Origin of the sequence: Pseudoxanthomonas sp. 22568, assembly GCF_052044485.1 — a bacterium.
Lineage (GTDB): Bacteria > Pseudomonadota > Gammaproteobacteria > Xanthomonadales > Xanthomonadaceae > Pseudoxanthomonas_A > Pseudoxanthomonas_A beigongshangi.
Map to the genome: position 1 here is coordinate 56906 of NZ_JBQENC010000012.1, position 55746 is coordinate 112651.

A 55746-nucleotide genomic window follows, 5' to 3' on the forward strand; every position below is an offset into this window, starting at 1 on the left:
AAAAGCAAGATATATGTACCAGCTTTTCATCGCCACCAGTAATAAAAAATCGCCAGCGGATAGATATCTAGAAGTTGCATCAAGAATTGGCAGCGGTAGGAGAAGCGATTATGTCCGCAAGAATCTGGATGCTTTAGCGGTTTTCAATTTAATTAAGAAGAATGGTTTCTATGGCGACAAAACAATGGACGAGCTGAGTTTCAGCTTCGGCGTTTTGTATACCGCTATTGGAGATCGCAAACCCATCGCGGGTCATACGGGCGTTATTCAATATGATGCCGATAGCGACACCATTGAGGAATATAACGACCCGATTGTTTATCCTGGCCGTCTGAGCAAATCAGGTGTTGCTGACCTTTACGATTGGTGCTTTCGTTCTGATGCCAATGGTCGGACCGTTCTTGGCGAATCCCGAAATTTACCCGAACTGGCTGCAGTCCTCAGATCCAAGACAGCAACAAAGGTGCTCAGGAATACAAGAGATCTTTCCATCGCGTACGAGCGCTCGGGGGCAATCGCGGACAACGTATTGCAATCACTTTCACGTGCATATCAAGAGCTTCGAATGGTTAGCTCCATGATTCCAACTGCAAAACCGGATAAGACCATTCGCGATATCGTGGGAGATATCGACAAGCAGCTCAGTGCAATCAAGAAGGTGCTCGGAATTTAGGCCAGGGGAGGCGCCGATATGAGTCTAGTAGAGCGACCGCAACGTGTTGCTGATGAAATTGAATGGGTCCTTCTCAAGGAACTATCAACAGAAATATCTCGTGGAGATATTGCAGTAGATTTTAGCTTCGATGGCGTTCCTGAAAGGCGGTCCGCTGATATTGAACTCGAACCGGATACCATGCTTGAACGCGCTATCGATGATTGCTTCGATCATTTGGTCTATAGAGCTGCTACATTTGCCGGAAGTTATGTATTCGACGTCAGTCGTGATGTCATCCGCAAGCCGAATGTCGCTGAAACAGATCAATCCTTAGTATATAGATTTTTACTTTCTTGCAGTCGAACAGAATTGAGCCAGGCTCTTTCTGCTTCGTTCTCTGATCTTTGTAAGTTGGCTCTACAACGTTTTCTCGGATCAAGAGCTAAAGTATGGAATGTTGATGCGGGGTCAAGTGATCGCAAGGCAATCGGCACTTCCACAGAACAAGTAGCCAGATTCTTGGAGCCGCATCTGGCAGCCAAAGTCAATGAAGACTATATTTCGCATTTACCTGACATTGGCGGAGATGGTGGCGTTGATCTAATTGCTACATTCGGATTTGAAGATGCGGCGCATGGCGCAGTTGCTCTACTTGGCCAATGTGCCTCTTCATCCGATACAAAATATTGGCGAGATAAGATTTATCAGCCGCTTAGATTCAAATCACTGTTTACGTGGACTTCCAAACCAGTGTTGGCGTCTTTTATTCCATATGTCTATCGCAGTGCCAACGGTGCGTGGCTAAATCCCATCAACGTGGGGACGTTGCTCTTCGATAGATACCGTCTTATTCGGGCGTTGAATCTTGAGCAAGAACCATTGCCCACGCCTTTCAAGGCCATGATTCTTGATGCCATGTCGGCGGCGGAGAAAAAGGCGAAAGTAAAGAAGAAGCGCAGTCAAAAAACGGTTCTGAAGAAAGGCAAGTCTGCTAAGAAAGCACCAAAGAACATCAATAAAACCGCAACCAAGGAGACTGCCCTGAAAAACGGTAGATCACTTGGCTCTCGAAATGCGAAAAAAGCACCCGCCAGAACGAAAAGCCGTTGATCTCGATCGGATTCCAAATCTTCAAACGTCCGACCACCTAGAACCAGACGCTGACGCTCACCACATATCAGGTAGCGCGGAAGCTACCGCACGAAACAATGGAGGTGGAACGGCATTGCCAACAACTCGGTACTTCAGGGACAAACCGTAAGTATCGGGGAACTTCATGTCCCGAGGAAACCCTTGGATGCAAGCGCCTTCACGAAATGAAAGACGCCTAGCAGGTGCATCAGAAGAGAACACCCACTCATCTGTACCTAATCTTGTTAGCTCTGGGCTAATCGGATGCAGCGGTACGTGCCGGCTGTGTGCGACGATAGTCTTACTGACTTCGTGCCAACCGCGACGACGATTTCGAGAAAGGTAGTACCAATGGAAAGGCTGTTGGTCGAACTCACCATCTGGCCACTCCGGGAGATGCCCAATGACATCACGCAATAACGGCGTCGCAGGCAAGGTTGGTGAAACACCATGCGGATCATGGGTAGGCGCGGGGAATTCGTACGTCAAATTTATATCTGAGCGAATTCCAACGAAAAACAGGCGTGCGCGTTCCTGACAAACGCCATACTCGGTAGCATCTAGTATCTTCGCCGTCACTTTGTAGCCAGCCAATCGGAAGCGACGAAGCTGATTCTCAAATAGATGCAGAGAATCTGCTCGACGCATACCAGCAACGTTCTCCACGATGAATGCCTTAGGCTTCATCTGCCGTAGTGCTCGGTCAAACTCTCGATATAAGAAATTGATGCTACGCCCAGGATCGCGAGCGCCGGCTTGACTGAAGCCTTGGCACGGATAGCAACCGACAAGCAAATCGGCCTTTGGAAAGGTTCGAATATCGACTACGCTTTTGAGCTGAAAGTCTGTCTCGGGATGGTTCGCCAAGTACACATCGCGTGCATAGCTCAGGATGTCGTTAGCCATGAGAACTTCAAAGCCGGCATCGATCAAGCCGGCGTCCGAGCCACCGCAACCGCTAAATAGTGAGACGACTGTGGGCATACTTGCCTCCTAGCAATAACGGCAATTATGAATCGCGTCAAAGGGGGCAGTCTACTGCGCCATCGCCAACATCTAGCACGAAAGTGATAGGAAGGTCTTGCGGATTCTTAGACCGCTCTGCTCTACTCACCCGCACTTCGAATACCCACAGTTCAAGCACGTCGCGCAGCCGTCCATGATGACGAGCGCCTTGGTGCTGCACTTGTGGCAGAGGGTGGCGGAGGGCGGGAAGCTGGCGCCGTCGCCGGTAACGGCGATGTCTTCGGAGGCGCCTGGGGTGTTGGTGGTGGTGTTTGAAGGGCCTGCGCCAGGAGCGCCCCCTTCTGCCCTGCGGGCATCTTCCCCCGCGGGAGCGGGGGAAGGGATGGGCGGGGGGGTTATTTCAGAGTTTTTTTTTGCGCGGTCTTCGTATTGCTTGCGCTTTTCGGCCAGGATGGCGCGCTGGTGGTCGCTCATTTCCGGGTCGTGGATGAGGCCGATCGACTTCATGTGTTCTTCGACGATGGCGCCCAGTTCGGCGACCAGGGACGGCATGTAGACGCCGCCGGCCTTGAAGTAGCCGCCGCGCGGGTCGAACACGGCCTTCATTTCATCGACCAGGAAGGTGACGTCGCCGCCCTTGCGGAACACGGCGGACATGATGCGGGTGAGCGCGACGATCCACTGGAAGTGCTCCATCGACTTGCTGTTGATGAAGATTTCGAAGGGGCGGCGCAGTTCGTGCTCGGTGCCGGCGTTGAGCACGATGTCGTTGATGGTCACGTACATGGCGTGTTCCACCAGCGGCGACTTGATCTTGTAGGTGCTGCCGACCAGCACTTCCGGGCGCTCGATGCGCTCGTGCATGTGGATGATGTCGGCCTTGGGCAGTTCGGCTTCGGCCTTGGCGCGGGTGATCGACTCGGCCTGCACCGGGGGCGCCGCTTCGCGCGCCTTGTCTTCCGGGGTGAGGACGCTGTAACCCTTGATTTTCTTGTCGATCTTGACGGCCATGGCGGGAAATCCTGTTGTGTCGTTGTGCGAGGTGATGAGGGGACCGCCTTCCGGGCGGTGGTGCCCTTAAAGCCTGTCCCCTCTCCCGGTCAGGGAGAGGGGAAGGCGGTGTTGCGGGTTACTTCCTGGCCGCCTTTTTGGCGGCTTTCTTCACGGTCTTTCTCGGGGCTGCTTTGCGGACGGCTTTCTTGGCCGCCTTCTTGGGTGCTGCTTTCTTCGGTGCTGCCTTCTTGGCCGTGGCTTTCTTCACGGCTTTCTTCACCGCCTTGCGGGCGGTCGTCGCCTTCTTGGCGACCTTGCGCTTGGCCGTGGCCACGTCACGCTTCACCGTGCCCTTGGCCTTGGCGACATCCTTCTTGGCGGTGCGGCGCGCGGCCGATACCTTCTTGGCCGCCTTCTTCTTGGCGCCCGTGGCCTTGCGCTTGAGCGCGGCGGCTTCCTTCTTGGCGTTGGCGCTGGCGGCGGCCAGTTTCTTCTTGGCCTTGTCGACGGTCTTCTTCACCGCCTTGCTGGCCTTGCTGGTGCGCTTGGCGACGGCCTTCTTGGCCTTGGCGAGGTCGGCCTTGACGGTCTTTTCCGCCTTCTTGGCGGCCTTCTTCGCCTTGGCGACGGTGGCGCTGGCGGAGGAGGCGACCGCGCCGCCGATTTCCATCGCCTTTTCCTTCACAGTCTCGGCGGCGTCGGAGAGCGTCGCCGTGACACCATTACCGTTGCTCATGTGCCCTCCTGTGGGCGTTCTGTCGGATTACGTCGCCGATGCTATACCCAGCTTCGCGGTTTTGCAGCGGGGCTGGGGGTTGTGGGTTTTTGCCTTGTTGGCGGATGGTTGAAAAGCAAGAGCAACTCGCTGCGCTCGCCCCCCTCACCTGCCCTTCGGGCATCCTCTCCCGCAAGCGGGAGAGGGAACTTTCGGGTTGTTTCCTGGGCAAGAGCAACTCGCTGCGCTCGCCCCCCTCACCTGCCCTTCGGGCATCCTCTCCCGCGGGCGGGAGAGGGGACTTTCGGGTTGTTTCCTGGGCAAGAGCAACTCGCTGCTCGCCCTCACCTGCCCTTTGGGCATCCTCTCCCGCAAGCGGGAGAGGGAACTTTCGGGTTGTTTCCTGGGGAAGAGCAGCTCGCTGCGCTCGCCCCCCTCACCTGCCCTTCGGGCATCCTCTCCCGCAAGCGGGAGAGGGGACTTCGTTCGGTTGCCACTTGGACGGTGGTTCTTTCGGGTTGGCGCGGCTGCGGGGCAGCGCGCGTCGGCCGTCAGAACTTGCCGTAGTAGCCTTCCTTGAGCGCGTCGAACAGGTTGGCGGCGGTGTGCATTTCGCCGTCGTATTCGATCTGCTCGTTGCCCTTGACCTCCACCACGCTGCCGTCGTCCAGTTCGAAGCGGTAGGTGGTGTTTTCCAGGTCCGCTTCCTTGACCAGCACGCCCTGGAAGGCGGCGGGGTTGAAGCGGAACGTGGTGCAGCCCTTCAGGCCCTGCTGGTGGGCGTAGCGGTAGATGTCCTTGAACTCCTCGTAGGGGTAGTCCGTGGGGACGTTGGCGGTCTTGGAGATGGAGCTGTCCACCCACTTCTGCGCGGCGGCCTGCACGTCCACGTGTTCCTTGGGCGAGATGTCGTCGGCGGCGATGAAGTATTCCGGCAGCTTGGCGTCGGCTTCGTCGCTAAACGGCATGGCCTTGGGGTTGACCAGTTCGCGGTAGGCCAGCAGCTCGTAGGAGTAGACGTCCACCTTTTCCTTGGACTTCTTGCCTTCGCGGATCACGTTGCGGCTGTAGTGGTGCGCGAACGAGGGCTCGATGCCGTTGGAGGCGTTGTTGGCCAGCGACAGGCTGATGGTGCCGGTGGGGGCGATGGAGCTGTGGTGGGTGAAGCGGCTGCCCACCTCGGCCATTTCATCGACCAGATCCGGCGCGACCGAAGCCACGCGCTGCATGTAGCGGCTGTACTTGGCGTGCAGGACCTTGCCGGGGATTTCCTGGCCGACCTTCCAGCCGTCCTTCGCCATTTCCGGACGCTTGCGCAGCATCTCGGCGGTGACGGTGAACAGCTCTTCCATGATCGGGGCGGCGCCCTTTTCCTTCGCCAGCGCCAGGCCCATTTCCCAGCCGGCCACGGCCATTTCGCGGGCGATGGACTCGGTGAACTCGCACGATTCCGGGCTGCCGTACTTGTGCTTGAGCATGGTCAGGGTGGAGCCCAGGCCCAGGAAGCCCATGCCGTGGCGGCGCTTGCGCAGGATCTCGGCGCGCTGCTGTTCCAGCGGCAGGCCGTTCACTTCCACCACGTTGTCGAGCATGCGGGTGAACACGCGCACGACTTCCTTGTATTCCTCCCAGTCGAAACGGGCCTGGTCGGTGAAGGGATCGCGCACGAACTTGGTCAGGTTGACCGAGCCCAGCAGGCAGGCGCCGTAGGGCGGCAGCGGCTGTTCGCCGCACGGGTTGGTGGCGCGGATGGTCTCGCACCACCAGTTGTTGTTCATCTCGTTGACGCGGTCGATCAGGATGAAGCCCGGCTCGGCGTAGTCGTACGTCGAGACCATGATCATGTCCCACAGGTGGCGGGCGCGGATGTGGCCGTAGATCTTGCAGGCGACCAGGCCGTCGTCGCGGACCACGTAGTTCTTGTGGGTCGGCCAGTCGCGCCAGACCACCTGGTTGGCGTCTTCCAGGTCCAGGTCGCCTTTTTCCTTGATGTTGACCGGGAACACCAGCGGCCAGTCGCCGTCGTTGTTGACCGCGTCCATGAAGCCGTCGGTGATCAGCAGCGACAGGTTGAACTGGCGCAGGCGGCCGTCTTCGCGCTTGGCGCGGATGAAGTCCTTCACGTCCGGGTGGGAGACGTCGAAGGTGCCCATCTGGGCGCCGCGACGGCCGCCGGCCGAGGACACGGTGAAGCACATCTTGTCGTAGATATCCATGAAGGACATCGGACCGGAGGTGTAGGCGCCGGCGCCGGCCACGAACGCGCCGCGCGGGCGCAGGGTGGAGAACTCGTAGCCGATGCCGCAGCCGGCCTTCAGGGTCAGGCCGGCTTCGTGGACCTTGTCCAGGATGCCGTCCATCGAGTCCTCGATGGTGCCGGAGACGGTGCAGTTGATGGTGCTGGTGGCCGGCTTGTGCTGCTGGGCGCCGGCGTTGGAGGTGATGCGGCCGGCGGGAATGGCCCCGCGGCGCAGCGCCCACACGAAACGCTCGTACCAGTAGGCGCGCTTCTCGTTGGTGGTTTCGGCATCGGCCAGGGCACGGGCCACGCGCTGGTAGGTACCGTCGATGTCGGCGTCCAGGGCTTCGCCCTGCTTGGTCTTCAGCCGGTACTTCTTGTCCCAGATGTCCTGGGACGCCGGCTGCATGGGGATCTCGGTCCCGGTTGCCGCTGTCTTGACCGCCTCGAGGCGCACCGTGCTCATGTTGTGTCGTTCTCCTTGGTTCCTGAACCGGGTTCTTTTCTAATTGTGTGTTACCGCAGCGTGCCCGGACGACGGGGACGACCGGCCCGCGCGCAGCGCTCCATCATGCGCGGCGCAGGTTGCCGGAGTGTGTTGGCGGGATTGCGGGAAACGTGCTCACGTAGGCTCACGCTAGTTTTCTCACACCCTTCCATCGCTTTGGCGCCCCTCCCCGGGGAGCCTTCCTTTGTCAAGCAAAAACACCAGTGCTTGGGCCGCTTTCGCACCGGACCGCTATATGTAGTGGCGGCACGAGGTAGCCAAGCTACCCCCGGCCGGGGGGTCTGTCAATCGGCTTATGGTGCTTTTTTTCATGACAATCCGGGGTGATCCGGTGAAACCGCGGACAGTCCTGGCGTGGAACTTCATTGCGGGTTTAGTGGTCGATGCGCACACTCGTTCAGGAACGGCGGACGCCCCTTGCAAGCCTCGCCGGGCGCCGCCATCCGAAGTCCCAGACCCTCACGACCTGCCGCGATACGACCGATGCGACCGATCCGACCGCTCCCCACCCTGCTGGCCCTGACCGCCGCCGCCGCCTTCGGCGGATTTGCCGCCACGGCCATCCACGAAACCTTCCAGCAGCCCGCGCAGGCGATGCCCGCGGCCGCCATTCCCGTCGCCGCCACGCTGCCGGCCGCCGTCGGCGGCCAGCCGGTGCCGTCGCTGGCGCCGATGCTCAAGCAGGTCACCCCGGCGGTGGTCAGCGTGTACAGCCGCCAGACCGTGCGGGTGGCCAGCCCGCTGGGGCCGTTCGCCGACGACCCGTTCTTCCGCCGCATCTTCGGCATCCCGGACATGCCGCGCGAGCGCGTGGAGCGCGCGCTGGGCTCGGGCGTGATCATCGATGCCCAGCAGGGCCTGATCCTGACCAACCACCACGTCATCGAGAATTCCGACGGCGTGTCGGTGACCCTCAGCGACGGCCGCACCATGGAAGCCGAGTTCCTGGGTTCGGACCCGGACACCGACGTGGCGGTCATCCGCATCCCGGCCACCAACCTGACCGCCATCCCGATGGCCAACAGCGACCAGTTGCAGGTCGGCGACTTCGTGGTGGCGATGGGCAATCCCTACGGCCTGGGCCAGACGGTGACCTCGGGCATCGTCTCGGCGGTGGGCCGCAGCGGCATCCCGATGGCGGGCTTCCAGAACTTCATCCAGACCGACGCCTCCATCAACCCGGGCAACTCGGGCGGTCCGCTGGTCAACCTGCAGGGCCAGCTGGTGGGCATCAACACCGCCAGCTTCAACCCGCGCGGCAGCATGGCCGGCAACATCGGCCTGGGCTTCGCGATTCCGATCAACCTGGCCCGCAACATCAAGGACCAGCTGATCGCCAACAACGGCGTGGTCAAGCGCGGCACGCTGGGGGTGGAAACCCAGAACGTGGACGAGCGCCTGGCCAAGGGCCTGGGCCTGGAGAACCCGCGCGGCGCGCTGGTGACCCGGGTGTATCCGGGCTCGGCCGCCGCCGCCGCCGGCCTGCAGTCCGGCGACGTGGTGCTGGCCGCCAACGGCCAGCGCATCGACAACGCGCCGTCGCTGCACAACTTCGAGGGTCTGCAGGACGTCGGCAGCCGGATCAGCCTGGACGTGCGCCGCGACGGCAAGCCGTTGCAGCTGACGGCGACGTTGAAGGAAGGCCTGCGTTCGCTGGATGGTTCGACGGTGGATCCACGCCTGACCGGCGCGACCTTCAAGGATCTGGACGAAGGCTCGCGCCAGCAACTGCGCAGCATGGGCGCGGTCGGAGGGTTGCAAGTGGCCAATGTCGCTCGCGGCAGCCGAGCCTGGAACAGCGGCCTGCGTCCGGGCGATCTGGTGGTGGGTGGCAGCAGTGGCGATTTCGCCGATCTGGCCAGCTTCCGCGCCAGCTTCGATCGCAAGCCGCAGCAACTGGTGTTGCAGATTCTGCGTGGGCGCAGCTCCGGCAATCTGCTGATGCAGTAGGCGAAGCAGGAGCAAGAGCAAATCCCCCCTGCCCCCCTTTTTCAAAGGGGGGATCCTTCAGTGTTTTTCACTTGAACCCCGATGCTGCTTCTGCCTCCCCCTTTGGAAAAGGGGGATTGAGGGGGATTTGCTTCTGATCCTGGGATTTGCGCAAAGCCCCCACCCGGCCACATAACAGCCCATTCATGCCCACCTGCTATAGAGTGGAGCGGCAATCCCTCACTGCTGGAGACGACGATGAGCAATCCCACCGCTACCGATGCGATGAAGAGCAATCTGGGCGAGGCTGGTTCGCACCTGAAGTCGGCCGCATCCGCCGCCGGCGAGGCGATCAAGGGCGCCGCCGGCGCTGCCGGCGACGAGCTGAAGCTGGGCAAGGCCAACGTGAAGTCCGAGCTGGCCGACAGCGCGCTGGCCGGCATCGCCGCCGCCGAAGTGGGTGGCGCCGCCGCCCGCGAACAGGTGGATGCGTTGATGGACAAGGGCCGCGATCTGATCGACAGCGCCGCCGACCTGATCCGCGAGCGTCCGCTGGCCTCGTTCGGCGTGGCCTTCGCCGCCGGCTGGATCATCGCCAAGCTGGCACGCAGCGGCGACAAGTAAGCCCCACGCGTGAGCGTTCCGCCGGAATCTTCCGACACCGAAGCACCCCGAGCCGCCGAGCCCGGGCTGGACGACAGCCTGCGCGAGGTCGGCGCGGCCGGCAAGGCGGCGCTGGCGTCGGCCGGTGACACCGGTCGCGCGCTGCGCCGGCTGGTGTCGGCGGATCTGGCGCTGGCGCGCAGCGCGTTCGGCCGGGCGCTGGCCTGGGCCGGCGTGGCGATCATCTTCGGCGCCTCGGCCTGGCTGCTGTGCGCCGGTGCGTTGATCGCGTTGCTGCAGCGGCTGGGCTGGACCTGGCTGCAATCGCTGTCGGTGACCGCGCTGGTCAGCATCGGCGTGACCGTGCTGGCGGCGTGGAAGGTGGGGCAATATTTCGATCACACCGGGCTGCACGCCACCCGCCGCCAGTTGCAGCGGCTGGGCCTGTTCGACGAGCACGACGACGCCGACGAGGATGGCGACACCGACCCGGGAGCGGCGCGATGAATTTCGAACGCCTGCAACGCCGCGTGGATCGCGCCGAGCAATTGGTCGAGGGCCGCGCGCTGCAGACCCGGACGCACTGGCAAACCCTGAGCCAGGTCTGGCGCGACAGCTGGACGCCCGGACGCATCATGATTGCCGGACTGGTCAGTGGTTTCCTGGCTGGCCGCGCCGAACCGCTGCGCTCGATGAACGGCGCGCGCTGGTTGCAGATGGTGGGTTCGCTGAGCAGCCTGTTCGCCACCGTGCAAGCGGCCACCGCCGCCGACCAGGCCAGCGAGGCCGCCGACACCGCGCAGGCGGTGCAGGAAGAACAGGCGGGCTCGCAGGCCTACCCGCCGGAAGAACCGCTGGTGGATGAAGCCTTCGACGAGGAAGAGATGCCCCTCCGCCAGCCCATGCCAGCGGAAGCGGCGACCGAGATGTCCGAGCGCTAGGCTCGCGAAATCCGTCCAGTCGTTGCGCCCCACGCCCTGATGTTGCTCTTGCCTCCCCCTTCGAAGAAGGGGGACCGAGGGGGATTGGCTCTTCCGCGTAAAGCAAATCCCCCGGTCGCCTGCGGCGCCCACCCCCTTCTTCGAAGGGGGTAGCTCGCAATCACTTCTCGCAACGCGCGGGACTCTTCTTGTGGCTCTGCTTTGCCTCCCCCTTTGAAAAAGGGGGAACGAGGGGGATTGGCTCTTCCGCGTAAAAGCAGGCGCTCCACAACCGCCGCATGGCGGGTCAATCCACCGGTCGCCTGCGGCGCCCACCCCCTTCTTCGAAGGGGGTATGGCTTGTGTCGCCCGATGCCCGTCGATTCGGCGTGAACGAAACCCGCTTCCCCTTCACGCCATGACGATGACGCCTGCCGGAACCCGTCCGGCCACCGCGCCGGCCGTGCGGAACCGGCCTGGAGCGGCATAATCGGACTCCATTTCCGGAGTGCCCCGATGGCCCTTTCGCCCGCTGGCGACACCCCCGCTGCCGCCGCCGAATCCACGCCGCTGCCGCCGCGCCCGCGCGCGCCGATAGCGCTGGTGGTGCTGGCGACGCTGGCGGTCGGGTTCACCCTGTGGGCGGCGCAGGACGTGGTGCTGCCGGTGCTGCTGGCCGCGTTCTTCGCGCTGGTCGGCAATCCGATCATCCGCACGCTGCGGCGCCTGCGCCTGCCGCGCTTCCTGGCCGCGCTGATCGTGCTGCTGGGCGGACTGGCCGCCGCCGGGGCGCTGGGCACGCAGTTGTGGCAGCCGGCTTCGGTGTGGTTCCGCGAGGCGCCGAGCGAACTGCGCCAGCTGGCGCCGAAGCTGCGCGAGTGGACCAAGCCTGTGCAGGAGGCCAACCGCGCGGCGGAGAACTTCGCCCGCGCCGCCGGCGGCGAGACCGGCAAGCGCCCGCAGATCGTGCGCACCGCGCAGGACGATCCCTACCGCATGCTGACCACCACGCCCCGCTTGCTGGCCTCGATCCTGGCGGTGGTGTTGTTGACGTTCTTCTTCATGGTCTACGGCGAGAACCTGCAGCGGCAGGCCATCGCGCTGCTGTCCAGTCGGCAGCAAAAGAAGTTCACCGTGGACATCCTGCACTCCATCGAGCGCGAGGTCTCGCGCTACGTGCTGACCATCAGCGTGATCAACACGGTGGTGGGCCTGATCTTCGCCACCGCGCTGTACCTGCTGAAGATGCCACTGAGCGAGGCGATGCTGTGGGGCACGCTGGTGGCGCTGCTCAACTTCGCGCCGTATGTCGGCCCGCTGATCGGGGTGATCATGATGCTGCTGGTCGGCTTCATCACCTTCGACGATCCGCTGCACACGCTGCTGCCGGCCGGCATCTACCTGGTGCTGCATACGCTGGAAGGCCAGATCATCACGCCGATCATCCTGGGCCGGCGGATGGCACTGTCGCCGCTGGTGCTGATCCTGGCGTTGATGCTGTTCGGCTGGGCGTGGGGCATCATCGGCCTGCTGCTGGCGGTGCCGCTGCTCGTCTGCGTGAAACTGGTGCTGGCGCGGGTGGAAGGCATGGAAGGCTGGGCCCGCCTGCTGGAGTAACCGCCCCGCCCCCTCCAACCTGTGGGAGCGACGTGAGTCGCGAGCTTTTGGCACGGAACCGGCCATACCCCGTCTGTGGCTTTCCTGGCGATGGTCGGGTATCGCGACTCACGTCGCTCCCACAAGAAGGGAGTAGGTAAGCGTTTTCGGCGGCTGGAAGCGCGGCGGGGTAAAATCGCCCCGTGAGCTTCCCCGTCCGCGCCATCACCCTCGACCTCGACGACACCCTCTGGCCGTTCGCGCCCATCGGCGCGCGGATTGAACGGGTGCTGCACGAGTGGCTGATCGAACACAGTCCGCGTACCGCCGAACTGTTTCCGGTCGAACGCATGCGCGCGCTGCGCGAGCAGGTGTTCACCGCCCATCCGGAACTGATCCACGACCTCAGCGCGTTGCGCCGCCTGACCCTGCAGCGCGCGCTGCACGAGAGCGGAGCGGATCCGGCGTTGCTGGAACCGGCCTACGAAGTGTTCTACGCGGCCCGCAACCAGGTCGAATGCTACCCCGACGCCATCGACGCGCTGCTGCGCATCGCCGCGCGGGTGCCGGTGGCGGCGGTCACCAACGGCAACGCCGATCTGGAGCGAATCGGGCTGGCCCGGCATTTCGTGTTCCAGTTGGGCGCACGCGAGCACGGTTCGGCCAAGCCGGAACCGGGTATCTTCCTGGCCGCCTGCGATCGCCTGGGCGTGCCGCCCGCGCAGGTGCTGCACGTGGGCGACCACATCGATCTGGACGTGGTCGGGGCGGCGCGCGCCGGCCTGCGCACCTGCTGGCTCAACCGGATCGACCACGTCGATCACCTGGCCGGCTGGCCGCATCCGGACCCCTTGCCGGACCTGGAATTCGCCACCCTCACCGCACTGGCCGACTGGCTGGATGCCCATCCCGATTTCGCCACGGAGCATGCCCGCGCATGAACCTTTCCCCCGGCTACACCCAGGATTCCCCCCAGGCCCGCCCCCTGCACGTCGTCGCGCGCGGCGGCTGGGAAAGCTGGCGCGATGCGCAGCCCGCCGCCGTGCGCGCGTGGCTGGAGGCGCAGAACTACAGCGCCGCGCCGGGCACGTTGGCGTTGCTGCCGGATGCCGAGGGACTGGCCGGCGCGGTGATTGGCGTGGGCGACCCGCTGGATCCCTACAGCTACGCACACGCGCCGTTCGCGCTGCCCGCGGGCGACTGGCGGATCGCGCATGACCTGGATGCCGATGCGCACGCGGCGCTGCAACTGGGCTGGGGTCTGGGCAGCTACCGCTTCAGCCGCTACAAGACACCCTCTCGGTTGCCGGCGCGGCTGGTGCTGGGCGAACCCGACGCCGAAGCGCAGGATCTGCTGACCGCCAGCCTGCGCGTGCGCGACTGGGTCAACACGCCGACCGAGGACATGGGTCCGGACGAGCTGGAAGCGGCCGCGCGCGCGATCGCCGAGGCGCATGGCGCGGACATCGACGTCATCGCCGGCGATCAGCTGCTGGCGCAGAACTTCCCCGCCATCCACGCGGTCGGCCGCGCCTCGCATCGCGCGCCGCGCCTGATCGCGCTGCAATGGGGCGACCCGGCGCATCCGCATGTGGCGCTGGTCGGCAAGGGCGTGTGCTTCGACACCGGCGGGCTGGACATCAAGCCGGCCGACGGCATGCGCAACATGAAGAAGGACATGGGCGGCGCGGCGCACGCGCTGGCGCTGGCCGGGCTGGTGATGGAGCGGGGGCTGCCGGTGCGCCTGACGCTGCTGCTGCCTGCGGTGGAGAACAGCATCGGTCCGAACGCGTTCCGCCCCGGCGAGATCATCGCCACCCGCAAGGGCATCAGCGTGGAAATCGACAACACCGACGCCGAAGGGCGGGTGATCCTGTGCGACGCGCTGACCTACGCCGGCGAGCAGTCGCCGGAGATCGTGCTGGATTTCGCCACCCTCACCGGCGCGGCGCGGATCGCGCTGGGTCCGGATCTGCCGGCGCTGTTCGCCAATGACGACGCGCTGGCCAACGACTGGATCGCCGCCGGCGATCGCATGCGCGATCCGGTCTGGCGGATGCCGCTCTGGCGTCCCTACCTGCGCTACCTGACCAGCAACGTGGCGGATCTGGCCAACGCCGGTTCGCGCATGGCCGGCGCGGTCACGGCCGCGCTGTACCTGGAACGCTTCCTGCCGGCCACCCAGAAGTGGGCGCACCTGGACGTGTACGCGTGGAACGACAGCGATCGTCCCGGCCGCCCCGCCGGCGGCGAGGCGCTGGCCCTGCGCAGCGCCTACGCGCTGCTGAAGGCGCGCTACGCCTGATGGACCACGTGGCCGCCTGACTCGGCAGCCGCTTCCACCCGGTCCCGGCCATCGCGCTTGGCGCGGTAAAGCGCTTCGTCGGCGTGGCGGATCAGGCTTTCGCCCTGGCGCCCGTGCAGCGGGAAGCTGGCCACGCCGATCGACACGGTGACCGCCGGCAGTTCCTGGCCCATGTGGCGGATGCGCATCGCGCCCACCGCCGCGCGGATGCTCTCGGCGCGCTCGCGCGCGGTGTCCAGATCGGTTTCCGGCAGGATCAGGGTGAACTCCTCGCCACCGTAGCGGCAGGCAATGTCCTCGCTGCGCGCCAGCTTCTGCAGCAACTGGCCGAACCCGGACAGCAGGGTGTCGCCGCCGACATGGCCGTGCAGGTCGTTGAAGGCCTTGAAGTGATCCAGATCCATCATCATCACGCTCAGCGGCAGGCCTCGCCGTTCGCAGCGCGCCAGTTCGCGCGCCAGCGATTCCTCCAGGTAGCGGCGGTTGAACAGGCCGGTCAGCGGTTCGCGGATGGATTGCAGGCGCAGGCGTTCCTGCAGGTCCAGGTTGGACAGCGCCATCGACAACTGCTCGGCGGCGGTCTCGATCAGATCCTGGCGGGCCAGGAACCCGTCGTCGTGGCTGGACAAGTACAGCAGGCCCAGCTGGGTGCCCTGGGCGATCAGCGGAATGCAGGCGGTGGTCGGCGAGGCGTGCAGCGCCGGCGACATGACGTGGGTGCAGCCCAGCATCTCGGCATGCGCGCGATGCACGTGCGGCTGGCCGCGGCGCAGCGCCCAGCAGGCTTCCAGCGGGAACATGGCGTCGCTGTGCAGCGCGTGCTCGCCCCAGTGCGCGGCTTCCTCGGCGTAGTCCTGCGAGGCGCGAATCCGGTACAGCGTCCCGCCGACGTGCGGCAGAAGGCGGGCGAAATGCTGGGTGGCCAGCCGGATCGCCTCCTCGGTACGCACGCAGCTCTGCAGCATGCCGCTGTAGCGACTGAGTTCATTGAGGTCGGCGCTGTGGGTCTCCAGCTTGTCGATGGTCACCATCAGTTGCCGGCGGGCATCGCTGCTGGCTTCCTCCGCGCGGGCCCGGCGGCGGATCTCGCCCACCAGCAGCCAATAGACCAGTCCGGTCACCGCCAGTCCCAGCGGAATGCCGAGCAGCGCCAGGCCACGCAACAGGTTGGCACTGTCCTGGCTGGATCTGGCGCGCTGGGCCAGCAGTTCGCGCTCGGCAGCGATCAGCGTTTCGGCCTGATCGCGGATGCTGACGCTCGCCTGCCGCACTTCATGGTTGATGGAACGTTGTGCCGCCGCCAGGCCGCCGAGCCGGAAGTTGCCCACGGTGGCTTCCATCTGCGAGAGCCGGCGCAGGATTTCGATCCGCCACGCGACCACCCGCCGGGTCTGTTCGGGGTTGTCGCGGACCAGCAGTTGCAGGCGCTCGATCGCATCGGGCAACTGGTCGCGGCTGCGCCCGTAGTCGGCCAGGTAGTTGACGTTGCCGGTGAGCAGATAGCCACGCTGGGCGGACTCGCTGTCATGCACCGCCGCTTCGATGGCACCGATGAGCGCGATGACCTCGTTGGTGTGGGTCACCCGGTTGGCGTCGGAAATGAAGCGTTGCGCCCCGTAGAACACGCCCGCACCGATGGCCACGAAGATCAGCGCGGCGGCGAAAAGACCGAGTCGGTTGGCTTGGCGGGGTCTCACGGGAATGCGTCAGTGCCGGGTCGGGACCGGCCCCAGCCTAAGCACAGGCACCGGACACGACAATCCCGCAGGCACCGTTATGGAACCAGCGACACATCATGACGCGCGTCACGCGGACCGCATCGAAAGCGCGCGGGCGGCTTCCGTTGCGCTTTGCGAGGTTTCGCCGCGCCCGCTGACGGCGGGTTGTCGGCGCGTGAGAACGTACGCTGACGAATGTGGAAGCCGCGATTACAGCGGCGACTACAGCAGGCCGCGCTGGCGCGCCAGCCGATAGGCCTCGATGCGGTTGCTCACGCCGAGCTTGCCAATGGCCTCGGACAGGTAGTTGCGCACGGTGCCCTGCGAAAGATTGAGCTGGCGCGCGATGTCGCCGGCCGACAGGCCCTCGCCGGCCAGCCGCAGCACCTGGCGCTCGCGATCGTTGAGCGGGTCGGCTTCGTTCCAGGCTTCCAGCGCCAGCTGCGGATCGATCGCGCGGCCGCCGGCATGGACCTTGCGCAGCGCGGCGGCCAGCTGGTCGGCCGGCGCGTCCTTGAGCAGATAACCCGACACGCCCGCGTCCAGCGCGCGGCGCAGATAGCCGGCGCGGGCGAAGGTGGTGACGATCACCACCCGGGTGGGCCACGCGTGGCGATGGATGCGCTGGGCCAGTTCCAACCCGGTCAGGCCGGGCATTTCGATGTCGGTGACCAGCAGGTCCGGACGCAGCCGCTGCAATTCGCGCCACGCCGATTCGCCGTCGGCGGCGGTGCCGACGACTTCGATGTCCGCTTCCAGGTTGAGCAGCGCGGTCAACGCGCCGCGCACCATCGCCTGATCCTCGGCCAGCAACACCCGGATCATGCGCGCGGGGATTGCGCCGGATGCGGGGCGTGCGGCATGGGGCGTCCTCAGGTCTGCGCGGGCAGCAAGGATGCCGCGCCGGAGGCCTGTGGCGCCAGCGGGCCTGCCGGCAGACTGGCTTCCAGCACGGTGCCGCGGCCGGGGCGTGCATCGACGCGCAGGCTGCCGCCAAGTGCTTCCAGCCGCTCGCGCATGCCGCTCAGCCCGTTGCCGGGCACGATGGCGCCGCCGCGTCCGTTGTCCTCGATGCGCAGCCGCAAGCGTCCATCTGCCACTTCCAGCTCCACCCGCGCGGCGCTGGCGCGGGCGTGCCGTTGCAGGTTGGTCACCGCCTCGCGCACGGTCAGCGCGAGCACGGTTTCCTGTTCCGGCGACAGCGGCGGAATCCCGGCCGGACAGGTCAGCGTCACGCCGTCGGATTCCAGCAGCAGCCGTGCCGAGGCCAGTTCGGCGGCCAGGCCCGCCGCGCGGATGCCGGTGACCGCGCTGCGCACCTGCGCCAACGCGTCGCGGGCGACCCGGCTGACCTCGTCGATCTCGCGCCGCGCGCCCGCCGGATCCCGATCCAGCAGCTTGCCGGCCAGATCCGACTTGAGCGCCACCAGCGACAACGTGTGGCCAAGCAGATCATGCAGGTCGCGGCCGATGCGCTCGCGCTCGGCCATCGCGGCCAGCCGGCGCACCTCTTCGTGGCTGAGCATCAGCGCCGCGTCGGCCTGCGCCTTGCGCGCGAAGCTGATGTTCATCAGGCCCACCGCGAACCCGACCATGAGCGTGCTGGCCAGGTAGATCAGCGGCCAGCCCAGCGCCATCCATTCCACCGAATACGCGGCCAGCAGCACCAGCATCCAGGCAATCGCGGAACGGGTGGGGCCGGCGAACGCCATGAAGGCGCAGGCGTAGATCATGTAGCTCTGCGCACCGGGATTGAACGGCGTGAGCGCATAGCCCAGCACCGCCATGCCCAGCGCGTTGAACAGCATGTACCGGCGGTCGCGGTAGTAAGCGCCATGGAACAGCAGCAGGAACACCGCGTAGCTGGCCAGGGTGGGCCACAGCCAGTTCGGGAACGACGCCGGGTTGGACATCGGGGTGACGAAGATCCAGATCGACCAGATCAGCATCAGCAACGGGAACCAGCGCCCGGTGCCGCGCCCACGCAGTTCGCTGCGCCGCTCGTGCAGGTTCGCCAGCGAGTTCTCGGATACGGGCGGGAAGTACATGAACACGCGGATTCTCCGGAACGGAACCGAACCTCAGGCCGGACGCGCCAGCCGCCGCCAGGCCAGCAGGCCGAACACGACGGTGACGAGCGCCAGCACGGCCAGATGCAGGATCAGCGGCTGGCCCGCATCCTTGCCGACTACCCGCAGCGCGATCTGGGCCAGATGATACGCCGGCCACAACTGCGCCAGTTGCGACAGCACCGCCGGCAGCATGCTCAGCGGCAACCACAGGCCGGACAGGAATGCCATCGGCAGGTACACCAGGTTGATCACCGCCGGCGCGCCCTCGCCACCGACCAGGCAGCCCAGCCACAGGCCGAGCGCGGCGAACGGCAATACGCCCAGCACGTTGACCAGCCACAGCGCCGCCCATTGCCACGGCGACAGCGAAACCCCGGCCAGGCCCGCGGCGATCAGCGCCAGCAGCACGGACACCACGGCGGCGAAGATCATCGCCATGGCGGTCTTGGCCAGCAGATAGGCCGCCGGCGGCATCGGCAGCGCGCGCTTGAGCGCCAGCAGGCCGCGTTCGCGATCCAGGGCCACGCTCACGCCGAAACCGAACAGGGCCACGCCCATCACCCCGAACACGCCATAGGTCGCCAGGAAGTAGCGCGCCGCCACGTCACCGCCCTGCCGCGCGCCCAGCAGCACGCCGAACAGCAGGTAGAACAACGCGGGAAACAGCAGGGTCGGCAGGGAGAACGAAGGCGTGCGCAGCAGGCGCAGGAATTCGTAGCGGGCTTCCAGCAGGTAGGCGCGCAGCGGCGCGCGCGCAGGAGCGATCGTGGTGTCCATCAGGCGGCCTCCTGTTCGCGGGCCTGCCGGGTGAGGCTGATGAAGGCCTCGGCCAGGCCGGCGCGGGCCACTTCCAGTTCGGTCAGCGCGGCGTCCTCGGCCAGCAGCCGGCGCACCACGGGTTCGGCCAGATCGGCGACGATCTCCAGGCGCTCGCCGTCATGCCGGGCGCTGCGCACCTGCGGCCAGCCGGCCACGACTTCCGCCGGCAACGCGGTGAGGCAGCGGATGCGCCGCTGCGCGACCCGCGCGCGCACCTCGGCCACGCTGCCCTCGGCGATCACGCGTCCGCCGTCGATCACCGCGACGCGATCGGCCAGCGCCTCGGCTTCCTCCAGGTAGTGCGTGGTCAGCAGCACCGCGCAGCCATCGGCGACCAGTTCGCGGATCGCTTTCCACAGGGTCTGGCGCGCCTCGATGTCCAGGCCGGTGGTGGGTTCGTCCAGGAACAGCAGTTGCGGACGGCCGCAAATCGCCAGTGCGAACTGCACGCGCCGCTGCTGGCCGCCGGACAGTTGCCCGTAGCGGCGCTCCAGCAGGCCATCCAGTCCGGCCATCGCCACGCAATCGGCGACGCTGCGCGGGGCCGGATAGTAGCTGCGGGTCAGATCCAGCAGTTCGCGCACCTTGAGCGTGTCCGGAATGCCGGCGCTCTGCAGCATCACCCCGATGCGCCGGCGCACCGCCATCGCACCGGGCGCCTGGCCGAACAGGCGGGCCTCGCCGCCATCGGGCGGTTGCAGGCCCAGCAGGATCGCGATGGCCGTGCTCTTGCCGGCGCCGTTGGGACCCAGCAGCGCCAGCAGGCGTCCGGGCGCCAGCGCCAGATCCAGTCCGGCCAGGGCGGTGATCGGTCCATAGCGTTTGTGCACGGCGCGCAACCGGGCCGGTTCGTACTGCGGTGCCTGCGTATCCATGTGGGGCGCGCTCCGAGATGTCGGCGATGCGACCAATCTAGGCCGCCGCCGGCGGACCCGGCAGTGGCGGTCTTCATGCGTGGTGGATGACAGCTGTCACTTGGTCGTCCGGCCCTGGCCGGGCATCCTGTGCCCTCCCCGCTCCGGGCGCGGAGCCGCCGGGCCGGCAACAAGTGACTTCCGGCAACTGGGCCGGGTTACCCTAGCTGGTCACACTTTCCGCGTTCGCCCGTCTGGATAAGCGATGAACTCTTCCGCCGACCTGTTGAAGGAACTCCGCATCGATCGCAAGGCCGCGCCGCCGGAACCGCCGTCGCGCCGTGGACTGTGGATTGGACTGGGCGTGGCCGCCGTGCTGGTGCTGCTGGCGGTGGGTGGCTGGTTCGTGTTCGGGCGCGACAAGGGCGTGCCGGTGCGGACCGCGCCGGTCATCGCGATCGGCAGCAGCGGCGCTTCGGCCTCGGTGCTGGACGCGACCGGCTACGTGGTCGCGCGGCGGATGGCGACGGTGTCGGCCAAGGTCACCGGCAAGGTCCAGGAAGTGCTGATCGAGGAAGGCATGCAGGTCGAGGCCGGCCAGGTGCTGGCGCGGCTGGAGCCGATCGACGCCGACGCCGAACGCGCGCTGGCCGAAAGCCAGTTGCAGGCCGCGCGCAGCCAGAGCACCGGCGTGCAGGCGCGGCTGAAGGAAGCCGAGGCCAACGTGCGCCGGCTGTCGCAGCTGACCCAGCAGCAATTGGTCGCGCGCTCGCAATACGACCAGGCCGTGGCCGAACGCGACGCCCTGCGCGCCGAGGCGCTGACTTCGCAGCGCAACCAGCGCGCCGCCGCCGATCGCCTGCGCATCGCCGACATCGGCAAGGACAACACCGTGGTACGCGCGCCGTTCTCCGGCGTGGTGATCGCCAAGGCCGCCCAGCCCGGCGAAATCGTGTCGCCACTGTCGGCCGGCGGCGGCTTCACCCGCACCGGCATCGGCACCATCGTCGACATGGATTCGCTGGAAGTGGAAGTGGACGTGGGCGAGGCCTTCATCGGCCGGGTGCAGCCGAAGATGCCGGTGGAAGCCACCCTCAACGCCTACCCCGACTGGAAGATTCCGGCCGAGGTCATCGCCATCATTCCCACCGCCGATCGCGGCAAGGCCACGGTCAAGGTGCGCATCGCGCTGAAGCAGAAGGATCCGCGCATCGTCCCGGACATGGGCGTGCGGGTGAGCTTCCTGGAAGCGGCCAAGCCGGCCGAGGAGAAGAAGCCGCAGGGCGTGCGCGCCCCGTCGGCGGCCATCGTCGAGCGCGACGGCCAGCCGGTGGCGTTCGCCCTGACAGAGCAGAACACGGTCGAACAGCGCCTGCTGAAGGTCGGCCAGCCGATGGGCGACGATCGCCAGGTGCTGTCGGGCCTGGGCGCGGGCGACACGGTGGTGCTCAGCCCGCCGGATGAATTGCAGGACGGCAGCAAGGTCACGCTGGCCGAGGACGAAGCGCAGTAACGGTTCCGGTTCCATCGCGCGCGTCGCGGACGTTGCGACGCGTGCCCGGCAGGCTCCACCGGCTGCCGATTCATGACCGCCGCCACCCGTCGGTAGCGCGGCCCGCAGGACGCCCGGGAAACCATGCCCGGGCGCGCACCAAAGTGGTTGGCTGCAACGCAAGACAACGCAATGCCGTGCGCGCGGNCGCGCGCCTCCGAACACCACAGAAGGGAAAACACGATGTCCTCACTGGTCACCATTCGCAACCTCGTCAAAACCTACCAGCGCGGTCCGGAAAAGGTGCAGGTGCTGCACGGACTGAACCTGGATATTCCCAAGGGCGATTTCGTCGCCCTGATGGGACCGTCCGGCTCGGGCAAGACGACCCTGCTCAACCTCATCGGCGGCCTGGACACCCCGACCTCGGGCGAAATCGAGATCGAGGGCCAGCGCATCGACAGCATGAGCGCCGCCCAGCTCTCCACCTGGCGCAGCCACCATGTCGGCTTCGTGTTCCAGTTCTACAACCTGATGCCGATGCTGACCGCGCAGAAGAACGTGGAGTTGCCGCTGCTGCTGACCAAGCTCGGCGCCGCCCAGCGCAAGCGCAACGCGGAAATCGCCCTGCAGCTGGTCGGCCTGGCCGAACGCGGCGCGCACCGTCCCAACGAGCTCTCCGGCGGCCAGCAGCAGCGCGTGGCGATCGCCCGAGCGATCGTCTCGGATCCGACCTTCCTGATCTGCGACGAACCGACCGGCGATCTGGATCGCCACTCGGCCGAGGAAATCCTGGACCTGCTGCGCCTGCTCAACCGCGAGCATGGCAAGACCATCATCATGGTCACCCACGATCCGAAGGCGGCCGAGTATGCGACCCACACCATCCACCTGGACAAGGGCGAGCTGGTCGACGCCCCTGCGCTGGCCCACTGACGGGAGGCGGCGATGAAATATCTGTCCCTGGTCTGGGCGCAGTTGTTCCGCAGCAAGACGCGGACGCTGCTGACCCTGTTGTCCGTGGTCGCGGCCTTCCTGCTGTTCGGCCTGCTGGATTCGGTGCGGGTGGCGTTCAACTCCGGCGGCAGCGTCGATGGCGCCAACCGCCTGGTGGTCGCCTCGCGCCTGTCGATCACCCAGTCGCTGCCGATCAACCTGCTGCCGCAGATCGAATCGGTGCCCGGCGTCCGCAAGGCCACCTACGCCATGTGGTTCGGCGGCATCTACCGCGATCCCAAGGATTTCTTCCCCAACTTCTCGGTGGCGCCCAACTTCTTCGACGTCTACACCGAGTACACGGTGCCGCCGGATCAGCTCAAGGCGTTCCAGGACACCCGCAACGCCGCCATCGTCGGCGAGTCGCTGGCCAAGAAGCACGGCTGGAAGATTGGCGACACCATTCCGCTGAAGGCCACCATCTTCCCGCGTGGCGGCAGCAACGACTGGCCGCTGGAACTGAAGGCCATCTTCCGGGTGAAGGATCGCAAGAACGTCGGCGCGGAAAACCAGTTGATGATGAACTGGAAATACTTCGACGAATCCAACGACTACATCAAGAGCCAGGTCAGCTGGTACACGGTGCAACTGGCCAACACCAACCAGGCCAACCAGGTGGCGCGCGCCATCGACGCGCTGTCGGCCAACTCGGACCACGAGACCAAGAGCCAGACCGAGTCGGCGTTCCAGCAGGCCTTCGCCAAGCAGTTCGCCGACATCGGCCTGATCGTCACCTCGATCATGGGCGCGGTGTTCTTCACCCTGCTGCTGCTGACCGGCAACACCATGGCCCAGGCGGTGCGCGAGCGGGTGCCGGAACTGGCGGTGCTGAAGACGCTGGGCTTCAAGGACGGCACGGTGCTGACCCTGGTGATGATCGAGTCGGTGCTGCTGATCGTGCTCGGCGGCCTGATCGGCATGGGCCTGGCGGCGGTGATCATGCCGGGCCTGACCGCGGCCAGCCAGGGCGCCATCTCGCTGCCGAACGTTCCCACCCAGACCTGGCTGGTCGGGCTGGGCCTGATGGTGGTCATCGGCATCGTCGTCGGCCTGCTGCCGGCGCTGCGCGCCAAGCGCCTGAAGATCGTCGACGCGCTGGCCGGACGCTGAGGAGAACGACATGCCCAACTGGATTGCAAACATCATCTCCGTCGTCGGCTTGGCCGTCTTCCTGGTGGTCTGGATCAACCTGCCGTGGTTCCTGGTACTGGGCCTGGCCGTGCTGCTGGCGCTGTGGCTGCTGCTGACCCGNTGGCGCTGGCCGCCGCGCGCATCGGCATCAGCAGCCTGCCGCAACGCTGGGGCGCGTCCTCGGTGATCGTGGTCGGCATCGCCGGCGTGGTCGGCGTGCTGGTCGCCATGCTGGCGATGGGCGAAGGCTTCAAGGCCACCCTCAACAGCACCGGCGACGACACCACCGCGATCGTGCTGCGCGGCGGTTCGCAGGCGGAAACCAATTCGGTCATCACCCGCGAACAGGCGCCGCTGCTGTCCAGCCTGCCCGGCGTCGCCAAGGGACCGAACGGCAAGCCGCTGATGTCGGCCGAACTGTCGCAGGTGGTCAACCTGCCCAGCATGGCCGACGGCACCGATGCCAACGCGCAGTTCCGCGGCGTGGGCGAGGAGGCCTGGCTGGTCCGCGACAAGATCAAGCTGGTCGAGGGCCGCAAGTTCGGCGCCGGCCTGCGCGAGATTGTCGTCGGCCAGGGCGCGGCCACCCAGTTCCGCGGCCTGAAGGTCGGCAGCAAGCTCAATCTCGGCAACCAGGAATGGACCGTGGTGGGCCGGTTCGCTTCCGGCGACGCGCACGACTCGGAACTGTGGGGCGACGCGCAGACCCTGTCGTCCACCTACAACCGCAGCGCCTACCAGTCGATCACGGTCAAGACCGACGGCAAGGCCGGCTTCGACCAGTTCAAGGCTGCGGTCGAGGGCGATCCGCGCCTGAAACTGGACGTGGAAACCACCCGCGCGTACTACAGCAAGCAGTCCGGGCAGCTGGCCACGATCATCAAATGGCTGGGCATCGTGATCGGCACCATCATGGCGATCGGCGCGGTGTTCGGCGCGCTCAACACGATGTACTCGGCGGTGGCCGGGCGCGCGCGCGAAATCGCCACCATGCGCGCGATCGGTTTCCGCGGCCTGCCGGTGGTCACCGCGGTGATGCTGGAGACGATGCTGCTGGCGCTGTTGGGCGGCGTGCTGGGCGGCGTGATCGCCTGGGCCATCTTCAACGGCTACAGCGTCTCGACCCTGGGCAGCAACTTCAGCCAGGTGGTGTTCCAGTTCAAGGTCACGCCCGAGTTGTTGTGGAACGGCCTGAAGTGGGCGCTCGGCATCGGCCTGGTCGGCGGCCTGTTCCCGGCGCTGCGCGCGGCGCGCCTGCCGATCACCACCGCGTTGCGCGCGTTGTGATCGCATCGGCGTGAACAGGAAAACGGCCGGCGCCTGCCGGCCGTTTTCGTTTCAGGGGGAAGGATCCGGCATCGCGTCCGGAACCGGATCGATCCAGCCACGTCGACGCGCTTCGCGCAGATCGTCCAGCGTGTCGATGTCACGGGCCAGTTCCGGGGCGTCGAGCAGGGCGATGTGCTCGTCTGCACGCGCCGCAAGCAGTCCGCGCAGTCCGCGATCGCCTTGCAGTGAGCTTGCCTGCGCCAACAGATCCGCCGGCACCCATGCCGGGACGCCGCGGCCCTCGCCGTGGCGGGTCGCCGCGCAGCCACGGACGATGAAGCCTTCGCGCAACGCGGCCAGGTGCGCCGCTTCCAGCACAGGCTGATCGCAGGCCAGCAGCAAGCAGGCGGATGACGAATCCGCGCATGTGGACGCCAGCGTCGCCGCGGCCAGACGCAGGCTGCTCGCCAGTCCTTCTTCCCATTCGGGATTGAACAGGATGTCCGCCGGCAGATCGCGCACCGCCGCGCTCACCGCTTCCGCATGCCCGCCGACGATTACAAGCAGCCGGCGCGGCGCGGTTTCCATCGCCAGCCTGACACCACGACGGACCAGCGTCTCGCCATCGCGGGTGAGCAGTTGCTTGGGCTGGCCGAGCCGGCGGCTGCCGCCGGCCGCCAGCACTACCGCGTCATGCGCCGATGTCATGCCGGCTCGCCGGCCAGCACCGCCTGCAACTGCGCGGCGATGCTGAGCGCGATCGCTTCCGGCCCCTGCCCGCCCAGGCGCAGGCCGATCGGTGAGCGCAGGCGATGACGCAGGCGTTCGCGGGTCGGCGCCGGCAGCACCTTGAACAGATCGTCGCGGCGGCGTCCCGGCCCGAGCAGGCCGATGAAGGGCAGCTCGGTTTCGGCCAGCGCCGCCAACGCCTCGCGATCCAGTTCGAAGTGGTGGTGCATCACCAGCGCGGCCGCATGGCCGTCTGCACGCGCGGCCGCGTCGGTGGGCGACACGTCCCAGGCCAGATCCGCCAGCGCAGCGTGCGGCCGCCAACGCGGGCGGCGTTCGGCCAGGGTCACCCGCCAGCCCAGTTCGCGCAGCCAGGGCACCAGCAGCGGCGTCTCCGGGCCGGCACCGCAGATCAGCACCTTCGGCGCGGGCCGGATCGCCAGCGCGTAGGCCGGCCGTTGCGGCGCCTCGGCGCCAGCGGCCACCGACAATCGCCAGTGCGCCTGGCGCGCGCCGACGCCGGCGCGCACTTCGCCGCCGGCATCGAAGGACCAATGCAGCGTTTCGCCGCCCCGCTGCCAGTCTTCCAGCAACGCCGCCAAGCCTGCCAGCCGGGCCAGCGGCAGCAGCGCCAGGTGCAGGCGTCCGCGGCAGCCGACCGCGGATCCGGACAGCAGGTCCTCGTCGTCGCGGGTGTCGATGTCCATCCAGTCCAGCGCGCCCGCGTCGGCCGCGGCCAGCGCGCGGCGCTGGATGTCCGGCTCCAGGCAGCCGCCGCTCAACCAGCCGGTCTGGCCGTCACGCGCACTGAACAGGGCCATCGCCCCGGCGTGCACGTAGGTCGATCCCTCGGTGTCCACCACCACCGCCAGGCCCGCGCCGGCATCGCCGGTCGCCACGGCCCGCAGGGCGGCTTCCAACACCTTGCGCTGGCTGGACATGGGCCTCCGAAAAAAGTCGCCGGATGTCTTGGCAATGTCGCATCCGCGGGCGTAATGTGCCAACTCCCCAGCCGACGCCAGGGATCGAGCATGAAACTGCACGTGAATGGTTCCGAGCACGAGGTCGCGGCGCCGCCCGACATGCCGCTGCTCTGGGTCCTGCGGGACCTGATGAAACTCACCGGCACCAAGTTCGGTTGCGGCATCGCCCAGTGCGGCGCCTGCACCGTGCACATCGACGGCGTCCCCTTGCGCGCCTGCGTCACCCCGGTCTCCGCGGTGGCCGGCAAGAAAATCACCACCATCGAGGGCCTGTCATCCGACGGACGCCATCCGGTGCAGCAGGCGTGGGCCGAACTGGACGTGGTGCAATGCGGCTACTGCCAGTCCGGCCAGATCATGACCGCCGCCGCGCTGCTGGCGGTCGTGCCCAGCCCCAGTGATCAGGACATCGACCAGGCGCTGGCGGGCAATCTCTGCCGCTGCGGCACCTACCTGCGCATCCGCGCGGCGGTGCACCGCGCCGCGCAGTTGGGCAAGGCCTGATTCCTCTTCCCCCCGTGCCGGACCACAAGGGCCCGGCATCCGATCGGAGAATGTTCGTGGACGCCAAGCCTGCGGATTCCGTCGCTTCCTCTTCCCGCCGCCAGTTCCTCAAGGCCGGCGCCGTCCTCGGCGGCGGCCTGGTCATCGGCTTCATCGTGCCGGCCGCCGGCCGCTTCGCGCTGGCGCAGAACGCCGCCGCCGCGCCGGCCACGGTCGCGCCGTTCGCGCCCAACGCCTTCCTGCGCATCGCCGCCGACGACAGCATCACCGTGCTGCTGTCGCACTCGGAAATGGGCCAGGGCATCTGGACCACGCTGCCGATGCTGATCGCCGAGGAGCTGGATGCGGACTGGACGAAGATGAAGGTCGAGCACGCACCAGCCGCACCGGCCTACGCGCATACCGCCTTCGGCATGCAGATGACCGGCGGCTCGACCAGCACCTGGTCCGAGTTCGATCGCTACCGGATGGCCGGCGCCACCGCGCGCGCATTGCTGCTGCAGGCCGCGGCCACGCGACTGGGCGTGCCGGTGGCCGAACTGAAAACCGAGAACGGTGTGGTGGTGCATGGCGACCAGCGCCTGCGCTACGGCGAACTGGCCGACGCGGCCGGGCAGCTGAAGGCGCCGGATCCGAAGACGCTCACCCTCAAGGATCCCAAGGATTGGAAGCTGATCGGCAAGGGCGCCAAGCGCCTGGACACGCCGGAGAAGATCACCGGTCGCGCGATCTTCGGCATGGACGTGCAGTTCGACGGCCTGCTCACCGCGGTGGTCGCGCGCGCGCCGGTGTTCGGCGGCACGGTGAAATCGTTCGACGCGACCGCCGCCAAGGCGGTGCCCGGGGTCCGCAACGTGGTGCAGGTGCCCAGCGGCGTGGCGGTGATCGCCGATCACTACTGGGCCGCCTTGCAGGGCCGCAACGCGCTGAAGGTGGAATGGGATCGCGGCCCGCACGCGGATCTGGACAGCGCGCGGCTGCGCGAACAGTTCGCCACGCAGGCGCGCACGGCCGGTGCGGTGGCGGTGCAGGCCGGCGATGCGGCCGCGGCGATGGCGCAGGCGGCCAAGGTGGTGGAAGTCGAGTACAGCGTGCCCTACCTGGCGCACGCACCGATGGAACCGCTCAACTGCACGGTGAAGATCGACCCCGAAGGTTGCGACATCTGGACCGGCACCCAGTTCCAGACCGTCGACCAGCAGGTCGCCGCGCGCATCACCGGGCTGAAGCCGGAACAGATCCGCATCCACACCACCTTCCTCGGCGGCGGCTTCGGCCGGCGCGCGACGCCGGTGTCGGACTTCGTGTCCGAGGCGGTGGAAGTGGCCAAGGCCGCCAAGGCGCCGGTCAAGACGGTGTGGCCGCGCGAGGACGACGTGCGTGGCGGCTACTACCGCCCGGCCTATGTGCAGCGCGCCAAGGTGGGCCTGGCCGCGGACGGCACGCCGGTGGCCTGGCAGCAGGTGATGGTCGGCCAGTCGATCACCGCCGGCACGCCGTTCGAGCCGTTCACGGTGAAGAACGGCATCGACGCGACCTCCGTGGAAGGCGTGGCCGATTCGCCGTACGTGCTGGGCACGCCCGCGCACCGGGTGGATCTGCATTCGCCCAAGACCGGCATACCGGTGCTGTGGTGGCGCTCCGTGGGGCACAGCTACAACGGCTTCGTGATGGAAAGCCTGGTCGATGAACTGGCGCACGCAGCGGGGCAGGATCCGCTGGAATACCGCCGGCGCCTGCTCAAGGATCATCCGCGCCACCTGGCCGCGCTGAACCTGGCGGCGGAAAAATTCGGCTGGAGCAAACCGGCGGCGAAGGGACGCGGCCACGGCATCGCGGTGCACGAATCGTTCGGCAGCTATGTCGCGCACGCGGCTGAGGTCTCGGTCGACAACGGCGTGATCAAGGTCCATCGCGTGGTCTGCGCGATCGACTGCGGCCTGGCGGTGAATCCGGACAACGTCAAGGCGCAGCTGGAAAGCGGGCTGGCGTTCGGCCTGGGCGCCGCGCTGCACGGGCGCATCACCTTCAAGAATGGCGAGGTGGAGCAATCCAACTACCACGACTATCCGGTGCTGCGTCTGCCCGAGATGCCGGTGGTGGAAGTGCACATCGTGCCGAGCACGGACAAGATGGGCGGCGTGGGCGAACCCGGTACGCCGCCGATCGCGCCGGCGGTGGCCAACGCGGTGTTCGCGCTCACCGGCCAGCGCCTGCGTGATCTTCCCTTCACCCTGGCCCCCGCGGCCAAGCCCGCCTGAGGATCCGACGATGCGCGCCGCCGCCCTCTTCTTCATCGCCTTGCTGTCGTTGCTGCTGGCCGCCTGCGGCCCGCGCATCAGCGCCGAACAGAAAGCGCAGGCACTGCAAGCCTTCGCCACCGTCGAGCAGGTGTTCCAGCATCCACGTTGCAGCAACTGCCACATTCCCGGCGATCAGCCTTTGCAGTTCGACAGCCAGACCCCGCACATGATGAACGTGGTGCGCGGTCCCGAAGGCAAGGGCGCGCCCGGCCAGCCCTGCTCCACCTGCCACGGCGAAGCCAATCCGCCGGCCGGCTACAGCGCGCACGCGCCGCCGGGCGCACCGCACTGGCAACTGCCGCCGCCGGATCACAAGATGGCCTGGATCGGCCTGCCGGCCCACGAGCTGTGCGCGATGATCCAGGACCGCAAACTCAATGGCGATCGCGACATGCCCGCGCTGATCAAGCACGTCGCCGAGGACAAGCTGGTGCTGTGGGGCTGGAACCCCGGCGGCAACCGTGCCCCGGTGCCAGTCCCGCACGACAAGTTCGTCGCCGCCTTCAAGACCTGGGCCGACGCCGGCGCCCCCTGCCCCTCCCCGTAGAGCCAAGCTCGCTCGGTGGCTCTTCGCACCCATCCACCCGCCGCGCCCTCGCGGCGCGGTGCGCCCTTTCCGCGCCAACCGCCCACCCGCCAGGCAAATCCCGGCTTAACCGTCATCTTTCTGTCATCGTTCTGCGATAGCGGCGACGGCTCCCGCGCCGGTAAGGTGCGCGACCGCTGTCCCTCCCCCCGATGATCGCCATGCTGCTGCGCCTGATCGCGCTGGCCTGCGTCTGCCTGTCGCTGGTCGGCTTCACCACTGCCCATCTGCCCGCCCTGTCGCTGAGCGAACGCCTGGCCGCGCCCGGCGGCGTGTCGCCGCTGCTGCCGCGCGATCGCATCGAGGCGATGTTCGCGCGCCTGCCGCATCGCGAGGGCTTCGTGCCGGTGAATGGCGTGCCGCTGTACTGGCGCGCGCTGGATCCGGGCGACTACGGCCTGCGCTACCGCTATGCCGGCGGCACCGCCGCCAACCGCATGGATTTCCAGCTCGACTTCGACGCGGCGGCCAGGCCGTCCGCGCAGAAGCCGCGCGGCACCGTCGTGCTGCTGCACGGCTGGATGATGGACGGTCGCTCGCTGCTGCCGTGGGCGCTGGAACTGGCCCAGGCCGGCTACCGCACCATCAGCGTGGACCTGCGCAACCACGGCCGTTCCGGCGTCGCGCCGTCCGGCTACGGCACCCGCGAGGGCGAAGACGTCGTGGCGATGCTGCGCGCGCTGCGCGAGCGCGGCGAGGTCACCGGTCCGCTGCACGTGATGGGCGTGTCCTACGGCGCGGCCACCGCCATCTTCACCGCGCGCGATCTCGGCGTGCAGGCCGGCGGCGTGGTGGCGATGGAATCCTTCGACAACGCCGGCAGCGCGATCCGCGACATGGTGCCGCACATGCTCACCCGCCCGGCGTCGAACTGGCGCGATCGCCTGGCCCTGCCGCTGGCGCGCTGGCGCTACAGCGGCGACAGCCTGAACGTCGCCATCGCCCAGGCCGACCGCAAGCTCGGCCTGGATCTGGACAAGGTGGACGTTGGCGCGGCACTGGCGCAGGCGCCGGCCTGCGTACTGCTGATCCATGGCGACGCCGACCGGCACATTCCGGTCGCGCATGGCCGCCTGCTCGCGGCGGCGTCCAAGCGCGCCCGCTACCTGGAAATCCCCGGCGAGGATCACCTGAGCCTGCCGATGCGGCTGGATCGGCTGGCGCCGACGGTGATCGACTGGTTCGAGCGCACGCCGACGGCGACGCCGGCCTGCCCGCAACCGCTGGCACCGGGCGGCGCCTGAGCGCGGCGCATCACTCCGAGCGCGCTACTCGGTGACCGTGGCCGCCACCGGCGGCCGCTGGCGCGAACGCCACAGCCCGTCGCCGGCGAAAATCAGCAGGCCGGTCCAGATCGCGGCAAAGCCCAGCGCCTGCGCCGCGCCGAACGGCTCGCGGAACACGAACACGCCGATCAGGAACTGGATGCTCGGCGCGATGTACTGCAGCAGCCCCACCACCGTCAGCGGAATCCTGCGCACGCCGTAGGCGAAGCCGATCAGCGGAATGGCGGTGACCACGCCGCCGAAGATCAACAGCAGATCGATCTGCCAGCCCCAGCCCTGCAGGAAGCCGCCGCCGTGGCCGTTCTCGCCCCAGGCCACGAACGCCAGCGCCGGCAGGAACAGGTACAGGCTTTCCACGCCCAGCCCGGCCACCGCGTCGACCGCCACCAGCTTGCGCACCAGCCCGTACATGCCGAACGACAGCGCCAGTCCCAGCGCGATCCACGGCGGCGAACCGGCCTGCCAGGTCAGCCAGGCCACGCCGATCAGCGCGAAGCCCACCGCGACCCATTGCAGGCGGCTCAGCCGCTCACGCAGCACCAGCACGCCCAGCAGCACGTTGAGCAGCGGGTTGATGAAGTAACCCAGGCTGGTCTCGACCACGTGGCCGGCATTGACCGCCCAGATGTACAAGCCCCAGTTGAACGCGATCAGCAGGCTGCTCAATCCCAGCGCGGCCAACGCGCGCGGCTGGGCGCGAATCGCGCGCAGCCAGCCCAGGCCGTTCTTCAGCACCAGCCAGCCGATCACCAGCAACGCGCTCCAGACAATCCGGTGGGCGATGATCTGGAACGAGGGCACCACCTTGAGCAGGTGCCAGTACAGCGGCACCACGCCCCACAGGACGAAGGTCAGGCTGGTGATGACCAGCCCCTTGCGATCGATACCGTGCTGGCTCACGAGCGCTTCGCCTTCGCCAGGGTGATCACCACCACGCCCAGCAGGATCAACGCCATCGCGCCCAGGTCATGCGCGCTGAAACTCTCGTGGGCGATCCACGCGCCCAGCGCCACCGCGATCACCGGGTTGATGTAGGCGTAGCTGCCGGCCACCGCCGGCCGCACGTTGTGCAGCAGCCAGACGTAGGCGCTGAAGGCGACGATGGAACCGAACAGCGCCAGGTAGCCCACCGCCAGCGTGCCCTGCAACGTCGGCCACTGGGTGAAGCGCTCGCCGATCGCCGTGCCCACCACCAGCATGATCACGCCGCCGCACACCATCTGCGCGGCCGCCGACATGAACGGCGACGGCAGGTCGCGGCCACGGCTCCACACCGAACCGTAGGCCCAGGCGATCGGCGCGATCAGCAACATGACCAGCCCCTTCGGGCTGGCGGTCAGCGCGCTGCCGGAGTTGAGCCAGACCACGCCCAGGAAGCCGATCACGATGCCCGCCCATTCGGCGCGGCTGGGATGCTGTCCGCGCATGGCGCCGAACAGGCCCATCCACAGCGGCATCGAGGCCACCGCGACCGCGGCCAGACCGGAGGACACGGTCTGCTCGGCCACGCACACGAAGCCGTTGCCGAACAGCAGCAGCGCCAGCGCCATGAAGGCCACGTTCTTCCATTGCGCGCGGGTCGGCGCGGCATAACCGCGCCAGCGCAGCACCGCGTACATCAACGTGCCGGCGACGATGAAACGGCCGCCGGCCATCAACAGCGGCGGATAGCCGCCTTCCAGGGCCAGGCGGATACCGAGATAGGTGGAGCCCCAGACGACATAGACCAGGGCCAGGGCGACGACGACGGCGACGCCACCGCGCGCGGGCGCGGCGGTGCTGGAAGCGGAGGAGTTCATGGGGGAGGCGCCAAGCGTATTGACGCTTATTCTAGGCCAGCCCCGACGGCCACGGCGCGACCCCACCGTTGAAAGCTTTCACGGTCCGCCTTTCATCTGGCTCAAGTCTCCCGCCCCATCCTTGTAGGAGCGACGTAAGTCGCGACCGTAAACCCCTTCCCCGGCGTCCCGGAAAACAACCCAACACCCCACCCCGCCGCGAGCACCCCCAAAAAAAAGCGCGACCCGAAGGCCGCGCTTTTCTCATCTCTACAAACCACGCCCGGCTTCAATCCGCCCAGCGTCCCGGTCCCGTCGATTCCGGCAGCACCTGCGCCGACAGCTTACGGTCCTGGTTCAACACGCCGATGGCGTCACCCAGGATCGCCGCCGATTCGCGCAGCAGCGGATCCGGACGCTTGTCGACCAGCTTCTCGCGGGCCGCATCCTTGACGATGTCGCGCTCGCTCGCGCCCAGGCCGTCGTCGGCCAGATCGTCGGCCAGCGGATCCAGCGCCAGTCCCAGCGCCTTGCGTTCGGCCTGGCGGGTCTTGCGCAGGGTGTCCTGCTTGTCGCGTTCGGCGCGGCGCTCGGCCTCGTTGAGCGAGACGTACTTCTTGGCCGCCTCGGCGCGGAACGTCGCCACATCCTCGGTCCACCACTGGAATTCCTTGTCCTTGGCCACGCGCGAGGCGTGCAGGGCTTCCAGCTTCGGCAGCAGCGGCGCGAAGTTGCCGTACTGGGTGTGCGGTACCGCGGCGATGCGGGTCCACGGCAGCGCGTTGTCGTAGGTGCTCTCGCCGTATTCGCTGGCGTCCACGCTCACCGGGAACGCCAGATCCGGCACCACGCCCTTGTGCTGGGTGCTGCCGCCGGCCACGCGGAAGAACTGCGCGATGGTCAGCTTGACCTGGCCGAAGCGCGCGGTCTCGTTGGCCGGCCAGCGATCCAGATCCACCATGTTCTGCACGGTGCCCTTGCCGAAGCTGGTCTCGCCGATCACCAGGCCACGGCCGTAGTCCTGGATGGCGCCGGCGAAGATCTCCGAGGCCGAAGCCGAACCGCGATTGATCAGTACCGCCAGCGGACCGTCCCAGGCCACGCCCGGCTTGCGATCGCTGTTGACGGTGACGCGACCGCCGGACTCGCGCACCTGCACCACCGGGCCCTTGTCGATGAACAGGCCGGTCAGCTCGACCGCCTCGTCCAGCGAACCGCCGCCGTTGTTGCGCAGGTCCATGACCACGCCGTCGACGTCCTGGGTCTTGAACTGGGCCAGCAGCTTGGCGATGTCGCGGGTGGCCGAGGTGAAGTCGTTGGGATTGCGGCGACGCCCCTCGAAGTCCTGGTAGAACGCCGGCAGCTTGATCACGCCGATGCGCCGCTGCGGCTCGCCGTTGGCGGCCGGCAGGGTGATGGTCTCGGCCTTGGCCGCCTGTTCCTCCAGCTTGACCTTCTGGCGGGTGATGGTGACCTGCGCGTGCTTGCCGTCGATGCCGGATTCGACCGGGATGTATTCGATCCGGACCTGGGTGTCCTTCTTGCCGCGGATTTGGGCGACGACGTCGTCGATGCGCCAGCCGATCACGTCGGTCATCGCGCCGGACTTGCCCTGGCCGACCGCGACGATGCGATCGCCGACCTTGAGCTTGCCGCTCAGATCCGCCGGGCCGCCGGGCACGATCTCGCGGATCGCCACCAGATCGTCCTGCCGCTGCAGCACCGCGCCGATGCCTTCCAGCGACAGCGACATCGACTGGTTGAAGTTCTCGGCGGTGCGCGGGGTGAAGTAATCGGTGTGCGGGTCGATCGCGCCGGTGTAGCTGTTGAGGAACGCCTGGAACACGTCCTCGCTCTTGAACTCGTCGACGGTGCGCTGCAGGTTGGCGTAACGCTTGTCCAGGGTCTTGCGGATATCCTCGGGCTTCTTGCCGGCCAGCTTCAGGCGCAGCCAGTCGTTCATCACCGACTTCTTCCACAGCGCATCCAGTTCCTCGGTGCTGGCCGCCCACGGGGCGTCCTTGCGGTCGTACTCCCAGCGCTGGTCGCCGCTGAAGTCGAAGTCCTGCTTGAGCAGCGAGCGCGCGTAGGCCACGCGCTGCTGCACGCGCTGGCGGTAGATGGTGAAGACGTCGTAGGCCGGATCCAGTTCGCCGCTGCGGACCGCCTCGCCCATCTGCGCCTTGAACGGCGCGAACTTGGCCACGTCGGCGGCGGTGAAGAACTGCTTGCCGCCGTCCAGCGCTTCCAGGTAGCGCTTGAAGATGTCCGCCGACAACGTTTCATCCAGCGCGCGCGGGCGGTAGGCGTAGCGGCTGTCGGACAGCAGGCCGTAGACCAGCTTGGAGGTGGTGGCCTGGTCCGCGGTGGGCGCGGTTGGCAGCGCGACGCGGTTGTCGCCATCGCCACGCGCCAGCAGCGCCAGCGGCGACGCCAGCGCCAGGGACAGCAGGAGGACGGCGGGGACTTTCTTCACTTTCATCGGGTACTCGCGGCCCGGAGGCCTTGCAGGAGAACGGCGGGGACATCTGACAGCCAGACAGTGCCCAAAGTTGCGGCGCTTGTCATCCCTGTCTTTCGGCAGGCGGATGGGCCTGCCGAAAGAGACCCTAACCCCGGGCCCGTAGAGAAAAGTGAACCTGTTTCGGCTGGCCGTCCGTCGGCCAACCCGCGGTTCAGCCGGCAGCGGCGTTGCGGACGCTGGCCGCGGCCTCGGCGGCCTGGCGATCGGCGTGGTAGGACGAACGCACCAGCGGGCCGGAGGCGACGTGGCTGAAACCCAGCTCGTTGCCGTAGAGCTCCAGCTCCTTGAACTCTTCCGGCGTCCAGTAGCGCATCACCGGGTGATGGTGCGCGGTGGGCTGCAGGTACTGGCCGATGGTGACCATCTCCACGTCGTGCGCGCGCAGGTCGCGCAGCGTCGCCTTCACCTGCTCCATGGTCTCGCCCAGGCCCAGCATGATGCCGGACTTGGTCGGCAGCTCCGGATGCTGCTGCTTGAACTTCTGCAGCAGGGTCAGCGACCACTGGTAGTCGGCGCCGGGGCGCACGTTGGGGTACAGGTCCGGCACCGTCTCGATGTTGTGGTTGAACACGTCCGGCGGATTCACCGCCAGGATTTCCAGCGCCCGGTCCATGCGGCCCTTGCCGCGGAAGTCCGGGGTCAGGATCTCGATGCGGGTGCCCGGCGAATGCTCGCGGATGGCCGCGATGCAGTCGACGAAATGCTGGGCGCCGCCGTCGCGCAGGTCATCGCGATCCACGCTGGTGACGACGACGTACTTCAGGCCCATGTCGGCCACGGTATGCGCCAGGCTGAGCGGCTCGGACGCATCCGGCGGCTTGGGCCGGCCGTGGGCGACGTCGCAGAAGGAACAGCGGCGGGTGCAGACCTCGCCCAGGATCATGAAAGTCGCGGTGCCGTGGCCGAAGCACTCGTGGATGTTCGGGCAACTGGCCTCCTCGCACACGGTGACCAGCCGGTTCTCGCGCAGCTTGGCCTTCAGCCGCGCCACCGAACCGTCACTGGGAATGCGCACGCGGATCCACGACGGCTTGCGCAGCACCGGCGCGTCGGCGAACTGCACCGGCGAACGGGAAATCTTGTCGCCGCCCAACTGCTTGACGCCCGTTTCCAGCGGGGCGGAGGCGGCGGCGGCGGTGGAAACGACCTGGAGGGGAATCTGGCGCGGGGAGGACTCGTTCATGGCGTGAATTCTACGCCTCCCCCACCCCACCGACAGCCGCCCTACCGGAATCCAGCATTGCGGCCACACCGCGCTGTTGCGAATCCCCAATCCCGAATCCCAAATCCCGGGCATAAAAAAGCCCGCAATGGCTAGGCCAGTTGCGGGCTTGCTCCCTCCCCCACGTCGGGATGCGGGGCCATCGTGAAGGAGCGGTTGCGGGGCTTGCACGCTGCACTGCAAAACAAAACCGGGCAGTACATTTGAGCCGGGAACGGGGTTTTTCCGAAAAGCCTTGTTCTGCTTGGATGTTACCGATGCCAGACCAATTTTCGGGCCGATCCTGTAACCGGTTTCACGATTCACACGGCTGAAACCTGAATAGGGGCCAAACCGTTCAACTGCGCAAAACGGTCCTCAACGCAGCAGATCCGGCTGCCCCTGGTACCACTCCCGCGCCTTCACCAGATGCCAGCGGCGGGCATTGTCCTGCAATTCCAGCCCCGCGCTGAGCACGCCCCAGCGCGCGTAGAGCTGGCCGCTGCGACGCGGGCCCTGCAGGCGCAGCCGGGCCTGCAGGTCGAAACGGTCGTTGTTCGCCTTCACCCGGTCCAGCACCAGCACGTCGTCGCGCCACTGCACCCGGCCATCGGCCTGCGCCTGGCCGGCGTCGACCAGCCGGTAGACCCATTTGGGGTAGTCCTTCTTGCGCGAGAACAGCGCCAGCAGGAAACCCACGTCCTTCATCTGCACCGCCGCGCTGCCTCCGGCGCTGAGCGGGCGATCCACGTCCAGGCGCGCGCGATCCAGCCGCAGCTTCGCCCACCAGCCGCTGCGCGCATCGCCGCCGGGTTCGCGGAAACCGAGGTTGCGGAACTGCACGGTGCTGCCGTCGGCGACGAACGCGCGCCGTCGCAGATCCGCGCGGCGCAGGGCCAGGCCGATGTCCACGTCGCCACGCAGATCGATTCCGGCCAGATGCATGCGCGCGCCGCGCCCGGTGATGCGCAGGCGGCCGTGGCCGACATCGCCGGCGGTATCCAGCGACAGATCGCCGCTGAGGAAACCGGCGCCGCCGTCGAAGCGCATGTGCCGGCGCGGCAGGTACGGGTTGTAGACGCGCAGGTCCGGCACGTTGGCGTTGTCGAACACCACCCGCCCGCGCATCGCGTTGCGCAGGTCCTGCAAGGGGCCATCGGCGTTGAGGAACAGGCGCAGGTTGCGACCCTGCACATAGGGACGCTGCGGTGCGCGCACCGAGGCGACATGGAACTGCTCCATCACCGCCTGCAGCCGCGGCACCAGTTCGCCCTTGGGACCGGCGTCCAGGCGGATATCGGCGTGGGCGCGGCCGCGGATGCGGTTGCCCATCACATCGGCCACCGCGTCCACCTCCGGCACGCCGATGCGGCTGCCGGCGGCCAGTTGCCCGTTCACCACCTGCACGTCGGCATCCACGTCCCCCGCGCCTTCCAGTTGCAGCCACGGCGTCCGCGGAAACAGGCTGGTGATCCAGTGCAGCGAGGAGAACCGCCAGCGCCCGACCACGTGCCCGGACGCGCGCGGCAGCAGCGAGGGGAAATCTCCCAGCGGAAGCTCGCGCCCGCGCAGGCGCAGATCCGCGTCCACCGACATCCGGCCCTGGGCGAGCGGCGGCGCCTTCACCTTCAGCGCGATGTCCTGGCGATCCACCGCCAGCGCGATGCCCAGCGCGTCGGTGCGGGAGACGCCGGATGCGTCGCTGCCGCCGATCGGCATGCTCCATTGCAGGTGGCTGCCCGGCGTGAGCGCGCCCCTGGAGAAACCGAGATCGATATTGGCCTGGCCGCGCCCGGGCACGAGCGCGAGGGTGACGCCGCCCGGCACCGGAGTGACGTCGATGGCGCTGGTGATGCCGCGCAGCTTCAGCCGCGCGTCGGTCTTGAGCAACTTGCGCAGGCCCGGCGCCTCCTCGCGGCGGTGCCTGGCGATCGCAAAGTTGGCTTCCAGTTCCGCCTCGCGTAGCACCTCCTCGCCATCGCGGACCAGTCGCGCCTTGCGGAACGCCGCGCGCGACGGCAGCAATTCCATTGGCCCGCCACGCAGTTGCTTGACGAAACCGACCTGCGCGCTGCCTTCACCGTCCAGGCGCAGGCCGTCGAACTCGCCGCGGGTCAGGCTGTCACTGGCGATGCGATCGAAGCGCAACACCCACCCGCCGTCGCGTGGCGGCGGCACCGGCAGTTCGCGTTCGGCGCGATGGACGCCGCCGCTCACGCCGTCGGCCTGTACCCACGGCACGTGCAGTTCCCGTCGCAGCAGCGGCCACAACGCAATCTCGCCCTGCACCGCGCTGGCCTGCGCCTGCCAGGCGATGCGCCGCACCTGGCCCTGCAGTTTCACCTCGCGCAGGCTGACCCGTCCGGGCCACCAGCTGTGACCGCCGGCCCAATGCATCTGGAATTTCTCCGGCTTGCGGTTGAGCGTGCGCTCGCCCAAAGCGGTGTTGATCCACAGATTGGCCGCGGCCAGGTACAGCGCGTACAGCGCCAGCAGGGCCAAGGCCGCGCGCAGCAGCCAGCGGCGTGTGCTGCTCCAGCGGGGGGCGAGCCCGGAAATCGACGTCCTGTTCATGCGCACAGCATGCCCGAACCACGGGACACGAAACATCGCATGCGGTGTATTCCCCGATCGTCTTGGCCCCCGGGCCGGGCCCGCGGGCGATAATGCGCGCTTTCCGCTTTCTGGTTCCGCTCCCCCGCATGTCCAGCGACCGTATCCGCCATCCGCGCCTGCGCGCGCTCGCCGTTTCCGCCGAAGAAGCCGCCGCGCACATCCAGCCCGGCGAGACCGTGGCCATGAGCGGATTCACCGGCTCGGGCTATCCGAAGGAAGTGCCGCTGGCACTGGCGGCGCGGATCGACCGTTGCCACGCGCAGGGCCAGGGCTTCCAGATCCGCCTGCTCACCGGCGCGTCCACCGCGCCGGAACTGGACGGCGCGCTGGCCAAGGTCGACGGCATCGCCCTGCGTTTGCCGTTCCAGAGCGATCCGGACACCCGCCAGCGCATCAACGCCGGCACCCTGGAATACCTCGACACCCACCTTAGCCACGTCGCCCAGCACACCTGGTTCGGCTTCTACGGCGAGGTCGATACCGCGGTGGTGGAAGTGTCGGCGATCCGTGAGGACGGCGCGCTGGTGCCGTCCACCTCGGTGGGCAACAACAAGACCTGGCTGGATCTGGCGCGCAAGGTGATCGTCGAGGTCAACGACTGGCAGCCCGAAGGCCTGGACGGCATGCACGACATCTACTACGGCACCGCGCTGCCGCCGCACCGCAAGCCGATTCCGTTGATCCATCCGGACGATCGCATCGGCGACACCGCGCTGCGCTGCGACCCGGACAAGATTGTCGCGGTGGTGCGCACCCACGGCCCGGATCGCAACAGCCCGTTCAATCCGGCCGATGCGACCAGCGAACGGATCGCCGCGCACCTGATCGAATTCCTGCAGCACGAAGTGAAAAAGGGCCGGCTGCCGCCCAATCTGCTGCCACTGCAATCGGGCGTGGGCAACATCCCCAACGCGGTGCTGGCCGGCCTGAGCGCCAGCGGCTTCCGCGACCTGACCGCGTTCACCGAGGTCATCCAGGACGGCATGCTGGACATGCTGCGCGACGGCGTGCTGCGCAGCGCCTCGTGCACCGGCTTCGCGCTGAGCCCGGAAGCCAACGAGGTGTTCAAGCAGAACATCGGTTTCTACCGCGAACGCATCGTCATGCGCACGCAGGAAATCTCCAACCATCCGGAACTGGTGCGCCGGCTCGGCTGCATCTGCATGAACGGGATGGTGGAAGCGGACCTGTACGGCAACGTCAATTCGACCCACATCATGGGCTCGCGCATCCAGAACGGCATCGGTGGCTCCGGCGACTTCGCCCGCAACGGCTACCTTTCGATCTTCCTCAGCCCCAGCACCGCCAAGGGCGGCAGCATCTCCTCGCTGGTGCCGATGGTCAGCCACGTGGACCACACCGAACACGACGTCTCGATCATCGTCACCGAACAGGGGCTTGCGGATCTGCGCGGCCTCTCGCCCAAGCAACGCGCGCGCGTGCTGATTGCGCAGTGCGCGCATCCGGACTACCGCGACGCGCTGACCGACTATTTCGAACGCGCCCTGCATGCCAGCTATGGCCGCCACACCCCGCACCTGTTGCCCGAGGCACTGTCGTGGCACCAGCGGTGGCTGGACACGGGCAGCATGAAGGCCTGAAAGAGCAAGCGCGTTTCAACAGCTGCATGGCTGATCAATCCCCCTCCGTCCCCCTTCTCCGAAGGGGGAGGTAAAAGCAGAAGTCGCAGCATCGATAGCCCCCTTTGCAAAAGGGGGCGGGCACCTGCACAGCAGGTGACGGGGGATTTGCTTTTGGCGCCAAGAGCAAATCCCCCTCAGTCCCCCTTCTTCGAAGGGGGAGGCATAAGCAAAGGCGCCACATCGATAGCCCCCTTTGCAAAAGGGGGCGGGCACCTGCGCAGCAGGTGACGGGGGATTTGCTGTTGGCGCCAAGAACAAATCCCCCTCAATCCCCCTTCTCCGAAGGGGGAGGCAAAGCCAATGTCAGTCCCGCGTGGTTTCCGTCGCCTCGAACGCCACGCTGTACGCCACCGCCCCCTGCGGCCGGCTGCCATCCAGGGTCAACGCCATGAAGTATTCGGCCGGTGTGCCCTCGTAACGCAGCTCGGCCTCGTTCGCGAAACCGAAACGCGCGTAATACCCGGGATCGCCCAGCACCACGCAGCCGCCCGCGCCGGCCTGGCGCAACCGGGCCAGGCCGGCTTCGATCAGCGCGGCGCCGATACCGGCGCCCTGGCAGTCCGGCGCCACCGCCACCGGCCCCAGCCCGTACCAGCCGGCCGCGCCGTTGCCGATGGCCACCGGCGAAAACGCGACGTGGCCGATCACCCGCCCATCCTGTTCCGCCAGCAGCGACAGGGTCAGCTCGTCGCGCGCGCGCAACGCGTCGACGATCGCCGCCTCGGTGCCGCTGCTGTGTTCGGCGCCGGCGAAGGCTTCCGTGATCAGGGCGCGGATGGCGGTCAGGTCGGCGGGGGTTTCGGAGCGCAGCGCGTAGGCGATCATGGGGACAGGCAGGCCAGTGGAGCCGGTATTTTCACATCGGTCTCTGCTAAAGTGCGCGCCGGATGCAGGAGAGCGGAGCCGCACGGCTCCCGCCGAAGGCGCAGGCTCCCATAATCGCTCAGGCCCGGTTGCTGGACGCAACCATCCACTGCATCCACCCACGCCGATCTGGAGAGAGGTCTTCGATGACCCGCCGAAGGGGCAAGCGGCCCACGCCGCCGAACTCTCAGGCAAAAGGACAGCGGGAGCGGCACCGGATTCCGGTCATGAATTGAGTGTTCCGTCCCACGCGCCCTCCGCGCGTGGACCGCGTGCGCGCAATTCCCGCCGGTTCCGGCCACCTCCCGCCGGAACCTTCCCCATGCTGCTGTCCCTGATCTACCTCGTCGCCATCACCGCCGAAGCCATGACCGGCGCGCTATCCGCCGGCCGTCGGCGGATGGATCTGTTCGGTGTCGTCATCATCGCCTCGGTCACCGCGCTCGGCGGCGGCTCGCTGCGCGACATCGTGCTCGGCCACTACCCGCTGGGCTGGGTGAAGCATCCGGAATACCTGGGCTACACCATCGGCGCGGCCATCGTCGCCACCTTCGTCGCCCGCTGGATGCATCATCTTCGCCAGGCGTTCCTGTGGCTGGATGCGCTGGGCCTGGTCGCCTTCACCCTGATCGGCTGCGCGATCGCGCGCGAGGCCGGGCACGCGCCGGCCATCGTGGTGATCGCCGGCATGCTCACCGGCACCTTCGGCGGCGTGCTGCGCGATGTGCTGTGCAACGAGATTCCGCTGGTATTCCAGAAGGAACTGTATGCCAGCGTCTCGCTGCTGACCGGCGCGGCGTATCTGCTCCTGCTGCACGCGGGCGTGAATGAGTCCACCGCCACCCTGGGCTGCCTGGGCGGCGGCTTCCTGCTGCGACTGCTGGCGATCCGCTACAACTGGGACGTACCGAAGTTCGTCTATCGCGGCGAAACGCATTGAGCGCGTTGCACGGCGGCGCAGGCTTCTCCAGACGCGGGCGCGTCAACGAACACCTGAATCCGGAATCCGCACCTCCGGTAGGAGCGGCCTCCGGCCGCGAGCTCTTCGCGGGGTGCCCGGATCGAGGATGCTTCGAGATCAGGACGTCCTGAAGCAAACAGCTCGCGCCGGGACGGCGCTCCTACCTTGAGTCCGGCGTTTCTGCCTTGGGGAATGGCGCTCCGCGCAGGAGCGGCCCCGGGATTGCGCCGACGATCCGGAGAGAGGGGAACGGATCGCCGTCGCGCCCGGGCCGCTCCTGCGGCCCTCCACGATGCGGACTAGGCCGCCTGCGACACGTTGCGCTCGCGGCGACGGCGCACGGCGGTGGCCAGGCGTTCCAGCACGGCCACCGACGCGTCCCAGCCGATGCAGCCGTCGGTGATGCTCTGTCCGTAGGCCAGCGGCTGGCCCGGCACCAGATCCTGGCGGCCGGCGACCAGGTGGCTTTCGATCATCGCGCCGATGATGCGGGTCTCGCCGGCCTCGATCTGCGCGGCGATGTCCTCGATCACGCGCGGCTGGTTTTCCGGATCCTTCAGGCTGTTGGCGTGGCTGGCGTCGATCATCAGGCGCGGCGCCAGGCCCGCCTTCGCCAATACCTGGCTGGCCGCCTCCACGCTGTCGGCGTCGTAGTTCGGCGCCTTGCCACCGCGCAGGATCACGTGGCAGTCCGGGTTGCCGGTGGTGGCGGCGATGGCCGAGCGGCCTTCCTTGGTGACGGCCAGGAAATGATGCGGATGCGAAGCCGCGTTGACCGCGTCGGCGGCGATCTTCACGTTGCCGTCGGTGCCGTTCTTGAAGCCGACCGGACACGACAGGCCCGAGGCGAGTTCACGATGGATCTGGCTCTCGGTGGTGCGCGCGCCGATGGCGCCCCAGGCGACCAGATCGGCGATGTACTGCGGCGAGGTGGTGTCCAGGTATTCGCAACCGGCCGGCAGGCCCAGGCGGTTGATGTTGCGGAGCAGGCCGCGCGCCAGCCGCAGGCCCTCGTTGATGCGGAAGCTGCCATCCAGGCCGGGATCGTTGATCAGGCCCTTCCAGCCGACCGTGGTGCGCGGTTTCTCGAAATACACGCGCATGACGATTTCCAGTTCGCCGCCCAGCGCATCGCGCAGCGGGCGCAGGCGCTGCGCGTATTCCATCGCGGCGATCGGGTCGTGGATGGAACATGGGCCGATCACCACCGCCAGGCGATCGTCGCGGCCATGCAGGATCGCGTGCAGCGCTTCGCGGCTGCGGCTGACGGTTTCGGACACGGCCTCGTCGCAGGGCAGTTCCGCGATGACCTCGGCCGGAGGCGTGAGCGGTTCCAGCTTGCGGATGCGCAGATCGTCGGTGTGGGGCGCCATCGGGAAATCTCCAGTTCGTTGTCTGTGTGCGATGTCGCCAGCCCTGGAAGCAAAAAAGCCGCCAGGTTCGCTGGCGGCTTTCGGGAATGCGTCTGAATGTTTCTTCAGGGTGAGCGCAGTCCTTCCTCCGCCAGCGGCATCGGAAAGTAGTACCAAAAGTAAAAGCTGGCGCGGGCTGCGTTCATTGGAGTGCATTGATAACACAGCTTTGCCGCGATGCAAAATGTTTCATTTGCAAGCACCCGCCCTCCCCTTGTGGGAGCGACGTCAGTCGCGAGCCTTCCGTTCATCATTCGGGAAGGACACGGGCCCAGGGGGCAAAAGCTCGCGACTGACGTCGCTCCCACAGGAAAAGAAAAGGGGAGATCCGCACCAAAGAAAAACCCCGCCTTGCGGCGGGGTTTTCCGGTGTCGCGGTACTGCCTGGAAAGCCGGATCAGAAATCCATGCCGCCCATGCCACCGCCCGGCGGCATCGCCGGCTCGTCCTTCTTCGGAGCCTCGGCCACCATCGCTTCGGTCAAGCACCCGCCATCTCCTTGTGGGAGCGACGTCAGTCGCGAGCCTTCCGTTCATCATTCGGGAAGGGCAGAGGCGCCAATGGCAAAAGCTCGCGACTGACGTCGCTCCCGCAGGAGAGGAGGTTGCCAGGCCCAAAGAAAAACCCCGCCTTGCGGCGGGGTTTTTCGTCTTGCGGGTTTGCCTGGAGGGCCGGATCAGAAATCCATGCCGCCCATGCCGCCCATGCCACCGCCCGGCGGCATCGCCGGCTCGTCCTTCTTCGGAGCCTCGGCCACCATCGCTTCGGTGGTGATCATCAGGCCCGCGATGGACGCGGCGTTCTGCAGCGCGGTGCGGGTGACCTTGGTCGGATCCAGGATGCCGAACTCGACCATGTCGCCGAACTCGCCGTTGGCGGCGTTGTAGCCGAAGTTGCCCGAACCGTCCTTGACCTTGTTGACGATCACGGAGGGCTCTTCGCCGGCGTTGGTGACGATTTCGCGCAGCGGGGCTTCCATCGCGCGCAGGGCGATCTGGATGCCGTGGGTCTGGTCTTCGTTGATGCCCTTCAGGCCTTCGATGGCGGCCTTGGCACGGATCAGGGCGACGCCGCCGCCCGGGACCACGCCTTCCTCGACGGCCGCACGGGTGGCGTGCAGGGCGTCTTCAACGCGCGCCTTCTTTTCCTTCATCTCGACTTCGGTGGCGGCACCGACCTTGATGACGGCCACGCCGCCGGCCAGCTTGGCCACGCGCTCCTGCAGCTTCTCGCGGTCGTAGTCCGAAGAGGTCTCTTCGATCTGCGCCTTGATCTGCTTGATGCGCGCTTCGATGGCGGAGGTGTCGCCGGCGCCGTCGATGATGGTGCTGTTTTCCTTCGAGACCTGCACCTTCTTGGCGCGGCCCAGATCCTTGATGGTGGCCTTCTCCAGCGACAGGCCCACTTCCTCGGAGATCACGGTGCCGCCGGTCAGCACGGCCATGTCTTCCAGCATCGCCTTGCGACGGTCGCCGAAGCCCGGGGCCTTCACGGCCACGACCTTGACGATGCCGCGGATGGTGTTGACGACCAGGGTCGCCAGCGCTTCGCCTTCCACTTCCTCGGCGACGATCAGCAGCGGCTTGCCGGCCTTGGCCACGCCTTCCAGCACGGGCAGCAGGTCACGCACGTTGGAGATCTTCTTGTCGTGCAGCAGGATGAACGGGTCATCCAGGTCGGCGGTCATCGACTGCTGGTTGTTGACGAAGTACGGCGACAGGTAGCCGCGGTCGAACTGCATGCCTTCGACGACGTCCAGCTCGTTGTCCAGGCCCGAGCCTTCCTCGACGGTGATCACGCCTTCCTTGCCGACCTTCTTCATCGCGTCGGCGATGATGTTGCCGATCGACTCGTCGGAGTTGGCGGAGATGGTGCCGACCTGGGCGATGGCCTTGTCGTCGGCGGTGGGCTTGCTGATCTTCTTCAGCTCGGCCACGGCCGCGATCACGGCCTTGTCGATGCCGCGCTTCAGATCCATCGGGTTCATGCCGGCGGCGACCGCCTTGGAACCTTCGCGGATCAGCGCCTGCGCCAGCACGGTGGCGGTGGTGGTGCCGTCACCGGCGTTGTCGGAGGTCTTGGAAGCGACTTCCTTGACCATCTGCGCGCCCATGTTCTCGAACTTGTCGGCCAGTTCGATTTCCTTGGCGACGGAAACGCCGTCCTTGGTGATGGTCGGGGCGCCGAAGCTCTTCTCGAGCACGACGTTGCGGCCCTTCGGGCCGAGGGTGGCCTTGACGGCGTTGGCGAGCACGTTGACGCCGCGCACCATGCGCGAACGAGCGTCTTCACCGAAACGGATGTCCTTTGCAGCCATGGGTATTAACTCCGGGAATGGGGAATCGGGAATGGAGAATCGTCAAAAGCAGGAGCGGAGAACCGGTGGGGATGAAATCGAGCGCAAGGCATTCGCCGGCACTTTCGATTCCCTATTCCCCATTCCCGATTCCCGCGTTCTGGGCTCAGCCCAGAACGGCGAAGATGTCGTCTTCCTTCACGACCAGGTAGTCGGTGCCGTCCAGCTTCACTTCGGTGCCGCTGTACTTGCCGAACAGGACCTTGTCGCCGACCTTCACCTTCGGGGCGCGCACGTTGCCGTTGTCCAGGACCTTGCCTTCGCCGACGGCGACGACTTCACCCTTGATCGGCTTCTCGGTGGCCGAGTCCGGAATCACGATGCCGCCCGCGGACAGCTTCTCTTCTTCCATACGCTTGATGACCACGCGGTCGTACAGCGGCTTGATATTGCTCATTTCAATCCTCTTTAAGTGATTGATTGGACAGGGAAAGGTTGGCGATGTTAGCACTCGGTACCCGAGAGTGCCAGCAACGCGGGCAAGCAAACCCCGGCGAACCGGGATTGCGCTGAGATGGGGCCCGGGCCGAGCCTTTCAAGGGCCGGAACCGAAATTTGATCTTCCGCCGTATTACGTCTGTAATTACGTCCATGAAAACGCTCAAGCTCAACCGCATCGGCAATTCCGTTGGCCTGGTCCTGCCCCGGGACGTGCTGTCGCGGCTGAAAGTGGCCGAAGGCGACACCCTCTATCTGACCGAGGCGCCGGACGGTTACCGCCTGACTCCGTTCGATCCCGAGTTCGCGCGGCAGATGGATGCGGCCGAGCAGATCATGCGCGAGAACCGCGACGTCCTGCGCAAGCTGGCCGAGTAGCCATGCGCGAACCGGTCTGGTTGCTGGCGTCGGTGATGGAAGCCGCCCACCTGCAGCAGTTGGCCGAACACGGCGGCCCGTCCGGCGTCCGCGACCCGCACCTGCTGCGCAGCGCGCTGGCGCGTCCGCAGCAGGTATTCGCCTGCGGCGACGGGGTGGATCTGGCAACGCTGGCGGCGGCCTACGCCCACGGCATCGCGCGCAACCATCCCTTCGTCGACGGCAACAAGCGCACGGCGCTGATTGCCCTGCTGCTGTTCCTGCGGCTCAACGGCCAGGACCTCGTCGCTCCGCCGATGGATCGCTACCTGATGACGATGGCGCTGGCGGCTGGCGATTTGAACGAGACCCAACTGGCCGACTGGATCCGGTCCCGACTCCAACCTTTTCCGGCGCCCTGAACCGGCGCCCACGCTGCGATAATCGCCAGGTCATGTCCGTCCTGATCGCCTTCTGCACCTGCCCCGATGCCCACAGCGCCCGCCGCCTGGCCGGGACGCTGGTGGAAGAGCGGCTGGCGGCGTGCGTGAACCTCCTGCCCGGGATGACCTCGGTCTACCGCTGGCGGGATGCGGTGGAGACCACCGACGAGGTCCAGCTGATCATCAAGACCACCGCCGTGCGCCTGCCGGCGCTGGCGGCCCGGCTGGCCGAGCTTCATCCCTACGAACTCCCCGAGCTGCTGGCGGTCCAAGCCGCCGCCGGCCTGCCCGCCTACCTGGCCTGGGTGACGGCGGAGACGAGCGAGCCCCGAGAGGAATCCTGACCGATGACGTGGTTGTCCCGCCTGCTGGCCCTGGGCCTGCTGTCCTTCGCCTGCGCCGCGCAGGCCCAGATCCGCCCGCAGGACCTGCCTCCGGTCGACGAAGTGTTCGTCCCCAGCGTGACCGCGCCCAGCCGCGACCGCATCGAGGTCAACTGGAAGATTGCCGACGGCTACTACCTGTACCGGCATCGCACCGGGGTCGAGGTGAGCGCCGGCGGTTTCACCGCCAAGCCGCTGCAACTGCCCAAGGGCAAGGCCTACCGCGACGAGTTCTTCGGCGACGTGGAAACCTATCGCGGCAGCCTGACCGCGGTGCTGCCCGGCCAGGCGGGCGCGGACGCCGATACGGTCACCCTCAAGATCAAGTATCAGGGCTGCGCCGACGCCGGCATCTGCTATCCGCCGCAGGTCCGCAACCTCACCGTGAACCTGCCCGGCGGCGCGCCCGCGGCGGCGGCGAACGATGCCGGCGGCTTCGTGCCGCTGGGTTCGTTGACCGGAGGCGGCTCGTCGCTGCTGGGTGGCGGCAAGGGCGCGGTCGATGCCGCGCCGCTGCCGCAGGATCGCGCCTTCGCGGTGGAAGCCATCGCCTTCGACGGCAACCAGTTGCTGCTGCGCTTCACCCCGGCGCGCGGCTACTACGTCTATCGCGACCGCACCTCGATGGCGCTAGAAGGCGCGTCCGGCATCGGCCTGCAGAAGCCGCGCTGGCCCAAGGGTCAGGCCTATCACGACGAACACTTCGGCGATGTCATCGTCTACTTCGATCAGGCCGAAGTCCCGGTGCCGCTGAAGCGCGATCACGCCAACGCCGCCAAAGCCACCCTGCGGGTGACCTTCCAGGGCTGCCAGACCGGCGGCATCTGCTATCCGCCGATGACCCGCCGGATCGCGCTGTCGATTCCGGCCGGCAAGGTGACCCCGCCGGCCGAAGCCGCTGCCTCCGAAGCGCAGGCAGCGCTGCCCGCGGCGAATGGCGCGGCGGTCGCGGATACCGCCGGCACGGACGCATCCACTACCGAAACACCCGCCGCCTCCGACACGGCCGCTTCCGCCGGCGCTACCACCACCGAGGTGCCACGCACGCGGCCGCCGGAAGACGCGCTGCGTCGCGCCTCCGGCACGCCGACCAGCCTGTGGCTGGCGCTGCTGCTGGCGCTGGGCGGTGGCCTGATCCTCAACCTGATGCCGTGCGTGCTGCCAGTGCTGTCGCTGAAGGCGCTGTCGCTAGCCAGCGGCGATCGGCCGAAGGCGCGCGCGCTCTGGTACACCGCCGGCGTGCTGCTGAGTTTCCTGGCGGTGGGCGGCGCGGCCATCGCGCTGCGCGCGGCCGGTCAGGCGCTGGGCTGGGGCTTCCAGTTGCAGCAACCGCTGGTGATCGGCGTGCTGGTGTACGTGGTGTTCGCGGTCGGCCTGAGCCTGTCGGGCGTGTTCGCCGTGGGTTATGGCCTGGCCGGCGCCGGCGATGGGCTGGCCCGCCGACACGGTCCGGCCGGTGATTTCTTCACCGGCGTGCTCGCGGTGGTGGTGGCGAGCCCGTGCACCGCGCCGTTCATGGGCGCGGCGCTGGCGTTCGCGTTCGCCGCGCCGGTGCCGCTGGCGTTGCTGGTGTTCCTGATGCTGGGCGTCGGCCTGGCGCTGCCGTTCCTGCTGATCGGCTTCGTGCCGGCGCTGGCCAACCGCCTGCCGCGCCCGGGCGCGTGGATGGAAACGCTGAAGAAGGCGCTGGCCTTCCCGATGTACCTGACCGCGGTGTGGCTGCTGTGGGTGCTCGGCCGCCAGCGCGGCATCGACGCGGTCGCGCTGGTGCTGGTCGGACTGGTGTTGCTGGCGGTCGCCGCGTGGTGGCTGCAACGTCTGCGCTGGCGCGCCGCGCCGGTGCAGCGCGTGCTGGCGGTGCTGGTGCTGGCCTCGGCCATCGTGCCGCTGGTGATGGCGCATCGCCTGCCGCCGCCGGAACGTGCCGCGCCCGCCGAGACGCAGCACAGCGTCGCCTTTTCGCCGGAGCGATTGGCCGCGCTGCGCGCCGAGGGCAAGGTGGTGTTCGTCGACATCACCGCCGACTGGTGCGTGACCTGCAAGGCCAACGAGAAGACCGTGCTGGATCGCGAACCCTTCCGCAAGGCGCTGGCCGACGCCAACGGCGTGCTGATGCGCGGCGACTGGACCAATGTCGATGCCACCATCACCGCCTACCTGGAACAGCACGGCGCGGTCGGCGTGCCGCTGTACGTGGTGTATCCGCGCAACGGCGGCGAAGGTGAAGTGCTGCCGACCGTGCTGACCCAGTCCATGATCGAGGACGCGCTGGCGAGGGCCGCGCGATGAAGCTCACGACCGCACGCGTGCTATGGGTGGCGGTGGCCGCCGGCGCGCTCGGCCTGCTGGCCAGCCACGCCTTCGACAGCGGCTGGCTGTGGCGCACCGAACCGGGACAGCAGGCGTTGCAGACCGTCGTCAACGCGACCGCGCCCAAGCCGCCGCCCGGCGTGACCCCCGCCAAGGTGGGCGATCCGATGCCGAAGATCGCCCTGCCCGGCCCCGACGGAAAGACTGTGGACCTGGCGAGCTATCGCGGCCGTCCGCTGCTGATCAACGTATGGGCCAGCTGGTGCGGCCCGTGCATCAAGGAAATGCCGGAACTGGACCGCTTCGCCCGCGAACAGGGCGCCGACGGCGTGCAGGTGATCGGCCTGGCGCTGGACACCGTGGAAGGCGTGAACGATTTCCTCGCCAAGGTGCCGGTGCAGTACCCGATCCTGCTGGACACGCCCGGCCCGGCCGACAGCAGCGTCTGGCTGGGCAACGCCAAGGGCGTGCTGCCCTACACCGTGCTGGTGGGCGCGGATGGGCGCATCCTCAAACAGAAGATCGGGCCGTTCGTGGAAGGCGAGATCACCGGCTGGGCGGGCAAGCATTGAGCTCTGCCTCCCCCTTTTTAAAAGGGGATTGAGGGGGATTTGCTTTTTCTTTCCAGCACCGCGCAAATCCCCCGTCACCCGCTACGCGGGTGCCCGCCCCCTTTTTCAAAGGGGGCTAATGAACCTGAAACAGCGCAAGCTTCTGCCTCCCCCTTTGCAAAAGGGGATTGAGGGGGATTTGCTTTTTCTTTCCAGCACCGCGCAAATCCCCCGTCACCCGCTAGCGCGGGTGCCCGCCCCCTTTTTCAAAGGGGGCTAGTGAAACTGAAAAACCGCGCAAGCTTCTGCCTCCCCCTTTGCAAAAGGGGGATTGAGGGGGATTTGCTCTTTACTTCCAGCACCACGCAAATCCCCCACCGCCCACTCACCCTCTACTTCAACACCGCCTGCACATCCACGACGCTCACCCCAGGCATCTGCCCCAGCCACTGATCGAACCAGGGTTTGTGCGACGCACCGACAATGTTCAGCACACGCTGCCCCGGCCGATCACGCACCGTCTCCAGAATGTTGCCGACCATGCGCAGGTTGCGGATTTCCCAGCCGTTGACCCAGATCTGCGGGTAGTGCTGCGGCGACTGCGCACGCAGCGGGCCGCGCAGATTGTTCTCGGCATAAATCCACGACACTTCGGGCTGGTTGATGTAGCGATACAGCGGCAGCAGGTCCGGCGCCTTGAGCAGGCGATCCTGCTCGGCGATGGCCTGCTCCAGTTTCGTGCGATCGGTCTTCCATGCCGCCATCACCGCTTCGCCAAATGCCTTGGTGTCCGCGATCTGATGGCTGTCGCCGGTGTGATCGTCAATCGGATGCACACGCTCCAGGCCCAGCGTGGCCGCCAGCCGCGCGCCGATCTGGAAGCTCTCGTTGTTGCGCGTTTCCAGTTCCCGCAACGCCTGCACCAGCACCTCGTCCAGACCGTCGCCGACGCGGCGCTCGCCCGCCGGCAGCCGCAGCCATTGCACGTAGGCCGACGCCGGGTCGCTGGCGGCCAGGAACAGCGCGGCCAGATGCCGGCGCTGCGCGGGCGCCGGATTCGCCGGCCACGCGGCCAGCGCCTTGTTCACCCCGGCAATCGCGGCGGGAATATCCAGGCCCGTGGCCGCCTTGGCCTTGTCCGTGCTCCGGCAGTAGTCCTCGCCGTAGACGGTGGGATGGCGCGCGGCCAGATCGCACTGCTCACCGCCAATCGCCTCGATGGTGATGACCTGCGGCTTGAACGCGGCCAACTTGTCCAGCAGCGGCGCCAGCGCCTCCACCTTGAAATCCTTCTGCTCGCGCAGGTGGACCGACCCCAGCACCAGCATCTGCGTGCGCGGCCCGACCATGTCGTCATCCAGCGTGGTCAGGTTCTGGGCATGGGCCAGTAAAGGCGCACCGCCCGCCAGGCAAGCCATCAGCATCATCGTCTTGCGCATCCATCCGTCCTCGGTTGTATTCCCGGACAGTGCGATGCACGAAGAGGTGGCAGGGTTTAAATCCGGACCGAAGCGGATGATGTGCGAGGCGCGCGCATCACCGCTGGCTGCACACATGACGGCACGCGGGGAAAGCCCATCTTCCCCGGCATGCCGCACACCCACATCAACGCATCGCGCGCTTGCGTTTCAGCAGCTTCCGCTCGGGGCCACCGCCCGGCTGGACCGGAGCAACCGAGATCCACTCGGACTGGCTCATGATGCGATCGACCTGGCGTTCCATGTTTTCAAAGCTGGCGTACCAGCGGTGGATGGCCATGGTGGGTTCGTTATGTTCGTCGCCACCGCAGGCGGCGCTGAGGCAGCCCATCAGGTTGAGCTGGTTACGCAGTTGTTTCAGTTCGTAGATGGCCGCTTCGGAAAAGAAATAGCCGGTGCGGGGCAAAGCGGGCGTAGCAGACTCTGAACTCATCGGTAGTACTCCAAAATTCTTCGGTGGCTTTACGTTACGAAGGAGTTTTGGAGCTCCGGCGACGAGTCTGCCTTCGCCATCGAACGCGTTCAATGCTTTGGCGTTCAATGTTATGCAGATGACGAGATATGCCATCCACCGTCATTCGGTGAGAAACAAACATCTCACGCAGACACTTCCCCGAGTGGATCCATTGCCATTCGCCACACGAACGCCATCCAGCGTCCGCTGTCATCGTTGTTGGGATAACTATGCGCTGTACGATTTCATCACTCGCCCATGAAGTAGCGCGTGGTCGCCATCATGCGTACCTGTGCCGTCGTGTTGACCGATGGCGTGTGCAGCGTGCGCAGGTCCATCAGGAACACGTCGCCGGCGCGCCCCGACATTTCCACGAGCCGGATGCCAAGACCGGCAAGGTCCCGCTCCAGATCCGTCGACGTCCTGAGCACTCGCCTCAACGCCGGCATCGCATCGGCGCCGAGCCGATGGGATCCGGCCAGCGCCAGCGTCGCTCCCCCGTGGGGGGCCACGTCATCGATGAGGAAGAACGCCTGGATGCCGGGGATCGGGCCGTCCGCATCCGCCCCCACATCCACGTGCCAGTTCAGGCCTTGCAGTGTCCAGGTCCCCTGCTTCACGGGCGACAGCAACAATTGCGTGTCCTGGACGCCGGACGGCGTGCGTCCACCGAGGTGCGCGACCGCCTGCCTCAGCTCCGGTGTCGCCAGTGTTTCGTGCAGGCCCGGCAGCTTCACCAGCGCGGACAACCGGCCGATCTGCTGGAAGACCGGCAGGGCCCGCAGCGACGCTGATACGCCGCGTCCCGCGTGCACGCGCTTCAACTCGAGATCCAGTGCCCGCTTGAGCGCCGCCAGCCGGGTCCGCGGATGGAATCCCTCCAGGCGCAGGCAGCCCTGTGCCGCGAAGTGGTCGAGGTCGGGAGATCTCATTGGTTCGCGAATGTCCTGTAAACGCCGGGAAAAGAGACGGGATTGGCCGGACTTCCATCGGCCACGTCCATCTCAATCCAATATGAGACACCGCTGTCCTTGCCTCCAGGCAACGGGGCGGTCGGGCTCGGAACGGGGAACACCGGGGATTTTGCCCCGTTTGCCTTTACTAATGCGGCAAAATTCAAACATCCGTTTAAAACGCCAACAACTTCGGCGATCTGGACAGGATCGCCGGCTTCGCGCAGACTGCCGCCCTCCCGTCGGAGCGCCCATGGCTAAACTGCTGGTCCTGCATGGTCCCAACCTCAACCTGCTCGGCACCCGCGAGCCGGAGGTGTACGGCCATGCCACGCTGGCGGACATCGACGCCGCCCTGCTGGCGCAGGCGCAGGCGGCGGGCCATGAGCTGTCCAGTTTCCAGTCCAATGCCGAGCATCTGCTGGTGGACCGGGTCCAGGCGGCCCGCACGGATGGTACCGCCTTCGTCCTGATCAACCCGGCCGCCTTCACCCACACCTCGGTCGCCCTGCGCGACGCGCTGGCGGCGGCGGCCCTGCCCTTCATCGAAATCCACCTGTCCAACCCGCACCGCCGCGAGCCGTTCCGCCACCACAGCTATTTCAGCGATCTGGCGGTCGGCGTGGTCTGCGGGTTCGGCGCCGACAGTTACCGCTACGCGCTGGATGCCGCGCTGGCGCGATTGTCCGGCTGACCCTCTCCGACCTTTTCCTTTTCGTTCCCCGCCTGGGAACCCGCTCAACCAAGAGGCCCCTATGGATCTCCGCAAAATCAAGAAACTGATCGACCTGCTGGAAGAGTCGAACCTCGCCGAAATCGAAATCAAGGAAGGCGAGGAATCCGTGCGCCTGGCGCGCGTACCCAAGGGCGGCCTGGTCGCCGCCGCGCCGGCGCCGGTGTACGCCCCGGTCGAGGCCCGCCCGGCCGCGCCGATGCCGATGAGCTCGCCCACCGAAGCCTCCACCGGCGGCGCCGCCAAGGCCGGCGGCAACCTGCCCGAAGGCCACGTGATGCGCGCGCCGATGGTCGGCACCTTCTACGCCTCGGCCTCGCCGGACAAGCCGGCGTTCGTCAGCATCGGCCAGACCGTCAAGGCCGGCGAGACCCTGGCGATCATCGAAGCAATGAAGATGTTCAATCCGATCGAAGCCGACGTCTCCGGCACCGTCCAGGCCATCCTGGCCGAGAACGGCCAGCCGGTGGAATTCGATCAGCCGTTGTTCGTGATCGGCTGATCAACGGGAATCGGGAATGGAGAATCGGGAATCGTCCAAGCGGCCGCACGAGCGGCTGGAAGTGTGGCGGGACTCGATGGATCTGGTGGAGATGGCCTACCAGTTGTCCGCCGCCTTTCCCGATTCGGAACGCTTCGGCCTGACCGCGCAGCTCCGGCGTTCGGCCGTCAGCATTCCTTCCAACATCGCCGAGGGTGCCGCCCGCCGTTCGACGGCCGAATATCTGAGGTTTCTTTCGATCGCACGAGGTTCGTTGTCGGAACTGGATACGCAACAGCAAATCGCCGTTCGCCTGGGATTTGTCGATGCATCGCCGGAACTGGAAGCACTCATCGACCGGATATTCGCCAAGCTCACCGCCCTCATGAACGCCATCGGCAAGCCACAGGTGGAGCCCGCATGAACCGCACTGCCTTTTACGATTCCCCATTCTCCATTCCCCATTCCCGGCCTTCCCATGCTCGATAAAGTCGTCATCGCCAACCGG

The 55746-nt window shown here is 66.9% G+C and carries 50 protein-coding genes, 1 pseudogene and 2 riboswitches (2 of these 53 only partly in view); of the genes and pseudogenes, 28 read left to right on the forward strand and 23 right to left on the reverse strand.

Annotation, left to right across the window (positions count from 1 at the left end):
* Window positions 1-673, forward strand: partial view of a ParB N-terminal domain-containing protein gene (locus ACTJI2_RS15140; protein ID WP_440842614.1) — the 3' portion only. 440 nt of this gene lie to the left of the window's left edge; 673 of the gene's 1113 nt are visible here — the last part of the coding sequence; its start codon lies off the left edge, out of view; its stop codon occupies window positions 671-673.
* 18 nt (window positions 674-691) lie between these two features.
* A complete protein-coding gene (locus ACTJI2_RS15145) occupies window positions 692-1765 on the forward strand; it encodes a hypothetical protein (protein ID WP_440842615.1) in 1074 nt (357 codons plus the stop codon).
* A gap of 57 nt (window positions 1766-1822) precedes the next feature.
* On the opposite strand, the gene ACTJI2_RS15150 is transcribed toward ACTJI2_RS15145, so the two are convergent.
* The 4 genes from ACTJI2_RS15150 to ACTJI2_RS15165 all read right to left on the reverse strand — a co-directional run bounded on the left by ACTJI2_RS15150 (window position 1823) and on the right by ACTJI2_RS15165 (window position 7165).
* On the reverse strand, window positions 1823-2770 hold the full coding sequence (locus ACTJI2_RS15150) for a DNA cytosine methyltransferase (protein ID WP_440842616.1): 948 nt from the start codon (window positions 2768-2770) through the stop codon (window positions 1823-1825).
* 126 nt (window positions 2771-2896) lie between these two features.
* Window positions 2897-3763, reverse strand: a complete 867-nt coding sequence (locus tag ACTJI2_RS15155; RefSeq protein WP_440842617.1) for a TSCPD domain-containing protein — start codon at window positions 3761-3763, stop codon at window positions 2897-2899.
* Window positions 3764-3881: 118 nt separating this feature from the next.
* A complete protein-coding gene (locus ACTJI2_RS15160; protein ID WP_203323422.1) occupies window positions 3882-4481 on the reverse strand; it encodes a hypothetical protein in 600 nt (199 codons plus the stop codon).
* 530 nt (window positions 4482-5011) lie between these two features.
* The gene (locus ACTJI2_RS15165) at window positions 5012-7165 is read right to left on the reverse strand and encodes an adenosylcobalamin-dependent ribonucleoside-diphosphate reductase (RefSeq protein WP_183644968.1); all 2154 of its coding nucleotides are present in this window, start codon (window positions 7163-7165) and stop codon (window positions 5012-5014) included.
* Between the two features lie 534 nt (window positions 7166-7699).
* Between ACTJI2_RS15165 and ACTJI2_RS15170 the strand changes: the two genes are divergently transcribed.
* The 7 genes from ACTJI2_RS15170 to ACTJI2_RS15200 all read left to right on the forward strand — a co-directional run bounded on the left by ACTJI2_RS15170 (window position 7700) and on the right by ACTJI2_RS15200 (window position 14560).
* Window positions 7700-9157 carry a Do family serine endopeptidase gene (locus tag ACTJI2_RS15170; RefSeq protein WP_192199234.1) on the forward strand — a complete coding sequence of 486 codons (1458 nt, stop codon included), beginning with the start codon at window positions 7700-7702 and terminating at the stop codon, window positions 9155-9157.
* A 237-nt stretch (window positions 9158-9394) separates the two neighbouring features.
* Window positions 9395-9760 carry a hypothetical protein gene (locus ACTJI2_RS15175; protein WP_141454151.1) on the forward strand — a complete coding sequence of 122 codons (366 nt, stop codon included), beginning with the start codon at window positions 9395-9397 and terminating at the stop codon, window positions 9758-9760.
* A gap of 9 nt (window positions 9761-9769) precedes the next feature.
* On the forward strand, window positions 9770-10246 hold the full coding sequence (locus ACTJI2_RS15180) for a phage holin family protein (protein WP_440842618.1): 477 nt from the start codon (window positions 9770-9772) through the stop codon (window positions 10244-10246).
* The gene (locus ACTJI2_RS15185; protein ID WP_318288447.1) at window positions 10243-10680 is read left to right on the forward strand and encodes a protein sip-5; all 438 of its coding nucleotides are present in this window, start codon (window positions 10243-10245) and stop codon (window positions 10678-10680) included. The genes ACTJI2_RS15180 and ACTJI2_RS15185 overlap by 4 nt, the downstream gene beginning before the upstream one ends.
* 495 nt (window positions 10681-11175) lie before the next feature.
* Entirely contained in the window at window positions 11176-12276 is a 1101-nt protein-coding gene (locus ACTJI2_RS15190; protein WP_183644960.1) for an AI-2E family transporter, read from the forward strand.
* A gap of 182 nt (window positions 12277-12458) precedes the next feature.
* Complete coding sequence (locus tag ACTJI2_RS15195; RefSeq protein WP_183644957.1) at window positions 12459-13196, forward strand: HAD family hydrolase; 738 nt, start codon at window positions 12459-12461, stop codon at window positions 13194-13196.
* Window positions 13193-14560, forward strand: a complete 1368-nt coding sequence (locus ACTJI2_RS15200; protein WP_440842619.1) for a leucyl aminopeptidase family protein — start codon at window positions 13193-13195, stop codon at window positions 14558-14560. Before ACTJI2_RS15195 ends, ACTJI2_RS15200 begins: the two co-directional genes overlap by 4 nt.
* Here the strand turns inward: ACTJI2_RS15200 and ACTJI2_RS15205 are convergent.
* The 5 genes from ACTJI2_RS15205 to ACTJI2_RS15225 form a co-directional block, all read right to left on the reverse strand.
* The gene (locus ACTJI2_RS15205; protein WP_318288443.1) at window positions 14551-16257 is read right to left on the reverse strand and encodes a sensor domain-containing diguanylate cyclase; all 1707 of its coding nucleotides are present in this window, start codon (window positions 16255-16257) and stop codon (window positions 14551-14553) included. The two genes, ACTJI2_RS15200 and ACTJI2_RS15205, sit on opposite strands and share 10 nt — an antisense overlap.
* Window positions 16258-16500: 243 nt before the next feature.
* Entirely contained in the window at window positions 16501-17103 is a 603-nt protein-coding gene (locus ACTJI2_RS15210; RefSeq protein WP_183644951.1) for a response regulator transcription factor, read from the reverse strand.
* Window positions 17104-17150: 47 nt separating this feature from the next.
* Window positions 17151-18326 carry a sensor histidine kinase gene (locus ACTJI2_RS15215; RefSeq protein ID WP_183645102.1) on the reverse strand — a complete coding sequence of 392 codons (1176 nt, stop codon included), beginning with the start codon at window positions 18324-18326 and terminating at the stop codon, window positions 17151-17153.
* Window positions 18327-18359: 33 nt separating this feature from the next.
* Window positions 18360-19127 carry an ABC transporter permease gene (locus ACTJI2_RS15220; RefSeq protein WP_183644948.1) on the reverse strand — a complete coding sequence of 256 codons (768 nt, stop codon included), beginning with the start codon at window positions 19125-19127 and terminating at the stop codon, window positions 18360-18362.
* Window positions 19127-20044: an ATP-binding cassette domain-containing protein gene (locus ACTJI2_RS15225; RefSeq protein ID WP_440842620.1), complete on the reverse strand. Its 918-nt coding sequence runs from the start codon at window positions 20042-20044 to the stop codon at window positions 19127-19129. The genes ACTJI2_RS15220 and ACTJI2_RS15225 overlap by 1 nt, the downstream gene beginning before the upstream one ends.
* A gap of 244 nt (window positions 20045-20288) precedes the next feature.
* Between ACTJI2_RS15225 and ACTJI2_RS15230 the strand changes: the two genes are divergently transcribed.
* The 4 genes and pseudogenes from ACTJI2_RS15230 (at window position 20289) to ACTJI2_RS15245 (ending at window position 24929) form a co-directional block, all read left to right on the forward strand.
* The gene (locus tag ACTJI2_RS15230; RefSeq protein ID WP_183644942.1) at window positions 20289-21536 is read left to right on the forward strand and encodes an efflux RND transporter periplasmic adaptor subunit; all 1248 of its coding nucleotides are present in this window, start codon (window positions 20289-20291) and stop codon (window positions 21534-21536) included.
* 222 nt (window positions 21537-21758) lie between these two features.
* On the forward strand, window positions 21759-22451 hold the full coding sequence (locus tag ACTJI2_RS15235) for an ABC transporter ATP-binding protein (RefSeq protein ID WP_183644939.1): 693 nt from the start codon (window positions 21759-21761) through the stop codon (window positions 22449-22451).
* A gap of 12 nt (window positions 22452-22463) precedes the next feature.
* Window positions 22464-23621 carry an ABC transporter permease gene (locus ACTJI2_RS15240; RefSeq protein ID WP_183644936.1) on the forward strand — a complete coding sequence of 386 codons (1158 nt, stop codon included), beginning with the start codon at window positions 22464-22466 and terminating at the stop codon, window positions 23619-23621.
* A gap of 10 nt (window positions 23622-23631) precedes the next feature.
* A pseudogene (locus ACTJI2_RS15245) lies at window positions 23632-24929 on the forward strand (ABC transporter permease).
* Between the two features lie 51 nt (window positions 24930-24980).
* Here the strand turns inward: ACTJI2_RS15245 and ACTJI2_RS15250 are convergent.
* Together ACTJI2_RS15250 and ACTJI2_RS15255 are read right to left on the reverse strand one after the other, a co-directional pair.
* Window positions 24981-25619 (reverse strand): nucleotidyltransferase family protein, encoded by a 639-nt coding sequence (locus tag ACTJI2_RS15250; RefSeq protein ID WP_440842621.1) that lies wholly within the window; start codon window positions 25617-25619, stop codon window positions 24981-24983.
* Entirely contained in the window at window positions 25616-26581 is a 966-nt protein-coding gene (locus tag ACTJI2_RS15255) for an XdhC family protein (RefSeq protein ID WP_440842622.1), read from the reverse strand. Before ACTJI2_RS15255 ends, ACTJI2_RS15250 begins: the two co-directional genes overlap by 4 nt.
* Before the next feature lie 90 nt (window positions 26582-26671).
* On the opposite strand from ACTJI2_RS15255, the gene ACTJI2_RS15260 reads away from it, so the two are divergent.
* The 4 genes from ACTJI2_RS15260 (at window position 26672) to ACTJI2_RS15275 (ending at window position 31260) form a co-directional block, all read left to right on the forward strand.
* Entirely contained in the window at window positions 26672-27127 is a 456-nt protein-coding gene (locus ACTJI2_RS15260; protein WP_440842623.1) for a (2Fe-2S)-binding protein, read from the forward strand.
* 56 nt (window positions 27128-27183) lie between these two features.
* Window positions 27184-29388: a molybdopterin cofactor-binding domain-containing protein gene (locus ACTJI2_RS15265; protein ID WP_440842624.1), complete on the forward strand. Its 2205-nt coding sequence runs from the start codon at window positions 27184-27186 to the stop codon at window positions 29386-29388.
* A 10-nt stretch (window positions 29389-29398) separates the two neighbouring features.
* Window positions 29399-29977: a hypothetical protein gene (locus ACTJI2_RS15270; protein ID WP_203323431.1), complete on the forward strand. Its 579-nt coding sequence runs from the start codon at window positions 29399-29401 to the stop codon at window positions 29975-29977.
* A 203-nt stretch (window positions 29978-30180) separates the two neighbouring features.
* Window positions 30181-31260 (forward strand): alpha/beta hydrolase family protein, encoded by a 1080-nt coding sequence (locus ACTJI2_RS15275; RefSeq protein ID WP_440842649.1) that lies wholly within the window; start codon window positions 30181-30183, stop codon window positions 31258-31260.
* Window positions 31261-31284: 24 nt separating this feature from the next.
* Here ACTJI2_RS15275 and rarD read toward each other — a convergent pair whose 3' ends face one another.
* The 5 genes from rarD to ACTJI2_RS15300 form a co-directional block, all read right to left on the reverse strand.
* Window positions 31285-32202 (reverse strand): EamA family transporter RarD, encoded by a 918-nt coding sequence (gene rarD / locus ACTJI2_RS15280; RefSeq protein WP_141454171.1) that lies wholly within the window; start codon window positions 32200-32202, stop codon window positions 31285-31287.
* Window positions 32199-33101, reverse strand: coding sequence for a drug/metabolite exporter YedA (yedA, locus tag ACTJI2_RS15285; protein ID WP_440842625.1), 903 nt, complete (start codon window positions 33099-33101; stop codon window positions 32199-32201). Before yedA ends, rarD begins: the two co-directional genes overlap by 4 nt.
* Before the next feature lie 268 nt (window positions 33102-33369).
* Complete coding sequence (locus tag ACTJI2_RS15290) at window positions 33370-35562, reverse strand: carboxy terminal-processing peptidase (protein WP_440842626.1); 2193 nt, start codon at window positions 35560-35562, stop codon at window positions 33370-33372.
* 193 nt (window positions 35563-35755) lie between these two features.
* Window positions 35756-36787: a lipoyl synthase gene (gene lipA / locus ACTJI2_RS15295; protein ID WP_440842627.1), complete on the reverse strand. Its 1032-nt coding sequence runs from the start codon at window positions 36785-36787 to the stop codon at window positions 35756-35758.
* A gap of 396 nt (window positions 36788-37183) precedes the next feature.
* Complete coding sequence (locus tag ACTJI2_RS15300; protein WP_440842628.1) at window positions 37184-39379, reverse strand: hypothetical protein; 2196 nt, start codon at window positions 39377-39379, stop codon at window positions 37184-37186.
* A gap of 128 nt (window positions 39380-39507) precedes the next feature.
* On the opposite strand from ACTJI2_RS15300, the gene ACTJI2_RS15305 reads away from it, so the two are divergent.
* On the forward strand, window positions 39508-41022 hold the full coding sequence (locus ACTJI2_RS15305; protein ID WP_318288434.1) for an acetyl-CoA hydrolase/transferase family protein: 1515 nt from the start codon (window positions 39508-39510) through the stop codon (window positions 41020-41022).
* A gap of 345 nt (window positions 41023-41367) precedes the next feature.
* Here the strand turns inward: ACTJI2_RS15305 and ACTJI2_RS15310 are convergent, their stop codons facing one another.
* Window positions 41368-41889: a GNAT family N-acetyltransferase gene (locus ACTJI2_RS15310; RefSeq protein ID WP_440842629.1), complete on the reverse strand. Its 522-nt coding sequence runs from the start codon at window positions 41887-41889 to the stop codon at window positions 41368-41370.
* Between the two features lie 55 nt (window positions 41890-41944).
* Window positions 41945-42037, forward strand: a riboswitch (glycine riboswitch).
* Window positions 42038-42047: 10 nt separating this feature from the next.
* A riboswitch (glycine riboswitch) is annotated at window positions 42048-42139 on the forward strand.
* A gap of 111 nt (window positions 42140-42250) precedes the next feature.
* Between ACTJI2_RS15310 and ACTJI2_RS15315 the strand changes: the two genes are divergently transcribed.
* Window positions 42251-42868 carry a trimeric intracellular cation channel family protein gene (locus ACTJI2_RS15315; RefSeq protein ID WP_183644903.1) on the forward strand — a complete coding sequence of 206 codons (618 nt, stop codon included), beginning with the start codon at window positions 42251-42253 and terminating at the stop codon, window positions 42866-42868.
* A gap of 320 nt (window positions 42869-43188) precedes the next feature.
* Here ACTJI2_RS15315 and ACTJI2_RS15320 read toward each other — a convergent pair whose 3' ends face one another.
* The 3 genes from ACTJI2_RS15320 to groES all read right to left on the reverse strand — a co-directional run bounded on the left by ACTJI2_RS15320 (window position 43189) and on the right by groES (window position 47054).
* Complete coding sequence (locus ACTJI2_RS15320) at window positions 43189-44262, reverse strand: 3-deoxy-7-phosphoheptulonate synthase (protein ID WP_183644900.1); 1074 nt, start codon at window positions 44260-44262, stop codon at window positions 43189-43191.
* 715 nt (window positions 44263-44977) lie between these two features.
* A complete protein-coding gene (groL, locus tag ACTJI2_RS15325; protein ID WP_183641000.1) occupies window positions 44978-46618 on the reverse strand; it encodes a chaperonin GroEL in 1641 nt (546 codons plus the stop codon).
* 145 nt (window positions 46619-46763) lie between these two features.
* A complete protein-coding gene (groES, locus tag ACTJI2_RS15330) occupies window positions 46764-47054 on the reverse strand; it encodes a co-chaperone GroES (RefSeq protein WP_141454181.1) in 291 nt (96 codons plus the stop codon).
* Window positions 47055-47248: 194 nt separating this feature from the next.
* On the opposite strand from groES, the gene ACTJI2_RS15335 reads away from it, so the two are divergent.
* The 5 genes from ACTJI2_RS15335 to ACTJI2_RS15355 are packed head-to-tail and all read left to right on the forward strand — an operon-like array spanning window position 47249 to window position 51160.
* Window positions 47249-47473, forward strand: a complete 225-nt coding sequence (locus tag ACTJI2_RS15335) for an AbrB/MazE/SpoVT family DNA-binding domain-containing protein (protein WP_141454182.1) — start codon at window positions 47249-47251, stop codon at window positions 47471-47473.
* A gap of 2 nt (window positions 47474-47475) precedes the next feature.
* The gene (locus ACTJI2_RS15340) at window positions 47476-47874 is read left to right on the forward strand and encodes a type II toxin-antitoxin system death-on-curing family toxin (protein WP_440842630.1); all 399 of its coding nucleotides are present in this window, start codon (window positions 47476-47478) and stop codon (window positions 47872-47874) included.
* Between the two features lie 32 nt (window positions 47875-47906).
* Window positions 47907-48239 (forward strand): divalent-cation tolerance protein CutA, encoded by a 333-nt coding sequence (gene cutA / locus ACTJI2_RS15345; protein ID WP_440842631.1) that lies wholly within the window; start codon window positions 47907-47909, stop codon window positions 48237-48239.
* A gap of 3 nt (window positions 48240-48242) precedes the next feature.
* Entirely contained in the window at window positions 48243-50567 is a 2325-nt protein-coding gene (locus ACTJI2_RS15350) for a protein-disulfide reductase DsbD family protein (RefSeq protein WP_440842632.1), read from the forward strand.
* Window positions 50564-51160: a TlpA family protein disulfide reductase gene (locus ACTJI2_RS15355; protein WP_440842633.1), complete on the forward strand. Its 597-nt coding sequence runs from the start codon at window positions 50564-50566 to the stop codon at window positions 51158-51160. Before ACTJI2_RS15350 ends, ACTJI2_RS15355 begins: the two co-directional genes overlap by 4 nt.
* 371 nt (window positions 51161-51531) lie before the next feature.
* Here ACTJI2_RS15355 and ACTJI2_RS15360 read toward each other — a convergent pair whose 3' ends face one another.
* From ACTJI2_RS15360 to ACTJI2_RS15370, 3 genes are all read right to left on the reverse strand, one after another.
* Window positions 51532-52566: a DUF5694 domain-containing protein gene (locus tag ACTJI2_RS15360; protein ID WP_440842650.1), complete on the reverse strand. Its 1035-nt coding sequence runs from the start codon at window positions 52564-52566 to the stop codon at window positions 51532-51534.
* Window positions 52567-52744: 178 nt separating this feature from the next.
* On the reverse strand, window positions 52745-53185 hold the full coding sequence (locus ACTJI2_RS15365; protein ID WP_440842634.1) for an XAC0095 family protein: 441 nt from the start codon (window positions 53183-53185) through the stop codon (window positions 52745-52747).
* A 134-nt stretch (window positions 53186-53319) separates the two neighbouring features.
* On the reverse strand, window positions 53320-54003 hold the full coding sequence (locus ACTJI2_RS15370; RefSeq protein ID WP_440842635.1) for a phytanoyl-CoA dioxygenase family protein: 684 nt from the start codon (window positions 54001-54003) through the stop codon (window positions 53320-53322).
* Between the two features lie 274 nt (window positions 54004-54277).
* Here ACTJI2_RS15370 and aroQ point away from each other — a divergent pair, with 274 nt between their 5' ends.
* The 4 genes from aroQ to accC form a co-directional block, all read left to right on the forward strand.
* A complete protein-coding gene (gene aroQ / locus ACTJI2_RS15375; protein ID WP_440842636.1) occupies window positions 54278-54718 on the forward strand; it encodes a type II 3-dehydroquinate dehydratase in 441 nt (146 codons plus the stop codon).
* 61 nt (window positions 54719-54779) lie between these two features.
* The gene (accB, locus tag ACTJI2_RS15380; protein ID WP_440842637.1) at window positions 54780-55259 is read left to right on the forward strand and encodes an acetyl-CoA carboxylase biotin carboxyl carrier protein; all 480 of its coding nucleotides are present in this window, start codon (window positions 54780-54782) and stop codon (window positions 55257-55259) included.
* Between the two features lie 16 nt (window positions 55260-55275).
* Window positions 55276-55662 carry a four helix bundle protein gene (locus ACTJI2_RS15385; RefSeq protein WP_440842638.1) on the forward strand — a complete coding sequence of 129 codons (387 nt, stop codon included), beginning with the start codon at window positions 55276-55278 and terminating at the stop codon, window positions 55660-55662.
* Window positions 55663-55716: 54 nt separating this feature from the next.
* Window positions 55717-55746 carry the start of an acetyl-CoA carboxylase biotin carboxylase subunit gene (gene accC / locus ACTJI2_RS15390; protein WP_141454205.1) on the forward strand. The gene runs 1338 nt beyond the window's last position, so the window shows 30 of its 1368 coding nt (coding positions 1-30); it begins with the start codon at window positions 55717-55719; its stop codon lies off the right edge, out of view.

What these genes read in the sequence shown, in the direction of transcription:
- ACTJI2_RS15145 (WP_440842615.1), top strand. Translation starts at nt 692, where the DNA reads ATGAGTCTAGTAGAGCGACCGCAACGTGTTGCTGATGAAATTGAATGG.
- ACTJI2_RS15150 (WP_440842616.1), bottom strand. Translation starts at nt 2,770, where the DNA reads ATGCCCACAGTCGTCTCACTATTTAGCGGTTGCGGTGGCTCGGACGCC.
- ACTJI2_RS15155 (WP_440842617.1), bottom strand. Translation starts at nt 3,763, where the DNA reads ATGGCCGTCAAGATCGACAAGAAAATCAAGGGTTACAGCGTCCTCACC.
- ACTJI2_RS15160 (WP_203323422.1), bottom strand. Translation starts at nt 4,481, where the DNA reads ATGAGCAACGGTAATGGTGTCACGGCGACGCTCTCCGACGCCGCCGAG.
- ACTJI2_RS15165 (WP_183644968.1), bottom strand. Translation starts at nt 7,165, where the DNA reads ATGAGCACGGTGCGCCTCGAGGCGGTCAAGACAGCGGCAACCGGGACC.
- ACTJI2_RS15175 (WP_141454151.1), top strand. Translation starts at nt 9,395, where the DNA reads ATGAGCAATCCCACCGCTACCGATGCGATGAAGAGCAATCTGGGCGAG.
- ACTJI2_RS15185 (WP_318288447.1), top strand. Translation starts at nt 10,243, where the DNA reads ATGAATTTCGAACGCCTGCAACGCCGCGTGGATCGCGCCGAGCAATTG.
- ACTJI2_RS15190 (WP_183644960.1), top strand. Translation starts at nt 11,176, where the DNA reads ATGGCCCTTTCGCCCGCTGGCGACACCCCCGCTGCCGCCGCCGAATCC.
- ACTJI2_RS15200 (WP_440842619.1), top strand. Translation starts at nt 13,193, where the DNA reads ATGAACCTTTCCCCCGGCTACACCCAGGATTCCCCCCAGGCCCGCCCC.
- ACTJI2_RS15210 (WP_183644951.1), bottom strand. Translation starts at nt 17,103, where the DNA reads ATGATCCGGGTGTTGCTGGCCGAGGATCAGGCGATGGTGCGCGGCGCG.
- ACTJI2_RS15215 (WP_183645102.1), bottom strand. Translation starts at nt 18,326, where the DNA reads ATGTACTTCCCGCCCGTATCCGAGAACTCGCTGGCGAACCTGCACGAG.
- ACTJI2_RS15220 (WP_183644948.1), bottom strand. Translation starts at nt 19,127, where the DNA reads ATGGACACCACGATCGCTCCTGCGCGCGCGCCGCTGCGCGCCTACCTG.
- ACTJI2_RS15225 (WP_440842620.1), bottom strand. Translation starts at nt 20,044, where the DNA reads ATGGATACGCAGGCACCGCAGTACGAACCGGCCCGGTTGCGCGCCGTG.
- ACTJI2_RS15230 (WP_183644942.1), top strand. Translation starts at nt 20,289, where the DNA reads ATGAACTCTTCCGCCGACCTGTTGAAGGAACTCCGCATCGATCGCAAG.
- ACTJI2_RS15235 (WP_183644939.1), top strand. Translation starts at nt 21,759, where the DNA reads ATGTCCTCACTGGTCACCATTCGCAACCTCGTCAAAACCTACCAGCGC.
- ACTJI2_RS15240 (WP_183644936.1), top strand. Translation starts at nt 22,464, where the DNA reads ATGAAATATCTGTCCCTGGTCTGGGCGCAGTTGTTCCGCAGCAAGACG.
- ACTJI2_RS15250 (WP_440842621.1), bottom strand. Translation starts at nt 25,619, where the DNA reads ATGACATCGGCGCATGACGCGGTAGTGCTGGCGGCCGGCGGCAGCCGC.
- ACTJI2_RS15255 (WP_440842622.1), bottom strand. Translation starts at nt 26,581, where the DNA reads ATGTCCAGCCAGCGCAAGGTGTTGGAAGCCGCCCTGCGGGCCGTGGCG.
- ACTJI2_RS15260 (WP_440842623.1), top strand. Translation starts at nt 26,672, where the DNA reads ATGAAACTGCACGTGAATGGTTCCGAGCACGAGGTCGCGGCGCCGCCC.
- ACTJI2_RS15270 (WP_203323431.1), top strand. Translation starts at nt 29,399, where the DNA reads ATGCGCGCCGCCGCCCTCTTCTTCATCGCCTTGCTGTCGTTGCTGCTG.
- yedA (WP_440842625.1), bottom strand. Translation starts at nt 33,101, where the DNA reads ATGAACTCCTCCGCTTCCAGCACCGCCGCGCCCGCGCGCGGTGGCGTC.
- ACTJI2_RS15290 (WP_440842626.1), bottom strand. Translation starts at nt 35,562, where the DNA reads ATGAAAGTGAAGAAAGTCCCCGCCGTCCTCCTGCTGTCCCTGGCGCTG.
- lipA (WP_440842627.1), bottom strand. Translation starts at nt 36,787, where the DNA reads ATGAACGAGTCCTCCCCGCGCCAGATTCCCCTCCAGGTCGTTTCCACC.
- ACTJI2_RS15300 (WP_440842628.1), bottom strand. Translation starts at nt 39,379, where the DNA reads ATGAACAGGACGTCGATTTCCGGGCTCGCCCCCCGCTGGAGCAGCACA.
- ACTJI2_RS15305 (WP_318288434.1), top strand. Translation starts at nt 39,508, where the DNA reads ATGTCCAGCGACCGTATCCGCCATCCGCGCCTGCGCGCGCTCGCCGTT.
- ACTJI2_RS15310 (WP_440842629.1), bottom strand. Translation starts at nt 41,889, where the DNA reads ATGATCGCCTACGCGCTGCGCTCCGAAACCCCCGCCGACCTGACCGCC.
- ACTJI2_RS15315 (WP_183644903.1), top strand. Translation starts at nt 42,251, where the DNA reads ATGCTGCTGTCCCTGATCTACCTCGTCGCCATCACCGCCGAAGCCATG.
- ACTJI2_RS15320 (WP_183644900.1), bottom strand. Translation starts at nt 44,262, where the DNA reads ATGGCGCCCCACACCGACGATCTGCGCATCCGCAAGCTGGAACCGCTC.
- groL (WP_183641000.1), bottom strand. Translation starts at nt 46,618, where the DNA reads ATGGCTGCAAAGGACATCCGTTTCGGTGAAGACGCTCGTTCGCGCATG.
- groES (WP_141454181.1), bottom strand. Translation starts at nt 47,054, where the DNA reads ATGAGCAATATCAAGCCGCTGTACGACCGCGTGGTCATCAAGCGTATG.
- ACTJI2_RS15335 (WP_141454182.1), top strand. Translation starts at nt 47,249, where the DNA reads ATGAAAACGCTCAAGCTCAACCGCATCGGCAATTCCGTTGGCCTGGTC.
- ACTJI2_RS15340 (WP_440842630.1), top strand. Translation starts at nt 47,476, where the DNA reads ATGCGCGAACCGGTCTGGTTGCTGGCGTCGGTGATGGAAGCCGCCCAC.
- cutA (WP_440842631.1), top strand. Translation starts at nt 47,907, where the DNA reads ATGTCCGTCCTGATCGCCTTCTGCACCTGCCCCGATGCCCACAGCGCC.
- ACTJI2_RS15350 (WP_440842632.1), top strand. Translation starts at nt 48,243, where the DNA reads ATGACGTGGTTGTCCCGCCTGCTGGCCCTGGGCCTGCTGTCCTTCGCC.
- ACTJI2_RS15355 (WP_440842633.1), top strand. Translation starts at nt 50,564, where the DNA reads ATGAAGCTCACGACCGCACGCGTGCTATGGGTGGCGGTGGCCGCCGGC.
- ACTJI2_RS15360 (WP_440842650.1), bottom strand. Translation starts at nt 52,566, where the DNA reads ATGATGCTGATGGCTTGCCTGGCGGGCGGTGCGCCTTTACTGGCCCAT.
- ACTJI2_RS15365 (WP_440842634.1), bottom strand. Translation starts at nt 53,185, where the DNA reads ATGGCATATCTCGTCATCTGCATAACATTGAACGCCAAAGCATTGAAC.
- ACTJI2_RS15370 (WP_440842635.1), bottom strand. Translation starts at nt 54,003, where the DNA reads ATGAGATCTCCCGACCTCGACCACTTCGCGGCACAGGGCTGCCTGCGC.
- aroQ (WP_440842636.1), top strand. Translation starts at nt 54,278, where the DNA reads ATGGCTAAACTGCTGGTCCTGCATGGTCCCAACCTCAACCTGCTCGGC.
- accB (WP_440842637.1), top strand. Translation starts at nt 54,780, where the DNA reads ATGGATCTCCGCAAAATCAAGAAACTGATCGACCTGCTGGAAGAGTCG.
- ACTJI2_RS15385 (WP_440842638.1), top strand. Translation starts at nt 55,276, where the DNA reads ATGGAGAATCGGGAATCGTCCAAGCGGCCGCACGAGCGGCTGGAAGTG.